Origin of the sequence: Clostridium sp. 1001275B_160808_H3 (assembly GCF_015550425.1) — a bacterium.
Taxonomy (GTDB): domain Bacteria; phylum Bacillota; class Clostridia; order Clostridiales; family Clostridiaceae; genus Clostridium.
Map to the genome: position 1 here is coordinate 1 of NZ_JADNAT010000022.1, position 53623 is coordinate 53623.

Annotated in this window: 46 protein-coding genes, 1 tRNA gene and 1 pseudogene; 40 read left to right on the top strand and 8 right to left on the bottom strand. The window is 28.5% G+C overall.

Annotated elements, in window-relative coordinates; all coding sequences use genetic code 11:
- Positions 1–175 precede the first annotated feature (175 nt).
- The 7 genes from I2A75_RS14490 to I2A75_RS14520 all read left to right on the top strand — a co-directional run bounded on the left by I2A75_RS14490 (position 176) and on the right by I2A75_RS14520 (position 7809).
- A tRNA-Asn gene (locus tag I2A75_RS14490) sits at positions 176–250 on the top strand.
- A 198-nt stretch (positions 251–448) separates the two neighbouring features.
- Positions 449–1429, top strand: coding sequence for a polysaccharide deacetylase family protein (locus tag I2A75_RS14495; RefSeq protein ID WP_195265785.1), 981 nt, complete (start codon positions 449–451; stop codon positions 1427–1429).
- 91 nt (positions 1430–1520) lie between these two features.
- Positions 1521–2201, top strand: a complete 681-nt coding sequence (locus tag I2A75_RS14500) for a response regulator transcription factor (protein ID WP_195265787.1) — start codon at positions 1521–1523, stop codon at positions 2199–2201.
- Positions 2198–3586 carry a HAMP domain-containing sensor histidine kinase gene (locus tag I2A75_RS14505; protein ID WP_195265789.1) on the top strand — a complete coding sequence of 463 codons (1389 nt, stop codon included), beginning with the start codon at positions 2198–2200 and terminating at the stop codon, positions 3584–3586. Before I2A75_RS14500 ends, I2A75_RS14505 begins: the two co-directional genes overlap by 4 nt.
- Before the next feature lies 1 nt (position 3587).
- Entirely contained in the window at positions 3588–5069 is a 1482-nt protein-coding gene (locus I2A75_RS14510; protein ID WP_195265791.1) for a hypothetical protein, read from the top strand.
- Between the two features lies 1 nt (position 5070).
- Positions 5071–6450: a TldD/PmbA family protein gene (locus I2A75_RS14515; protein WP_195265793.1), complete on the top strand. Its 1380-nt coding sequence runs from the start codon at positions 5071–5073 to the stop codon at positions 6448–6450.
- Positions 6451–6465: 15 nt separating this feature from the next.
- Positions 6466–7809, top strand: coding sequence for a TldD/PmbA family protein (locus tag I2A75_RS14520; RefSeq protein WP_195265795.1), 1344 nt, complete (start codon positions 6466–6468; stop codon positions 7807–7809).
- 251 nt (positions 7810–8060) lie between these two features.
- Here the strand turns inward: I2A75_RS14520 and I2A75_RS14525 are convergent, their stop codons facing one another.
- The gene (locus tag I2A75_RS14525; RefSeq protein WP_195265890.1) at positions 8061–9905 is read right to left on the bottom strand and encodes an LTA synthase family protein; all 1845 of its coding nucleotides are present in this window, start codon (positions 9903–9905) and stop codon (positions 8061–8063) included.
- Between the two features lie 262 nt (positions 9906–10167).
- Between I2A75_RS14525 and I2A75_RS14530 the strand changes: the two genes are divergently transcribed.
- Positions 10168–11121 (top strand): NAD(P)-binding domain-containing protein, encoded by a 954-nt coding sequence (locus I2A75_RS14530; protein WP_195265797.1) that lies wholly within the window; start codon positions 10168–10170, stop codon positions 11119–11121.
- A gap of 19 nt (positions 11122–11140) precedes the next feature.
- On the opposite strand, the gene I2A75_RS14535 is transcribed toward I2A75_RS14530, so the two are convergent.
- Positions 11141–11728: a GDSL-type esterase/lipase family protein gene (locus tag I2A75_RS14535; RefSeq protein ID WP_195265799.1), complete on the bottom strand. Its 588-nt coding sequence runs from the start codon at positions 11726–11728 to the stop codon at positions 11141–11143.
- A gap of 14 nt (positions 11729–11742) precedes the next feature.
- A complete protein-coding gene (locus I2A75_RS14540; protein ID WP_195265801.1) occupies positions 11743–12375 on the bottom strand; it encodes a RusA family crossover junction endodeoxyribonuclease in 633 nt (210 codons plus the stop codon).
- A 247-nt stretch (positions 12376–12622) separates the two neighbouring features.
- Between I2A75_RS14540 and tsaD the strand changes: the two genes are divergently transcribed.
- The 4 genes from tsaD (at position 12623) to I2A75_RS14560 (ending at position 16676) form a co-directional block, all read left to right on the top strand.
- Positions 12623–13633 carry a tRNA (adenosine(37)-N6)-threonylcarbamoyltransferase complex transferase subunit TsaD gene (gene tsaD / locus I2A75_RS14545; protein ID WP_195265804.1) on the top strand — a complete coding sequence of 337 codons (1011 nt, stop codon included), beginning with the start codon at positions 12623–12625 and terminating at the stop codon, positions 13631–13633.
- Positions 13634–13655: 22 nt separating this feature from the next.
- Positions 13656–14684, top strand: coding sequence for an alpha/beta hydrolase (locus I2A75_RS14550; protein WP_195265806.1), 1029 nt, complete (start codon positions 13656–13658; stop codon positions 14682–14684).
- A gap of 113 nt (positions 14685–14797) precedes the next feature.
- On the top strand, positions 14798–16066 hold the full coding sequence (locus I2A75_RS14555) for a trypsin-like peptidase domain-containing protein (RefSeq protein WP_243242182.1): 1269 nt from the start codon (positions 14798–14800) through the stop codon (positions 16064–16066).
- 199 nt (positions 16067–16265) lie between these two features.
- Positions 16266–16676 carry a carboxypeptidase regulatory-like domain-containing protein gene (locus I2A75_RS14560; protein ID WP_195265808.1) on the top strand — a complete coding sequence of 137 codons (411 nt, stop codon included), beginning with the start codon at positions 16266–16268 and terminating at the stop codon, positions 16674–16676.
- Positions 16677–16734: 58 nt separating this feature from the next.
- Here the strand turns inward: I2A75_RS14560 and I2A75_RS14565 are convergent, their stop codons facing one another.
- On the bottom strand, positions 16735–17781 hold the full coding sequence (locus I2A75_RS14565) for an FAD:protein FMN transferase (RefSeq protein WP_195265810.1): 1047 nt from the start codon (positions 17779–17781) through the stop codon (positions 16735–16737).
- Positions 17782–17883: 102 nt separating this feature from the next.
- Complete coding sequence (locus I2A75_RS14570; RefSeq protein WP_195265812.1) at positions 17884–18306, bottom strand: FMN-binding protein; 423 nt, start codon at positions 18304–18306, stop codon at positions 17884–17886.
- Positions 18307–18622: 316 nt separating this feature from the next.
- On the opposite strand from I2A75_RS14570, the gene I2A75_RS14575 reads away from it, so the two are divergent.
- From I2A75_RS14575 to I2A75_RS14590, 4 genes are all read left to right on the top strand, one after another.
- Positions 18623–20497: an FAD-dependent oxidoreductase gene (locus I2A75_RS14575; protein ID WP_195265814.1), complete on the top strand. Its 1875-nt coding sequence runs from the start codon at positions 18623–18625 to the stop codon at positions 20495–20497.
- A 129-nt stretch (positions 20498–20626) separates the two neighbouring features.
- Positions 20627–21007 carry a NusG domain II-containing protein gene (locus tag I2A75_RS14580; RefSeq protein WP_195265816.1) on the top strand — a complete coding sequence of 127 codons (381 nt, stop codon included), beginning with the start codon at positions 20627–20629 and terminating at the stop codon, positions 21005–21007.
- 9 nt (positions 21008–21016) lie between these two features.
- The gene (locus I2A75_RS14585; protein WP_195265818.1) at positions 21017–21529 is read left to right on the top strand and encodes a Gx transporter family protein; all 513 of its coding nucleotides are present in this window, start codon (positions 21017–21019) and stop codon (positions 21527–21529) included.
- A gap of 314 nt (positions 21530–21843) precedes the next feature.
- Positions 21844–22809, top strand: a complete 966-nt coding sequence (locus I2A75_RS14590; RefSeq protein ID WP_195265820.1) for a polyprenyl synthetase family protein — start codon at positions 21844–21846, stop codon at positions 22807–22809.
- A 7-nt stretch (positions 22810–22816) separates the two neighbouring features.
- Here the strand turns inward: I2A75_RS14590 and I2A75_RS14595 are convergent, their stop codons facing one another.
- The gene (locus I2A75_RS14595) at positions 22817–23704 is read right to left on the bottom strand and encodes a LysR family transcriptional regulator (RefSeq protein WP_195265822.1); all 888 of its coding nucleotides are present in this window, start codon (positions 23702–23704) and stop codon (positions 22817–22819) included.
- A 131-nt stretch (positions 23705–23835) separates the two neighbouring features.
- Here I2A75_RS14595 and I2A75_RS14600 point away from each other — a divergent pair, with 131 nt between their 5' ends.
- Positions 23836–24948: an ABC transporter substrate-binding protein gene (locus I2A75_RS14600; protein WP_195265824.1), complete on the top strand. Its 1113-nt coding sequence runs from the start codon at positions 23836–23838 to the stop codon at positions 24946–24948.
- Here I2A75_RS14600 and I2A75_RS14605 read toward each other — a convergent pair.
- A complete protein-coding gene (locus tag I2A75_RS14605) occupies positions 24945–26066 on the bottom strand; it encodes a glycosyltransferase family 1 protein (RefSeq protein ID WP_195265826.1) in 1122 nt (373 codons plus the stop codon). The two genes, I2A75_RS14600 and I2A75_RS14605, sit on opposite strands and share 4 nt — an antisense overlap.
- Positions 26067–26219: 153 nt before the next feature.
- Between I2A75_RS14605 and I2A75_RS14610 the strand changes: the two genes are divergently transcribed.
- Genes I2A75_RS14610 through I2A75_RS14620 form a run of 3 tightly spaced genes read left to right on the top strand, consistent with a single transcriptional unit; the run spans position 26220 to position 29041 of the window.
- Complete coding sequence (locus tag I2A75_RS14610) at positions 26220–27212, top strand: CotS family spore coat protein (RefSeq protein ID WP_195265828.1); 993 nt, start codon at positions 26220–26222, stop codon at positions 27210–27212.
- Between the two features lie 13 nt (positions 27213–27225).
- On the top strand, positions 27226–27978 hold the full coding sequence (locus tag I2A75_RS14615; RefSeq protein ID WP_195265830.1) for a hypothetical protein: 753 nt from the start codon (positions 27226–27228) through the stop codon (positions 27976–27978).
- A 16-nt stretch (positions 27979–27994) separates the two neighbouring features.
- Positions 27995–29041, top strand: coding sequence for a CotS family spore coat protein (locus tag I2A75_RS14620; RefSeq protein WP_195265832.1), 1047 nt, complete (start codon positions 27995–27997; stop codon positions 29039–29041).
- 54 nt (positions 29042–29095) lie between these two features.
- Here the strand turns inward: I2A75_RS14620 and I2A75_RS14625 are convergent, their stop codons facing one another.
- Complete coding sequence (locus tag I2A75_RS14625) at positions 29096–30214, bottom strand: glycosyltransferase family 1 protein (RefSeq protein WP_195265842.1); 1119 nt, start codon at positions 30212–30214, stop codon at positions 29096–29098.
- A gap of 105 nt (positions 30215–30319) precedes the next feature.
- On the opposite strand from I2A75_RS14625, the gene I2A75_RS14630 reads away from it, so the two are divergent.
- The 20 genes and pseudogenes from I2A75_RS14630 to I2A75_RS14725 all read left to right on the top strand — a co-directional run.
- Entirely contained in the window at positions 30320–31321 is a 1002-nt protein-coding gene (locus I2A75_RS14630; protein ID WP_195265845.1) for a CotS family spore coat protein, read from the top strand.
- An 85-nt stretch (positions 31322–31406) separates the two neighbouring features.
- Positions 31407–32297: a sporulation peptidase YabG gene (gene yabG, locus I2A75_RS14635; RefSeq protein WP_195265847.1), complete on the top strand. Its 891-nt coding sequence runs from the start codon at positions 31407–31409 to the stop codon at positions 32295–32297.
- 252 nt (positions 32298–32549) lie between these two features.
- Positions 32550–32786, top strand: coding sequence for a Veg family protein (locus I2A75_RS14640; protein WP_008676552.1), 237 nt, complete (start codon positions 32550–32552; stop codon positions 32784–32786).
- 375 nt (positions 32787–33161) lie between these two features.
- Positions 33162–34745 carry an SPOCS domain-containing protein gene (locus tag I2A75_RS14645; RefSeq protein ID WP_195265849.1) on the top strand — a complete coding sequence of 528 codons (1584 nt, stop codon included), beginning with the start codon at positions 33162–33164 and terminating at the stop codon, positions 34743–34745.
- A gap of 158 nt (positions 34746–34903) precedes the next feature.
- Positions 34904–35740 carry a cyanophycinase gene (locus I2A75_RS14650; RefSeq protein WP_195265895.1) on the top strand — a complete coding sequence of 279 codons (837 nt, stop codon included), beginning with the start codon at positions 34904–34906 and terminating at the stop codon, positions 35738–35740.
- Positions 35721–38333 carry a cyanophycin synthetase gene (cphA, locus tag I2A75_RS14655; RefSeq protein ID WP_195265851.1) on the top strand — a complete coding sequence of 871 codons (2613 nt, stop codon included), beginning with the start codon at positions 35721–35723 and terminating at the stop codon, positions 38331–38333. Before I2A75_RS14650 ends, cphA begins: the two co-directional genes overlap by 20 nt.
- Positions 38334–38470: 137 nt before the next feature.
- Entirely contained in the window at positions 38471–39313 is an 843-nt protein-coding gene (ispE, locus tag I2A75_RS14660; RefSeq protein WP_195265854.1) for a 4-(cytidine 5'-diphospho)-2-C-methyl-D-erythritol kinase, read from the top strand.
- A gap of 59 nt (positions 39314–39372) precedes the next feature.
- On the top strand, positions 39373–40035 hold the full coding sequence (gene spoIIR, locus I2A75_RS14665) for a stage II sporulation protein R (protein ID WP_195265856.1): 663 nt from the start codon (positions 39373–39375) through the stop codon (positions 40033–40035).
- A gap of 240 nt (positions 40036–40275) precedes the next feature.
- Positions 40276–40692 (top strand): DUF1934 domain-containing protein, encoded by a 417-nt coding sequence (locus tag I2A75_RS14670; RefSeq protein WP_195265858.1) that lies wholly within the window; start codon positions 40276–40278, stop codon positions 40690–40692.
- Positions 40693–40821: 129 nt separating this feature from the next.
- Positions 40822–41124, top strand: coding sequence for a hypothetical protein (locus tag I2A75_RS14675; RefSeq protein WP_195265860.1), 303 nt, complete (start codon positions 40822–40824; stop codon positions 41122–41124).
- A 169-nt stretch (positions 41125–41293) separates the two neighbouring features.
- Complete coding sequence (locus I2A75_RS14680) at positions 41294–42895, top strand: CTP synthase (protein WP_195265862.1); 1602 nt, start codon at positions 41294–41296, stop codon at positions 42893–42895.
- 279 nt (positions 42896–43174) lie between these two features.
- A complete protein-coding gene (locus tag I2A75_RS14685) occupies positions 43175–44926 on the top strand; it encodes a histidine kinase (protein ID WP_195265866.1) in 1752 nt (583 codons plus the stop codon).
- Between the two features lie 12 nt (positions 44927–44938).
- A complete protein-coding gene (locus I2A75_RS14690) occupies positions 44939–45688 on the top strand; it encodes a response regulator (RefSeq protein WP_195265868.1) in 750 nt (249 codons plus the stop codon).
- A 204-nt stretch (positions 45689–45892) separates the two neighbouring features.
- Positions 45893–46972, top strand: coding sequence for a BMP family ABC transporter substrate-binding protein (locus I2A75_RS14695; RefSeq protein ID WP_195265877.1), 1080 nt, complete (start codon positions 45893–45895; stop codon positions 46970–46972).
- A gap of 14 nt (positions 46973–46986) precedes the next feature.
- Entirely contained in the window at positions 46987–48291 is a 1305-nt protein-coding gene (locus tag I2A75_RS14700) for a pyrimidine-nucleoside phosphorylase (RefSeq protein ID WP_195265880.1), read from the top strand.
- A 22-nt stretch (positions 48292–48313) separates the two neighbouring features.
- Positions 48314–48979: a deoxyribose-phosphate aldolase gene (gene deoC, locus I2A75_RS14705; protein ID WP_195265882.1), complete on the top strand. Its 666-nt coding sequence runs from the start codon at positions 48314–48316 to the stop codon at positions 48977–48979.
- Between the two features lie 277 nt (positions 48980–49256).
- Positions 49257–50279 carry a LacI family DNA-binding transcriptional regulator gene (locus I2A75_RS14710; RefSeq protein ID WP_195265884.1) on the top strand — a complete coding sequence of 341 codons (1023 nt, stop codon included), beginning with the start codon at positions 49257–49259 and terminating at the stop codon, positions 50277–50279.
- Positions 50280–50383: 104 nt separating this feature from the next.
- Complete coding sequence (locus I2A75_RS14715; RefSeq protein WP_195265886.1) at positions 50384–51490, top strand: BMP family ABC transporter substrate-binding protein; 1107 nt, start codon at positions 50384–50386, stop codon at positions 51488–51490.
- Positions 51491–51564: 74 nt separating this feature from the next.
- Positions 51565–53085 carry an ABC transporter ATP-binding protein gene (locus I2A75_RS14720; RefSeq protein WP_195265897.1) on the top strand — a complete coding sequence of 507 codons (1521 nt, stop codon included), beginning with the start codon at positions 51565–51567 and terminating at the stop codon, positions 53083–53085.
- Positions 53085–53623: pseudogene (locus tag I2A75_RS14725) on the top strand (ABC transporter permease); the annotation flags it as partial. The gene I2A75_RS14720 and the pseudogene I2A75_RS14725, both read left to right, overlap by 1 nt.

The window sequence follows — 53623 nt, forward strand, 5'->3', positions numbered from 1 at the left end:
TGATAGGTCAGAGGTGTAAGTGTGGTAACATATTTAGCTGACTGATACTAATAGGTCGAGGGCTTGACCAATAAAAATAAGAAGGAAACTCAGCAATGCTGAGTGAATTCGAGAAACAAAATCAAAGATTTTGGCTCTCATTCATGTGCAATTTTCAGAGAACACTCTGAATTATTCCGTGGTAGCTCAATGGTGGAGCACTCGGCTGTTAACCGATAGGTTGGAGGTTCGAATCCTCTCCACGGAGCCATTTAAACTCTAAGAGTTTTATAAGAGTAGATTTAAATCTATTGTTATAAAACTCTTTTTTTATTTCTATTAATAGAAATAAATGTAACTTTTTCGTAACTTTTGGTTAACAAATTGTAATGATTTGTAGAAAAAACTTCTATATAATTGAATTATAGGACAAGCAATTTTTTATAAAAATAGAAAGTGTGGTTTAATAATGAGTAGAAGTGCGATAAAAAATAAAAAAAGATTCATAACATTTATATTTGTCTTAATGGTATCAACATTTTTGATTTCATTTACAGTTAATGATTTTAGAAAAAATAATGTTATACAAGCAGAAACTGTAACTAGTAATACTACTACTAACGATAGCAATTCTAATCAAGAAAAATTAGACACTTCTAGTTCTAACCAAGATAATATAGGTAATGAGAGTGAATCTACTAAAGAAAATCAAAATAATGTAGATATCAATGTATTTGATAACTCTGAATATCTTTCATTAGAGAAAGATCCTAATGCTGATGATGCATCAAAGGTGCTTCCAGAAACTATGTATAAATGGAATTTTTATAGAGAAGATAATAAAAAAATCGCATATCTTACATTTGATGATGGACCATCTCAGCATTCTACTGAAAAGATTTTGGATATATTAAAGGTAAATGATATAAAGGCAACATTTTTTACATTAGGTAGCTCTATTGAGAAGAATAGTGAATCAGAAAAGTTATTGAAGAGAATGGCAAAAGAAGGACATTCTATAGGGAGTCATGGATACTCACATGATTATCATTTACTTTATCCAAATAGAACAGTAGATATTAATGCATTTATGAAGGATTTTGAGAAAAATGATAAAATATTAAAAGAAATATTGGGAAAAGATTTTTCCACTAGATTAATACGAATGCCTGGGGGACATGCTAGTTGGAATGGAACAAAACATCTAGATGAAGTATTAGAAAGTAAGGGAATTTTCCAAATGGATTGGAATGCGTTAAATGGGGATGCAGAAGGCAAAGATTTCTCTAAGGAATATTTATTAGAGAAGTTAAAAGAAACAGTTGGAAGCCAGGATGTTGTGATTGTGTTGATGCATGATACAGATGCTAAAAAAGGTACAGTAGAATATTTACAAAGTGCAATAGATTATTTAAAGTTAGAAGGATTTGAGTTTAGAACATTGAAATAGTAAAGGGACGGTAAAACGTCTCTTATTTCTATTTATAAGATTATAAGAGATTAAAAGAGTTAATAATATTATTATGTTTAGAGGTGATAAAATGAACAAAATATTACTAGTAGAAGATGAAGAAAGTATAAGAGCTTTTCTAAAGATAAATTTACAAAGAAATAATTTACAGGTTATCGAAGCAGCAACAGGAGAAGAAGGGTTAAGACTTGCAAGTATAGAAAATCCTAAAATAGCGGTATTAGATGTTATGTTACCAGGGTTAGATGGTTTTAAAGTTTGTAACAAACTGAGAAGTCAATTTCCAGATATGGGGATAATAATGCTTACAGCCAAAGGGCAAGATATGGATAAGATTATGGGTCTAGAGTATGGGGCAGATGACTATATAGTAAAGCCATTTAATCCATTAGAGGTTGTATTAAGGATAAAAGCATTACTTAGGAGGCTTGGAGATGAAGATAAAGATAAATTAGAATTAGGACCATTTCTCATAGATTTATATTCACAGAAGGTTTTAAAAGATAATATTGAAATAGATGTAACTCCAAAAGAGTATTTACTTATGAAAATATTTCTAGAGAATCCTAATAAAGCTTTTACAAGAGATGAATTGTTGGACTTAGTTTGGGGAGAAAATTATTTTGGAGATGCAAAAATAATAGATGTTAATATAAGAAGATTAAGAGCAAAAATTGAAGACAATGCATCAGAGCCTAAGTATATAGAAACAATATGGGGGATAGGATATAGGTGGAAATCGAAAGAATGAGAAGTATAAAGAATCAATTACTTAAGGGAATATTTATTATTATTTTCTCAACAGTAATGTTTTTAAATATTTTACTTATGATATTTGTTAGAAAATATTATTATGATAATACGGAGGATTTATTAGAAAATAGAATACAAGTTTCAATAAATTTTTATACAAAGTATTTTTCTTCAAAATCATTAGTTGAAACTATTTATGATAATATTGATACATTCTGGAATGAAAATAATGCACAAGTTGAAATTTTTGATGCTAATGGAAATTTGTTAATGGATTCTATTGGAGTTAAAGATGTAAAATTGATAAATGCACCAGATGTATCAAAAGCACTTAAAGGAGAATCAGCAAGATGGATAGGAAAGGTTGATTATTATGAAAATAAGGTCATGGCTGTTTCTTATCCGTTGATCATAGATGGAGATATAATAGGTGTTATTAGATTCATAACGTCTTTAGAGGCAATAGATGGGGTAATAACTAATATAATGATAATTTTTTCAGGAATATCAATAGCTGTTTTAATAGTAGGAGTAGTTTTAAGTATAATACTAGCCAATAGTATAATAAATCCAATAAAGTACCTGAATGAAGTTGCAGAAAAAATGGGAAGTGGAAATTTAAGTGTTAGAAGTAATATTGATAGTAAAAATGAAATAGGGCAACTATCAAACACTTTGAATTTTATGGCAAATGAAATATCAAAAAGGGAGCAGTTAAAAAATGAATTTATATCATCTGTCTCTCATGAATTAAGAACTCCTCTAACAGCTATAAAAGGATGGACTATAACTTTAAATAATGATGAGACTGATAAAGAAACATTAAAACTTGGATTTCAAATAATAGAAAAAGAAGCAGATCGATTATCTTTAATGGTGGAAGAACTATTAGATTTTTCTAGATTTATAAATGAAAAAGTAACATTGGAACTACAAAGCATTAGTATAAATGAATTTATAAATCATATAGAATCTTTTATGTGTCCTAGAGCAAATAAGGAGAATATAAACCTTAAATTTATAACAGAAGCTAATGGTAATATGTACGTAGATAGTAATAGATTAAAGCAAGTATTTATTAATTTACTAGACAATTCATTCAAGTTTACGGGTGTAGAAGGAAGTATAATTTTTACTACTACGAAATTTAACAATAAAATTAAATTTGTAATAGAAGACAATGGTTGTGGGATATCAGAAGAGGATTTGCCACATGTAAAGCAAAAGTTTTTTAAAGGTAAAAATTCTAAATCTCAAAATGGAATAGGTTTATCTATTTGTGATGAAATAATAAAATTACACGATGGAGTATTTAATATATATAGTAAGTTAGGAATAGGTACAAAAGTTGAGATTATTATTCCAATAAATAAGGAGGAATAATGTGAAGAGTATAAAAAGATTTTTATTTATAATTCTTATATTTATATTTACATTAAATATTGGTTGTAGTAAAGTAAATGGAAAAGATACACAAGCTATAAAAGCTCCTAATAATAATAACCTTAAGATAAAAGGCGTGTGGGGAATCGAGTATATTAATATATTAGGTAATGAATCTGAAAATAGGGAGGATATATTATCTTTAAAAGATTCTTTAATTAGTATTTCTGATAGTAATTTCTCGGTGTTCAATATTTCATATTCAAATGCTAAATATAAATTAAAAGTTGTAGATAAGACGTATGTTTTATCATATGAATTAAATTTAAAGCTTGAAGATATAATAGAAGGAGATTCAAAGTGGGATGTGATATCAATAATTGATTCTAATACTATTATTGGGGAATTTATTTATATAGATAATGAAAATGGTTATCTATTTTATGATGGAGCACTGTTAAAGCTTAAAAAACTAGATGATAATCCAAAAGATTTAGCCTATCAGAAGAATGTTATTAAATCAGAAGAAGGATTAGAAGATTATAATAGCGATGTAGGTATAATGTTAGGATTAAAAACTCCAAGAAAACAATCAGAAGATGGTAGTTATAGTGCCGAAACATACAAAACATTGTGGATATCATTTAAAGATAACAAATTACAACCTATATTAGAAAAGGATAATATAATTTTTCCAAGAATGAATGGGGTATGGAGTATTAAAAGTGAAGTTGTAGACAATGGGGAAAGGATTTTAGAGTACTTTACAGCACACCCACTAGATGGAAGAATAGAAATAGATTCATTAGAAGATAGTAATGAAAATATATATAAAAATATAAACTTTATATCTAACGATTATATTTCAATTGAAAAGTATGAAGGGAAGAACTTTAATAATGAATTTCCAATATATCAAACTATTCCTGTTGATAATATAAATAATGAGAATGGAATAAGTATTGAGGAAATATATTCTAATGAAGCTAAAGAAAAATATGAAAAAGACTTTAATGATACATTAGAGACTTTATCACAAGAAGAAAGAAGTTATTTAAATACAAATGTAGATTATAGTAATTTTACTATCAAAAGAATTGAAGGGAAATGGAATATAGTTGGGAAGATTCCAACTATAGATAATACTAAAGATGGAATAGATTATAGAATATCATTAAATCTAAACAAAAGGATATTAAATTATGATACTCTATTAATTTCATGGAAGGATTTAAAGGGAAAATTTCCATTTATAAAGGATGCATATACATCGCCTACTGGAAGAATGGCAATAATATTATTTAATGATAAGTTATTAGTTTATGAAATGGAAGATAGGGATATTAAAGGTAGTCCGTTAATTACTATTGACTTAAATAACAATGAAGAAGTAATAATGGCAGAGTGGGCAAGTGGTAGCTATGTAGACTTATGGGCAAAGGCCTTTAAGGGTGGAAAAGAAATAAGTATGGAGGATGAGTAGTATGTTATCAAAAAATATATTATCTAGTGTATTAGCTAGATGTCTAATAACAGGCGGAGATTTTGCTGAAATATTTGAAGAGGATACAATAGATACGTCTATAGGTATCTTGAATGGAAAGGTAGAGAATTCCATTTCAGGAAGAACTCATGGGATAGGTATAAGAATTTTTAAGGGATTAAAAAGTGTTTATGCTTATACTAATAATACTAGTTTAAATGCTTTATTAGATACCGCTCAAAAGGCAGCATTGGCACTTGGAGAATTAAAAGAGGATATAAGTATAGTTCTTAATGAAAAAGCTATATATAATAATAATCCAATTATATATATTCCATCTTCAATAAGTGCTCAAAAAAAGATAGAAGTAATGAAACGAGGATATAAAGCAGCAAAGGAATACAGTGATGAAATAACTCAAGTTTCTGTTGGGTATTTAGATAAAGAACAAAATATATTAATAGCTAATACTGAAGGATTACTTACAGAAGATAGAAGAGTAAGAACAAGATTATCAATAAGCTCTGTAGCATCTGCAAATGGAGAAAATCAAACCGGTTTTGAAGGGCCAGGAGCGCATAAAGGATTTGAATTATTTAAAGATATAGATCCAGAATATTATGGAAAAGAAGCATCTAGAGTTGCACATACTATGTTGCATGCTAAGAATTGTCCAGCTGGTAAAATGACTGTAGCAATAGATAATGGATTTGGTGGAGTAATATTCCATGAGGCTTGTGGACATTCATTAGAAGCAACTGCAGTAGCTAAAGGTAATTCAGTATTTACCAATATGCTTGGAAAACAAATAGCATCAACAAAGGTTACTGCAATTGATGACGGAACTATACCAAATGCATGGGGATCATTAAATATTGATGATGAAGGTAATAAAACAAGAAAAAATGTATTAATAGAAAATGGTATATTAAAAGGATATTTAATTGATAAATTAAATGGAAGAAGAATGGGCATGGAGGCAACTGGAAGTTCAAGAAGACAAAATTATAAATTTGCGCCTACTTCAAGAATGACAAACACATATATTGCAGCAGGCAATGATGATGAAGATGAAATTATAAAATCAATATCAGATGGATTATATGCAAAGAAAATGGGTGGCGGATCAGTTAATCCAGTAACAGGAGAATTCAATTTCGCTGTATCAGAAGGATATATAGTGAAAAATGGAGAGATACAAGAGGCGGTTAGAGGTGCGAGTCTTATTGGTAAAGGTAGCGAAGTATTAATGAATATAGATATGGTTGGAAAGAATTTAGCACAAGGACAAGGAATGTGTGGTTCTGTTTCAGGAAGTATTCCAACTAATGTAGGTCAACCTATGATTAGAGTCAAGGAAATAACAGTAGGTGGAAGATAAGGGGGGAATATAAAAGTGGAATTAAATATATTTATAAATAAATTATTTCAGGAAGCTAAAAATAATGGTTTTAATGAATATGAAGTTTACTATGTAGATAGAGAAAGTTTAAGTATAAATGTATATAATGAGGAAGTTGAAAAATATAATTTAACTACTTCCTATGGGCTATCATTTCGAGGAAAAATAAATGATAAAATAGGATATTCATATACAGAAATATTAGATGATGCTGCTATAAGAATGCTTATTAAAAATGCTAAGGAAAGTGCATTAGTTATAGAAAATGATGATGTTCAATTTATATATGAAGGTGATAAGGAATATGAAGAAGTAAGTACTTATTACAAAGCATTAGAAAATCTTCCAGCAGATAAGCTAATAAACTTGGCTTTAAGTATGGAAAAAGAGGCAAAAATTTTAGATAATAGAGTTACTAGCTTTGGAGGCTGTGGAATAGGATATAGTAAAGCTAAGTATGGGATAATTAATTCAAAAGGGCTAAATTTAGAAAATAAATCTAATTTACTAAGTGCATACGTAGTTCCAATAATAAAAAACGGAGAAGATATGCATGATGGTATGGGATATGTAACAGCTAACTCTATAGATGAGGTAGATCCGAAGAAATTAGCACAAGATGGAATTAATGAAGCTATTTCAAGAATAGGTGGCAAATCAGTTGTATCTGGTAAATATAAAACTGTAATAAATAATGAAGCTATGGTTTCAATACTTTCTACATTTGCTGGAGTATTTAGTGGTGACGCAGCTCAAAAGGGGCTAAGTTTATTAAAGGGAAAGGAAGGAGAAATAATAGCAAGTAAAAAAGTAACGCTATTAGATGATCCTCATTTAGTAAATGGGCTAGCATCAGTTCCTTTTGATGATGAAGGAGTTGCTACGAAGAAAAAGGATATAATTCATGAAGGTAAGCTTATGACTTTACTTCACAATCTAAAAACTGCTAATAAAGGAAATACAAAATCAACAGGAAATGGATTTAAAAATTCTTATGCATCACCAGTAGGAGTTTCACCAACAAATTTATATATTCAAAAGGGAGAAAAGAGTTTTGAAGATTTATTAGAAGAAGTTGGAGATGGTTTATTAATAACAGAATTTGCTGGATTACATTCAGGTGCAAATTCAATAACTGGAGATTTTTCACTAGCAGCAAAAGGGTTTTATATAAAAGATGGGAAAAAGGATTACCCAGTTGAACAAATAACTGTAGCAGGAAACTTCTTTAATTTATTAAAAGATATAGAAGAGGTGGGGAATGACTTAAAATTCCCAATGAGCAGTATAGGAAGCCCATCTGTTAAGATTAATGGATTATCAATAGCTGGAAAATAAAAGTGATTTAGATGCGTAAAAACAAATGAAGTATAATTTAAAATGATGTAGTTATTATATAATAAAGCGATAACCTCCATAGAGTAAGTAAATCTATGGAGGTTATTTGTTTATATAAAAATATAAAATTAAGAATTTCGAAGATATAATAATATGACCTTTAGTACTTAAATATAACAAATTAAATTATTTTATTATAATAGAAAAACTCCCATAAGGGAGTTTTATCCATAATTATCAATTGTCAATTATCAATTGTCCAAATAGTTGCTTCTTATCATTTTATCTGAAAGTTCAACTATATTCTTATATAGTTCTTTTTCTTCATCTGTTAAACCTTCGCCGACTACGTCTAGGTTTGTAAGTACTGCAAATGATTTATTTGTATTTAGTAAGTTTCTACCTAATGCTGTATCTATATATTTATCATTTGGTACACCCATAAGATATAGTAATGTTGGCATTATATCAACTTGTCCACCTATAGTATCAAAAGTTTTTGGCTCATTCATATCTTTTGACCAAATTATAAATGGTATAGTATGGTGGCCATTATCTAAATACCAATCTTCCTTGTTAGAAAGTTTTTCTATTGAGCTATTATAGTATTTATGGACGCCTGTATGGTCTCCTTCAATAACTACAACAGTATTATCAAGAATACCTTCCTTATCTAATAACTCAAGGAATTTTCCAATTTGTGTGTCTGTATATTTAACACTTTCGAAGTATCCACCAAGTTCATTTTTAGCTAATTCTGGATCTAAATTTAATACTCTCTTTTCTTCAGGTAAATCAAATGGTCCGTGATTAGTTAAAGTAACTGTAAATGCATAAAATGGATCTTTTAACTCTTTAAGCATTGGCACAACTTGCCTAAAGTAACTTTCATCTGATAGGCCAAGACCTATTTCTTCGTCTATGTTAAATGAATAGTAATCAACAAATTTGTCAAATCCTATTCCTGTTAAGCCATTTACATAGTTCCAGAAAGAACCCTTATCAGGATGAATTGCTATTGTATCATAGTTCTTTTCTTCTAGTAGAAGAGGTAAGGAATTATATTTAGTGGAAGGATATCTAAAGAACGTACTTCCTCTTCTTAATGGAAACATTGATGTATTAATCATTAAGTCAGAATCGGAGCTTGTACCTTCGTTTACTTGTTCATATATATTAGGGAAATATAGTCCTGTTTTTATTAATTCATCCATTACAGGAGTAACTTTTTGACCATTTACTTCCTTGCCAAGTATAAAGCTTTCTAATGATTCAACTTGTATAACTAATAAGTTTTTTCCCTCAAGAATTCCAGCATATTGATTGTTAGGTAAATCTTCTTTTTTACTAAAGAATTCATCAATTTGTGATTTTTCTTCAGTAGTTAGTTCATATGGCATTGAATCCTTATAAACATTATATAAATCAAAAATATGATAACCTAGAGGAGAAAAATATCTAGCTGTATTTGTTGGATCATAATTTGAGAATATATATCCATTTTTCACATCTTCATTTTTTAATACATATAAATTAAAGGGAACATATCCTATATATAGAATGCTAGATAATAGTATAACTATAAATGTAATAGGGGCTCTCCTTTTAATTCTTGTGTATGATTTTCTAGTAAAGAAAACAAATATTCCAAGTATTATAAAATCTATAAATAGTAAGAAATCTTTATTACTAAACATTGAAGATATAGTACCACCCATATTATCTAAATTAGCAGTTTGAGTTAGTAATAATGCTGACGGCATTGTTAGGAATCCTCTAAAGTATCCTAAGTCTAATAATATTAATAGGGTAACTAGTATATCTATAATAAATAGATATATAACTCGTCCTTTACCTTTAAATAATAAAGAAAAGCTAATAAAAATTAGAATAAAGGCATAATAATAATTAATAAATGGTTTTGCAGAGTTATATCCAAGATTTAAATTTAGAGAATAAGGATTTTGATTAACTACGAAACCTTGAAATATTATACTTTTAAATGTAATAGCTATAAGTGGAATTAAGAATAATATTATTCTTATAGCACCATCAAAGTTAAGGACCTGTGTAAATTTGTTTTTTAATTTTTCAATAAGTTTGTCCAATATATCACCTCAAATATATAAAGTATTATAACACTTATGGGAATAATACTTAAATTTCTGTACTATTATGTTAACAATACTTAAATTATAGTATAGTAGTTTTTATAAAGCAATTTAGATTTTCTTAATTTTTATAACCAACCAAAAAATAAATTTCAATATTAGAGATAATTTTACAATGAATAGTGTAAGATAAATACAATATGTTATAATATCTATATGTTTTATTTAACATTTATGGAGGTTATATATGCTTCAATATGATTTAATTATAATTGGAGGGGGAGCATCTGGACTTTCAGCTGGGGTTTCTGCTCTGAAAAATGGAATTAAAAAAGTATTAATTTTAGAAAGAAATAATGATTTAGGTGGAAATTTAAACTTATTCATACATAATGGGTTTGGAAGATATTATTTAGGCAAGGATGTAACAGGACCGGAGCTTGGAAGTCAACTTATTAAAGATTTTAAAGCACTAGGTGGTATGTATAAATTAAATACTGAAGTTTTAGAAGTAACTAAGAATAAGGTAGTTTCATATGTGAATCCTCAAGATGGGATTCAGGAGCTTGAAGCAAGGGCTGTAATATTAGCTTCTGGATGTAGAGAAAAGTTTACAGGGAACATAAATATACCAGTTCATAAATATACAGGTATATTTACTTTAGTTTCAGCACACAGGTTAGTTAATCTTCAAGGGTTTCTTCCGGGGAAAGAGGTTATAATTATTGGAAATAATAATTGGTCTTTAGTTCTTGCAAGAAGGCTATTAGTAGAAGGGGCCAGAGTAAAATCCATTATAGATAATTCTAAGAATGGATTTTTAGATGAAAATAGTAGTGAATTTATAGATGGATTTGATATAAATATAATAAGAAATCATCGTGTAGTTGAATTATATGGTAATGAGAGAATAGAAAGTATAGATATTAAAAGTATAGAGGATGAAACTGTGAGAAATATAGGTTGCGATTCTTTAATATTAACGGTTGGATATTGTCCAGAAATATCCTTTATAAGAAAAACAAATATATTGTTAAAGGATTATAGTACTTTGATAGTAAATAATTATGAAACTTCGGTTAATGGAATATTTGCTTGTGGAACTATATTGAGTGGAGATAAAGATATTTTTAATAGCGGAGAAAATGGTGCTCATGTTGGAAAAATAGTAGCAGATTATATAAAGAAATATATGTATTAAAAAATATGGATAGTATGCATTAAAGTGTACTATCCATATTTTTTAATAATTGTTTGAACTCATTAAGCAATAAATTCTGACCATTATTATTTAAATGAATACCATCGATAAAAATATTATTGGATGAAAATTTAAATGTTAAGCTATAAAAATCAACATAGGTAACTGTATATTTATTACAAAGTTCAATTATAGACTTTCCTAATAATTGTAGTTGCTTTTCACAATAATCATATGTAGAAGATTGCATAAAAAGCCTATAAGCATCTTCTTTTATTATTATTGGTGGAATGCCTATAATAACATCTTTAGTTATAGTTAAGGCTTCTTTTAACATTAATTCTAAATTATCTAAAACAGAATCTAGAGATCTATTAGAAAGAAAGTCATTGGTTCCTCCCATTATAAAGATTTTCTTTGGGGAATATGAAATAACATCTTCCGTAAATCTATTTAGCATATCTGTTGTTGTATTTCCATTTATGCCTTTATTTATTATATCTAAAGGTATAAATGGGTTTAAGCTTTCCACCCAGTTATTATTTTTGTTTACACCATATCCATAGGTTAGGCTATCTCCAATAAATACAAAAGAATTTTTTTGCAATTTCAATCTCCTTTCTAAAATAGTTTATTAAAGCAAGACCTACAAATTAATGTTTTACCACCATTTGCTTTAATTAAATCCGTATCGTTAATTTTTTTATTACAAAACTCACAAATCATTGCAATATTATCATTATTGGCTGGTTTATTTTCTGTTTTATTTTTCTTTAATTGTTTATTACTAGTATTTCTAATAGGTGAGTAGAGTTTTTTTATGGAATGCTCTTTTTTTGGTAAAATAGAATAAGAAACTTCATATTGACTTTCTCCATAGAATTCTAGTTCAAATCTAGGATTTTCTTTATCATAAAATTCTTCTGTAATAATTCTAGTTATTTGGGCATCATTAACAATAAGGCCGCTTTTTTCGATTCCATCAAAAATACTTTTAGTTATGTTTGCAGTATCAGGATGCCTTTTTTCGCTTTTATAATAAACCTTAAGAACCGCAATAAGTGATTCCTCTAGGATTACATTTGGATTTTGAATTCTAGCATAGTAGGCAATTTCTTCTTCATAAAGTGCATACCTATCATGTGATTTTCCAGTATTATATGGAAGGATTGCTCTACCATCCTTATTATGTAGTTTAAAATTAGATTTAGATATGGGGGATCCTGGTACAATTACTTTTGCATAAGAATTCATTATGTAAACTCCTTTAAATAATATTAATATATCCTTAAAAATCCATTAATTCTAATAAAAAATAATGAATAATTTTGTCATTCATTATATAATAAACAATGATAATAGTAAGCTATAAGCTTTATTTTAATATACAATAATAAGATAGTTTTAACAAGAATAAGATAGTTTTAGCAAGAAAATGAAAAAAGAATTATAATTTTAGAATATTTTAATATAAATATAATTAGATTAAGAGGTAGTAGCAATGGAAAGCAAATTAATATTGTCAATAGAATCAAGTTGTGATGAAACATCAGCAGCTGTAGTTAAAGATGGAAGAGAAGTATTATCAAATATAATAGCTTCACAAATAGAAACCCACAAAAAATATGGAGGGGTAGTACCTGAGGTTGCATCAAGGATGCATATCGAAGTAGTTAATGGAGTTGTAATGGAGGCATTAGAAGAAGCAGGGGTAAAATTAGAAGATATAAATGCTATTGGTGTTACTTATGGTCCTGGACTAGTAGGAGCATTATTAGTTGGACTACAGTATGCAAAAGGTCTTTCATATTCTTCTAAGAAGCCATTAATAGGTGTAAATCATATTGAAGGCCATATTTGTGCAAATTATATAGAACATAAAGATTTAAAACCACCATTCGTATCTTTAGTAGTTTCAGGAGGACATACTTTCATAGTTCATGTTAAAAATTATGGTGAGTATGATGTTATAGGACAGACAAGGGATGATGCAGCAGGAGAAGCATATGATAAGGTTGCAAGAGCATTAGGATTAGGATATCCTGGTGGACCTAAAATAGATAAATTAGCTAAGGAAGGAAATGAAAATGCTATAGAGTTTCCTAAAGCTAACTTTCATGATGATACATTAGACTTTTCTTTTAGTGGGGTTAAATCAGCTGTATTAAATTATATAAATAAATGTAAGATGCAAGGCATAGAAATAAATAGAGCAGATGTAGCGGCATCTTTTCAGAAGGCAGTTATAGATGTATTAAAGCAAAATGTTTTAAAAACTTGTAAAAAAACTCAGGTTAATAAAATTGCAATAGCTGGTGGTGTAGCATCAAATTCAGCTCTTAGGGAATCTCTTATTAATGCAGCATCTAAAGAAGGAATAGATGTATTATTTCCTTCACCAATACTATGTACAGATAATGCTGCAATGATAGGAAGCGCTGCATACTTTAACTTTATAAAGGGATTAGAAGCACCATTAAATATAAATGCGAAACCCAATTTGAAGCTATGATATATAAGGGGGAAGGGTTAACGTGAAGCTTTTACCACATTCAAATGGAGTCTACAAAGTAAATATGAAAAATAAAATGAAACCAAAGGATATAATAAAAAATACATTATTAGCAATGTTAATAGTAATTATTATAGGTTTTATATATCAAAGAGTAAGTAATTTTATAGCAAAAGAAACTTTGAAGCAAAGAGTAGATTATGCTAGAGTAGATGATAAAAGACTAGATTATAGAACTGATGGAGAAGGTAAATACACTGTTGTATTCGATGGAAATGTTGGAACCAACTTAAATCAGTGGAATTCAATAACAGATAAATTGACATCAGAATATGATGATATAACAACGTTTGTATATAATAGAAGAGGATATGGGTATAGTGATAGTGGAGCATTAAGGACTCCAAAGGAACAAGCAGAAGATTTAAGAATATTACTTAGAAAGGCTGCTGTACCATCTCCTTATATATTGGTTGGTGAAGAATACGGAAGCTTAGTTTTAACTGAATTCGCTAAAGAGTATCCAGATTTAGTAGCAGGAATAGTATTAGTAAATCCATTAGTTGAAGATACAATAAATAGTAGCGAATTCAAAAGAAGCCTTATAATAGAAAAAATAAGAAGAAAGGTAGAGGTACTTGGATCGTCTGTAGGCTTTACAACATTGTTAGATAAGTTTGGAATATCATGTGACATAAATGAATTTGAAAATAAACTAGATGAAAATAATTTACATGAATTTAAAGTACATAGAACAAAAAGTAGTTATACTAGTGCAGTATATAATGAAATAAAGAACATAACCAGTGGTGAAAATAGTAGTCAAACAGATGGTGTATTTGGTGGGAAACCATATTATTTAATAGCAAAAAGTGGACAAGAGCAATTAGCATTACTTGGAGATTCAAATTTGACAAAAGTTTATAATACTAGTTCGGAAAGTAATATTATATCAATGTATGATCCTGATACCGTTATAACAGGAATAAGACAAGTAGTTAAACAAGCTAATGAAATTGAAAGACTAGCCAAAAAGGCACATAAGAATTAAATTACATCAATGTGTCATATAGTTGTCATAGATGTGTCATATAATTGTCACAAAAAAAGGGTATATTAATATCTGTAAAAGGATTTATTAATATAATATCTAGGAGGCGTTTTATGATGAGTGATGATAATATATATGATGTAGAAAATTATGAGGATGTTAATAATACTGGAGGAGATAGTTTAAATTCTACTGTTCAAAATAGTATGAAGGAAGATTTTATCGATGAAGATAAAATACTAGAAAGAAATAATGGGGTTGATTCAAATCAAGGTTATATGAAAAGCTATAATAAAAAGAAGAAAAAGAGTGGTGGATTTAAAATTATAGCAATAGCCCTTATAGCAGGACTTCTAGGGGGAGCACTAGGCGGTGGAAGTATATATTATGCAATGAGAGGTACTGACACTAAACAGCAATCTTCTATAATAACTCCAAATCCTCAGGAATTTGAGACTACTGAAGGTGCACTAACTGCTAGTGAAGCTTTTGAAAAGGTTGCTCCAGCAGTAGTTATAGTATCAGCAAATGGAGTAACTGATTATAGTGGAATAATACCTCAGCAAGTAGATGGAATGGGTTCTGGATTTATAATAAATGAAGAAGGTTATATATTAACAAACTATCATGTTATAGAAGGTGCAAAGGAAGTAGTTGTTACTTTATCAGATGGTAGGGATGTAAAGGCGAAGGTTGTGAATTATGACCAAAATCAAGATATAGCAATGCTAAAATTAAGTGATGATAGCGTTAAGGTTCCAGCAGTAGTACAGCTTGGAGATTCGGATGCATTAAGACCAGGAGAAGAAGTTTTAGCAATAGGAACACCACTTTCTAAAGATTTTAATCAAACTATAACAGGAGGACTTGTAAGTGCTGTTAATAGAACTGTAGAAACAAGTACAGGTGTTAAGTTAAACTTAATTCAAACAGATGCTGCAATTAATCCAGGGAATAGTGGAGGGCCTCTAATAAATACTAGGGGAGAAGTTGTTGGTATAAATACATTAAAAATGTCAGGTGGAGCAGAGGGAATAGGATTTTCAATTCCAATAAATGAAGTTAAAGATAGAATAGATGCATTATCTAAGCCTATATTAAATTTAGGAGTATCAATAAGAGAAGTAGATGAAAAGTTAGCAAAGCAATATGATATGCAAGAAGGACTATATATAGTTGAGGTATCAGAATTCTCACCGGCGGAAAAAGCAGGATTAAAGGGTGGAGATATAATAGTAAAATTTGATGGAGAAAGAATTAAAACCTTTGATGAGTTAAGAGCAATTAGAGATACTAAAAAAGAAGGAGATATAGTTAAAGTAGAAGTAGTTAGAAATGGAGAAAATAAAACTTTTGATGTTCAATTAGAAGCAAAGGAATAATGCATTTAAAATAACTATAATAAAATTTAAATATAGAAGACTAGTTATAGATAAGAGATACGGATGTGAACAAAGTATGACTTATTAAAACTAGTCTTTTTTTATTAAAACGACATAACTTAAAGAACATTTTATAAATAATGGAATAGATTGTATTATATAAAATTTAAATTTAAATTCAAACTTAGGAGGCAAAGTTATGAGCGGAAGAATAACATCATGTGAATTAAAGACAGGATGTAATGAACAAATAGAGGCAATAGTTAGATTACCAGAGGAAAAGAGATCAGTTATATTTGGAACAGTTTTGGACTGTAATAGAATGCCTGTAGTAGATGCGGTTGTTAAGTTATTACAAATTGTTGATGGATGTAGATATCCTTATCCACTAACTCATACTTTTACAGATTGTCACGGACAATTTTTATTAGGACCTTTATGTCCAAATACAAAGTATATGTTAAAGATTTATAAAGATAATATAGTAATAAAATATTCTGAATTAGAAACCTCATCTTATAACGGAAAATGTATAGGTAAACCTGAAAATACAGGAAATCAACCTCCAAAACCATTTCCAGATAAGACATCATGTGGATGCGATTTTTAATTTGACTGAATAATTAAAAGCAAAAAAGAGTTAAGAAAAATATCTTAACTCTTTTTTACTAGTTTGATAATTTGAAATCTGTATTTGTTAATTTAAATATATCTCTAATTCCATCTGTTATGTAAATTTGATTATCTTTAGTAACAAAAATAGCATCTATACCTTCTTGAGTATTAACAAATTTCATACCTTCTTCAACACCCATAGCAAAAACAGAAGTTGATAAGGCATCTCCATCTGAAGACTTATCACTTATTATTGTTATTCCAACAATTTCATTTTCATAAGGATATCCAGTTTTGGGACTTAATATATGATGATATTTGATTCCATCTTTTTCGATATATCTCTCATATATTCCAGAAGTTACTATTGATTTATTCTTTACAGTGATTGTACCAATTATATCTCCACGATCAGAAAATGGATTTTGTATTCCTATTCTCCAAGTGCTGCCATCAACTTTTGTTCCGTGAGCGAATATATTGCCACCTAAATCTATTATAGCGCTTTTAACGCCTTCTTCAGTAAGCATATCTGAAATAACATCCGCAGTATATCCTTTTGCTACGCCACCAAGGTCTATCATCATTCCGTGTTTTTTTAGAAATACAGTACTTTCTTCTTCATTAAGTTCAACATCAGAATACCCTACCAATGGAATTTTGGAATCTATTTCTTCTTGAGTTGGCACTTTTGCTTCAGGTAGACCAATATTCCAAAGTTTAACTATTGGACCAACTGAAATGTCAAATAGACCATTTGAAAGTTTAGCATATTCTAATCCTTTTTTTATGACTGTATATGTATCATAATCTACTTTTACTGGTTCAATTCCTGCAGATTCATTTATTTTATCAACTAATGTACCATTTTCATTAATACTTAAAGTAGATTCTAGTTCCTTGACTTTTTTAAATACATTATCTAATATGCTTTCATCATTGCTATCGTAAAGGGTTACGGTAACTACTGTTCCCATTAGAAGTTCAGTTCTAGTGAGGGGTTCAGCAACTTTGTTATCTTTTGAACAACCGGATAAAATTGTAAGAGAAAAAATTAACAAGATGGATATGGTGAAATAATTTAAATATTTTTTCTTCATAGATATTCCTCCTAAATAATATGTCATTATCTATTATAATTAAAAATCTCAAAAATAACAAAAGACTTTAGGTAAAAAACCTAAAGTCTAATATTAAAAATATTATTTAGCATCTGATAAAGCTTTTTCTGCTAAAGTTTTGAAAGAATCTGTAGTTTTAGTAGCTCCAGTAACTACATCTATAGAAGCAACATCTTGCTTTTCAACTAAAGCATCTTGTAATTTTGGGAAAGCTTCTTCAGGGTTAGTACCGCTTTTTGCTTTCATGTTTGTGTTGTATTCAGCATCGTCTAACTTACTACCTTTTTCGCCAACTTCATCATATTTAACTGTAGCGATTTTTCCATCTTTAACTTCTATTTCGATAGATGCTTGATATCCTCTTTCATCTTTTTCGCCTTTAGCTGAATAATTTCCGTCTTTTAATCCAGATTCCTTAGCTTCTTCTTTATTTCCGCATCCTACAAATACAGTAGTAGCTAATGCAGCAACTGCTAATAAGCTTATAACTCTTCTTGATTTCATAAAAAAATCCCCCTCAAACTTATTTAATTTTTCCATTGAATCTCTTCAATTACTAGATAATTATACACAAAAATATATTGTTTTGGTATTCGATTTGCTTATGATGTATAAGTATAAGTGATGGTGTTAAAAAAATAACAATTAGGTAAAAGCCTTGTATTTAAAGGGGATATATAAAAAAATACCTAAATTCAGGGTAAAAAAATTGTTAAAAAAACAACAAAAAATAATTATGGATATATAGACATATTATAAAATAGTGTATAGAATTAAATATGCTATTTTATAATTATTTAAATGAAGGGATGGGTGCAACATGTCAAAAAATAAGATACTTGTTCTTGGCGCTGGATATGGTGGTGTACATACTGCTAAGAAGCTAGCGAAGAAATATAAGAAAAACAATGATGTGGAAATTACATTAATAGATAGAAATCCATATCATACTTTAATGACAGAATTACATGAAGTTGCAGGGGGAAGAGTTCACCCTGAATCAGTTCAAGTGGAATTATGCAAGATTTTTGGTAAATCAAAGGTTAATGTAGTTACAGATTTTATAGAAAAAGTTGATACTGATAATAAAGTTGTAAAGACTACATACGGAGAATACTCATATGATTACTTAGTAATCGGTACAGGTAGTGAACCTGCATTCTTTGGAGTTCCAGGAGTAAAAGAAAATGGATTTACTTTATGGTCATTTGAAGATGCGTTAAAGATAAGAAAGCATATACAAGACATGTTTGCTAAAGCAAGTCTAGAAAGAAATGCTGCTAAGAGAAAAGAAATGCTTACATTTATAGTAGCTGGATCTGGATTTACAGGAATAGAAATGGCTGGAGAACTTTTAGAGTGGAAGACTAGATTAGCAAGAGAGTATAATGTTGATGAAAGTGAAGTTACTTTAAAAGTAGTTGAAGCTATGGGAACTATCTTAAATATGTTAGATAGAAAACAAGCTGATAAAGCAGAAAAATACATGGTTAAGCATGGAATGGAAATATTAAAGAATTCACCAATAGTTGAAGTTACTGAGAATAAGATAGTGCTTAAGAGTGGTGAAGAAATCAATACAAGAACTTTAATATGGACTTGTGGAATACAAGCAAATCAAGATGCTAAAGAATATGGATTAGATACAGCTAGAGCTGGAAGATTACAAACAAATGAATTCATGCAAGCTGTTGGAAAGAAAGACGTATTTGTAGTTGGAGATATGGCTTATTTTGAAGAAGAAGCTGGAAAGGGAACTCCTCAAATAGTTGAAGCTGCAGTTCAAACAGCAGACACAGTTGTTAAAAATATAGTTGCTTCAATTGAAAATAAAGAAATGCAAAAGTTCCAAGGAAAATATCATGGATTTATGGTTTCAATTGGTGGTAGATATTGTGTTGCAAACTTAATGGGACTTAAGTTATCAGGATTTTTTGCTATGATAATGAAACATTTAGTTAATATCCATTATTTATTTGGTGTAAATGATGTCCATGCAATATATAGCTATTTACAACATGAATTCTTTGCTATGGAAGATAGAAGATCAATAATGAGAGGTCATTTATCATCTAAGGCAAATAGATTATGGTTAGTTCCTCTAAGATTATATATAGGATGTTTATGGTTAATTGAAGGATTAAAGAAATTATTAGGTGAAAGCACATGGGAATCTATGTGGAAAGCTGATAGTATAGGTGATTTCTTTAAGAATATAACTATAGGTTCTGATAGTTGGACTAAAGCTGGAAATATTAAAATGCCATTCGAATGGTTACAACAAGCTACTTCAGGTGCATCAGCAAGTACAGAAACAGCAACAGAATTTGCAACACCAATTCTTAAGGAAGTTCCAGGGTGGTACTCAGCAATAATGCAAATAATGATGCCAAACCCAGAAGTTGCTGTATGGTTCCAAAGAATAGTTGTATTAATAGAAATAGGAATGGGATTATGTTTAATAGCAGGATTGTTTACATTCATATTTAGTGCAGTTTCAGCAGGTATGGTATTAAACTTTATTTTATGTGCTATGGCTGGTTGGGATATTTTATGGTACTTCTTTGGTTCAATTGCATTAATGGGTGGTGCAGGTAGAACATTTGGCTTAGATTACTATATAATGCCGTGGATTACAAGGATTGCAGATAATTTCTGGCATGGTAAGAAAAAACCAATGTACAAAAATGTATAGAAATCAATAGAGTAAAGTATTATAATATTTAATAATAATTTTATAAGGTAGAGTTTTTACTCTACCTTATAACATATAGAACTATATTACAAATTCATCCAATTGTATTATAATGGAGATGATCAGGTTATGTTTAAGAAGTTAGATTTTGTTATAATAGCAGTACTAATGCTATTATCCTTTCTTCCAGAAATTATTTTAGGTGCATCGGTAGGTAAGGGTTACAATAATACATATGCAGAAATAACAGTTTCAGGAAGAATATACAAGACAATACCTTTATCTGAACATAAGGGTGAAGAAACAATTGAAGTAAAAACTAAAGATGGGATTAATGTTATAAAGATAAGGGATAATAAAATAGGTATAATTGAGGCAGACTGTCCTGATAAAGTTTGTATGAATCCTGAATATATAGAAAAACCAGGACAAAGTTTAGTATGTCTTCCGCATAAGGTTATGGTAGAAATAAAAGGGAAGATAGATGATGATATTATACTATCACATTAAGGAGGAGCTATGAAAAGAACTAATAGAATTGTATATATAGGATTATTAGTAGCTCAGGCCTTAGTTTTACATATTATTGAGCGAATGATCCCTGTACCTTTTGTAACACCAGGTGCTAAATTAGGATTGGCCAACTTAATTACTGTTATTGCTTTATATACCTTAGATAGTAAAAAAGATGCTTTTTTAGTATTATTTTTGAGACTTACCTTAGGAACTATGTTTGGAGGAAACTTATCATCATTTATGTATAGTGCGGCTGGAGGAATCTTAAGCTTTGGTGCAATGAGTATCGTAAAGGACTTATTTAAGGATAAAGTTAGTATTATAGGTGTAAGTTCGTCAGGAGCAATATTTCATAATGTTGGGCAATTAATAATTGCGTCTCTAATAGTTAAAAATATAGGAGTTATGCTATATTTGCCTATATTATCTACTGTGGGTATAGTTACAGGTATTTTTATTGGAATAGCTGCAAATTATATTGTGGCACACTTAAAGAAGTTACCAATGTTTAGATAGTAGTAAATGAAATTATATAAGGTGAATTTAAAAATATATTTTAAATTTAAGTTTAAAAATAAAAAATATAGAAGATATAAATAATATTTTTTATAAAAAAATCTATAGGAAATTGATGATATTTAAGTAAGACTGGAATTTAGAAATTTATATAAGAAATTAAGCACTATAGAACTTAGATTTGATGTTTTGTTTAAATAGGTTAATTAGTTAGTAATAATATTATTAGCTATATAGATTATATATAAAACTATATTGACAAGGTGAAAATACTAAGTCTATGATTTAGACTATCACTAAGAAGGTGGATTTTAATGGACAATATTTGGAATAATTATCCTCAAATAAAACAAGAGCTTGTTGGTGTATTAGACTTAATGAAAAAGAATGTTAGATGCAAGGACAAGAGAATTGAAAACTCTATAATAGAATTGATAGAATCAGGTGGTAAGTTATTAAGGCCTGCTTTTGTTTTAATAGGATCAAAATTTGGTGACAATGATATAGAGAAATCTATTCCAACTGCAGCGGTGATTGAAATGTTACATATGGCGACATTGGTACATGATGATGTAATAGATGATTCAAAACTTAGAAGAGGGCAAGAAACTATCCAATCTAAATATGGAAAGGATTATGCTGTATATATAGGTGATTATCTTTTCTGCGTATGCTTTAAAATTTTAGCTACCAATAATTCGCTACAAGCTATAAAAGTAGATTCAAGAGCAATGTCAAAAATTTGTATGGGGGAAGTAAATCAACTGAATTCTAGATTTTCTATGAATTTATCTGTAAAAGATTATTTAAGTAGAATTTCAGGAAAAACTGCAGAATTATTTTCAATTTCATTATATTTAGGAGCAGCAGAATGTAATGCTGATGATAAGATAAGTAAGGAACTTGGAAAAATAGGACATAATTTAGGTATGGCTTTTCAGATAATAGATGATATCTTAGATTATGAAGGAAATGATAAGAGTATTAAAAAGTCTGCAGCAAATGATTTAAAGCAAGGAATATATACTATTCCGTTAATTTATGCATATAAAAATAATAAAGCAGCATTTAATGATATTTTAGGAAAAGACTTTTATACTGAAGATGAAATAAGTAATATAGTGAACTTAGTAAAAGAAAACGATGGAATAAAAATGGCTAAAGAGTTGGCTGAAAAATACATGAAAAAATGTTTTAAAGGAATTGATAAGCTTCCTAATAATGAATATAAAAATATATTGAAGGAAATAGCAGAATGGCTATTACTTAGAACATATTAAAGGGTTACTAAATTAAGTAGCCCTTTAACATATTTTTTAGTGATTTTATAAATTCAGAATTTATTTTATAAAATGAATTTAAATAATTTATGTATAAAGGAAGTGAAATAGAAAAATTCTCAATTTGTATTCTTTTTATGTTAGTTGTTGAGCAGTAATTATTATATATGCTCATTGGAACAAAAGTAACGGCTTTACTAGATAAGACTCCGTTTAATGCTGAAAAATATGAATTAGTACTATATAGTATATTTAAATTATCTAGATTTTTTTCAGTGCAATTTAAAGCTGAAGATAATGATTGTTTTAAGCAAGTTTTATCTGAAGTAAATATTATAGGCAAATCAAATAGCTGATCTTTTGTTATAGTGTTTATTGGAAAATTAGCGTCAGATATCAAAACGATTTCATCGGATCCTATTTGTTTTGTAACAATTCCTTCATGCTCTTCAGGTTTTTTATAGCATATATAGATATCACATATATTATTTAGTAAGTTCGTATTTGTACAACATTCTATAGTATTAAGATTTATTGTATAGGAACTATATACCTTTTTTAATTTTGATATGATAACAGGTAAAATAGTTAGGCTAATTGATTCTACAGCTTCAATTGATATGTACTTCTTTTTATTGATAGAATTCAATAGTTCCTCTTGCATTTTATTATAAGCACTAAGTATAGATTCACAATACTTGAATAAAATTTCTCCTTCAGGAGTCAGGCTAACACCTTTATTACTTCTATTTAATAATTTTACATTTAGATTGTTTTCTAATTTTAATATTTGTTGGCTTAGTGCAGATTGTGATATATGTGCATTTTTGGCTACAGTAGAAATACTTTTTGAGTTAGCAACTTGAAAAAAATAATTTAAACTATCTATATGCATAACAATCTCCTATCTAATATTTTATATATTTAATTATTATAGTATAATAATTATTAAAAAGCAAAGTTATTTGAGACTATTGAAGCTAGAGTTATGCTGTATTATTAATTATATATTAGGATGTGATTAGGATGAAAATTAAAAGAAGGCTGTTGATATATCTAATAATAATTATATTTACTGTATTGATGGTAAATAAGCTAGTAATTAACACAAATGATCATACAATAAAAGGAAATATAAGCATATGGGTTGAAGATAAATATTATTCATATTTTACTTCTATTGCAAAAGAGTTTGAGGAAAATAATAAAAAGGTTAGCATCAAAATCGTAAGTGTAAAAAAAGAAGATTATCTATATAAAATAATAAATACCTCTCCAAATGAATCACCTAATATAGTTCATTTAGATTTTAATGAGTTAAATATAATAAGAGATAGAATAAATTTCACCAATGAGAATAAAGAAATAATTGATACATATAATAAAAATTTTAATAATACTAGACTAGAAGAAGTAAAAATAAATGATAATTATTATGCAATCCCTTTTACATCTAATCCAATAGCTTTATATCTAAGAAGTGATATTCTAAAAAAGTTTGGATATAAGGTTGAGGACATTAATACCTGGGGAAATTTAATCGATATTGGTAAAGATATTTATACTAAGAGTAATGGAGATATAAATATATTTTCTAGCCAAGATAAAGAAAATATAAGACTTTTGTTATCTGCACAATTGGTTGATTATGAAGAGAAAAACTATGAAAATAATGAGATTAACGATATCATAAATTCAATATATAATGAATCTTTTATAAATGACAATAATTATCTTTGTAGAATTTCATCTATAGATTTTTATTCAGAATTAATTAACCAAGCTATAGATGGAGTTTGGGAGTGTAAAAATCCACCAAGTTTTAATATAGGTGAAAATAAATTTTATGATATAGGTGGTGAAAACTTAGTAGCTTTAAATATTGAAGATAATAAGGAAGTAATAAAGAGTTTCATTTCATATGCGTCAACTAACAAGGAGTTATTATCAAAGGAAATGTTTGAGTGTAACTTTGTACCTAGTTCTTTATACTCTTTAAGAACGAAGTACATAAGTAAAGAATGTGAGAAATTAGAAGGAAGCAGCCCTTTCCTAATATTAAGTAATATAGTTGAAAGGGCTCCAGAAATAAAAAATTATGATAAATTTAATGAAATAATATACAACTTATATAATTAGAGCTTAGCGATTTCCCTATAAGCTTCCAATGTTTTAATAGCAGTTTGTCTCCAAGAAAATTGGAGACTTCTTTTATACCCTTTTTTTGATAATTCCTCTTTTAAATTATTATCATTTAATAAATTTAATAGAGATTCTTCTAGCTCTGTTCTGCTAGAAGGGTCTATTAATATACATGAATCACCAGTAACCTCAGGAATTGATGTTATATTAGAGGTTATAACTGGAGTCATACAACTCATTGCTTCTAAAGGAGGAAGACCAAACCCTTCATAGAAAGAAGGGTAAACAAAAGCTTCAGCTCCATTATATAAAGTTGGAAGAAGACAATCGTCAATAAATCCTGTAAATATTATATTTTCATTAGATGGTAGTGAATTTGCAAGTTCAACAAGCTTCTTTCCTTCATCTTTAAGTGAACCAGCTAAAAGTAATATGTGGGGCTCATTCAAATCTTTATATATCTTATCAAAAGCTAAAATAAGTTCTCTAGCATTTTTACGTAAACTGAATCCACCTATGTATAGTATATAGGGCTTGTTGAAGTTAAATTTTTCCTTAATGTAGTTTTTACAATAAGCTTTATCAAGTGGTTTGAAATTTGAATTTGCTGCTAAAGGCGTAACGAATACCTTTTCTTCAGGAATATGATTGAAAAATTTTAAAATATCCTTTTTAGAATATTCAGAGACTGTAAGTATTCCTTTAGAGTTATCAATTATAGAAGGCATATTTTTTAAAAATCTTTCTAAATATCCTCGACCAGTAGTTTCAGGTAAAATGTATGGAATTAGGTCATGTATTGTGACTATACAATTATTTTCATAATTTTCGCAAAGACCAATTCCGTTTTGAGGAATATGATGAAGATCTATTTTATTATTTTTAATAAAGTTTGGAAAATAATAATTTTCATAAAATCCACCATGTCTTCTTGATGTGAAGATGATTTGGCTATTTTTTCTTTTATAGCTATCATAATTTTTTCCTGTCCAAAATAATGAATACTCATTTTCTTTATCTATATTAAGCAATTCTCTAACAAGATTTTCAGTATAAGTACCAATACCACTACCATTGTATAAGGTAATTCCTCTAGCATCTATAGATATTTTCATACTAATCCTCCTAAATTATCTTATATATTTATAGATATTATTAATTTTTTTTTATATAACAGAATATTAATAATAATTTAATTATGTGATAGTAAACACAATAAAATATAGACTTTCATATAATGGCATTGAGTAATTATTAAGGAGAATTTTATGGATATTTCATATATAAAAAAAGAAATTGAATCTAATTATCCATTAAAAATAATAAGTATAGAAAAAGTTAAAAATAGCTATAGAATTAAAACAGATGATGAGGAGTATGGTATTAAAGTAATTAAATATCAATTTCCTCATTTTTATTTTATTTTTTCAGCAATAAATCATTTAAAAAAACGTGGATTTAATAATATACCGGAAATAATAAATACCAATGAAAATTTGGGTTATGTAAAGCTTGGAAGTAGTTATGCATATCTAAATAGATGGATCGATTGTAAAAAATGTGATTATAGGAATTCGGAGGAATTGAAGCTAGCAGCACAGAAGCTAGGGGAGCTACATAAATGTAGTGAGGGATTTACAACAAGTAATATTATGAGACCGAGGATAGGTTGGTTTTCTTGGATAAAGGTATTTGAAACTAGATGTGATGAAATATTAGATTTTAAGAAAAGAATTTATCAAAAGGCATATAAATCTGAATTTGATGAAGTATATTTAAGAGCTATAGATGAAGAATTAGAAAGAGGTAAGAGAGCTATAGAAGAATTAAAGATGAATAGATATACAGAAATTATGGAAAAAGAGGTATTTAAGCGTGGCTTTTGTCATCATGACTATGCAAATCATAACGTATTAATAGATACGAATGGTGAATTAAATATTATAGACTTTGATTATTGTTTATTAGACACTCATATACATGATTTAGCATCATTGTTAATTAGGTGTATGAAAGATGGTAATTGGAGTAATGATAAAGCTCAGCTTGTATTAAATAGTTATTCAAAAACACACTCTTTATATGAAGAAGAGTTAAAAATTATAAAAGGGTTCATTAGATTTCCACAAGGGTTTTGGCAAATAGGATTACAATATTATTGGGAACAGCAGCCTTGGGGAGAAGAGTTTTTATTAAATAAGATAAATAAATATTTAAAAGATAGAAATGAAAGAGAAAAGTTTGTAGATAACTTTATTTGATAGAGGTGATGAGATGCAAAAGTTAGAGCTAAAATCATATTTAGAAGAAAGAGATATTTATATATTAAATGGAAAGATAAATAGAACAAAAGAACAAAAGATAAAAAATATATTTAATCAAATTGAGAATATAGTTTTATTCCATAATAGAATGGGTGAATATAAGGAAAATTTATTACCTAGGATTGGAGCAGCAATAGGCAGAGAAATTGATAATTATAACTCTCAAATAATTTTAATAGGTAAGTATATAAAATCAATTGAGAATAAAAGTAACTTAAATTCAATTGATTTCTATTTAATAAGAAATGGAGAAATGTTATTAAATAGGGGAAGAAAAGCATTAAGCCATGTATACTCTAACAATTACAGAAAATTAATATATAGGAGTATGAAAAATTATGAAGTTTGCTTAAGTAGGGTTGATGAAAATAATTTAGTTGTAGAAGATAATAATAAAATATTTATAGGGACAATAAAATATTTAACATACAATCTTAAGGAACATGATATATATTCATATATAAAGAAAATTAAAAGGAAGGATATGGAGTTTAGCATAGAGGAAGTAATAGATTATTATATTGAAATTGCTAATTTGGAAAGCGATAGTAAGCAATATTTAAGGGCTTTATGTTCATATCCAAACGAAGAATTTAAAGTGTTAGAGAGGTATATCCTGAAAAAGATAGATACAAATGAAGATGGAATCTTAGAGTTGTTATATAAAGCTAAAAATATGGATAGTAAATGCTTAATAATTTAATGGGGGATTTTCGAGTATGAATAAATTTAGATATGTAGATAGAGATATATTATGCCAATATGATTTGAATGAGGAGTTTTTTGAAAAATTAAATCTAGAAATTGAGGATATAATACCTCTGAGAAAAGTATTTGTTTTATTAACAAATGAAGGCAAGAAGATTTTAAAGCTTACTGACTCAAGCGAAGAAAGAATAAGATTTATCAGTGAAGCTTTAAATTATATATCAAAGGAATATGATAGTGTACTTAGTTATTATGAAAGTAAAGAGGGGGAAATAACTTATAAATTTGCTTCTAATAATTATGTTTTATTAAACATGATAGAAGGAAGAGAAGCAACATTTACTAACCCTGTTGAAGTTGAAATGTGTGCTAAAAGTATAGCTAATATGCATAATGCATCAAAAGGAATATTTAATAAATTAAGTACAGAAATAGTTAAAGGGAATTTAGGAGAATATTTACCGTACCAATTTAGTAAGGCAAAAGAAGATTTAATTAATATTAAGGAGTATGTTTTAAGGTTTAGGTATAAAAATGAATTTGATAAAGTATTCTTAGAACATGTTGATAGTAATATTAATCAAATACAAAAATCTATAGAACTTCTGGCTATGTGTGAATATAATTCAATGCTAGAGGATTTTAATAAAAGGGTTCTATGTCATAATGATTTAGCACACCATAATTTTATTATTGATGGAGATAATGTTAAAATAATAGATTTTGATTACTGTAAGATAGATACTAGAGCAGTAGATATAGCAAATTACTCAATAAAAGTAATAAAAAATAGTTGCTATGATTTAAATAAGTTCAAATTAATTTTAGATTCGTATAATTCCATAGAAAAATTAAGTAAACAAGAAATTAAACTTATATATGCAATTATTAGTTTCCCAAAAGATTTTATAACAATATCAAGAGATTATTACTATAAACAAAAGAAATGGGATTATGAAGTTTTCTTTAATAGATTAAAAGATAAAATTGGTAATGAAAATCATAGACAAGATTTTATTGAAAATTTTATAACTGAAATGAGTGAATATTTTTATTAATAAATAAAAGGACATCATATTTTTGTGGTTTGATGTCCTTTTAATTTGGATATATTAAGAGTTAGTGATTCTTTCATAAGCCTTAAGTGTTGATTTGGCAGTTATATTCCATGAATACTTGGAACTGTTTATTAGTCCTTGATTAATCATCCTTGTCTTAAGATCAGTATCGTATAAAACTTTTTCTATCCCAGATTTTAGAGCATCTATATCGTAAGGATTAATTAGCAAAGCTGAGTCATAACAGATTTCTGGAAGAGAAGTCACGTTAGATGCTATAACTGGGGTACCACAAGCCATTGCTTCTAATGGAGGTAAACCAAATCCCTCATAGAATGAAGGATAGGCTAATAATTCAGATGCATTATAAAAAATAGGTAATTTTTCAAGAGGGATAAAATCGGTAAAAATAACATCATCTTCTATATTAAGATCTACAGTTCTCTTTTTATATATGTCATATGAAATTCCTTTTTTACCTGTTATAACTAGCTTAAGATTTTTTTTTCTAGTTCTAGAAAGAAGAGAAAATGCTTCTATTAAGCCCACTATATTTTTTCTAGGACTAAAACCACCTACATAAAGAATAAAATCATCTTTTATATCATATTCTTCTTCAATAATTTTTTTGCATTGACACTTATTCAAAGGTCTATATATATCCTCAGCAGCAAGATGTGTAACAAAAATTTTATCCTCAGGAAAATTAAATTCTTTTGATATATCTTGCTTTGAAAATTCAGAAACGGTTAATATACCATCACAATCATTTATGATTTTAGGAAGTTCATTATTAAATATATATAAATAACGATCACTAACTGTTTCTGGCATTCTCAATGGGATTATATCATGCAAAGTAATAGTTTTATGACAATTTATGTTTTGAGAAAGACCAACACCATTTTGAGGGACGTGGTAGATATCTATATTAGTATCATTTAAAATGTTAGGAACTCTAACTTCATCCCAAAAATTAGAATTCGAAGTGGCCTTTACTGATTCAACTTTGAAATTGTCACTTAAATCTAGAGCTGAATTTTCAGGTAGAAAAACTAAGTAGTCATTAAGTTTATCAACCTTATTTATACTATTTATAAGTTGATAAGTATATGTGCCAATTCCAGTCCCTCTATACCATTTTGCAGCTCTGCCATCTATGCCTATCTTCATGATTTAATCCTTTCACATTGTTTTTAATTTATTATATTAAATATAGGAATAAAATGTTAATAAAAGAATACATATAGTCATATAAATATAAAGGGGGTGAGCGTTATGATGAGAGAATTTGAAATAGAAAGACAATTTGACGTGAAAATTGAGGTTTTAAAAGCAAATAAAGGAGTATATTATTTAAAGACTAATAAGGGTGAAAGATGTTTAAAGAAGATTAATTATGGTCCTCAAAAGCTATTATTTGTTTACGGAGCTAAGGAACATTTAATAAATAATGGTTTTAAGGGTGTTGATAGATATTTTTTAAACATAGATGGGGAACCATATGCCCTAGTTAATGAAGATCTTTATACACTATCTGAATGGATAGAGGGTAGAGAATGCGATTTTCATAACATAGACGAGGTGAAATTAGCAGCAAAAACTCTTGCTAGCTTGCATGAGGCATCAAAAGGATATGATCCTCCAGAAAATTCTAAGCTAAAGAGTGACTTGGGTAGATGGACTCACCTTATGAATAAAAGAATAAAGTCCTTTGATAAAATGAGAGATATGGTAAGAAAGAAAAATAATAAAAATAATTTTGATTTACTATATTTAAAATCAATGGAATTCTATAAAGAGATAGGTAAAAAAGCTTTAAAAACATTAGAGGAATCAGAATATATGAAGTTATGTGAAATAGCAGAAAATGATAAAAGTTTTTGCCATCATGACTTCACATATCATAATATAATTTTGGATGAAAACAATAATTGTAATGTAATTGATTTTGATTACTGTAAAAGAGAAATAAGGACTTTTGATATTTCTAATTTTATGATAAAAGTTCTAAAAAGAGTTGATTGGGATATAAATTTTGCAAATGCAATTATAGAATCATATAATGAAGTTTCACCACTTTTAGATAGTGAATACAAGGTATTATATGCGTATTTACAATTTCCACAAAGATATTGGAGACTAGCTAATAGATATTATTATAATGAAGTTAACTGGGGGCAAAATACTTTTGGAAACAAAATTGAATCTATAATAAATGAACAAGAAGCTATGCTTAAGTTTTTAGAAGAATTTAAAAAAGAGTACAAGTTAGATTAAAAAAAGTGCCATGTGCACTTTTTTTATGTACAAATAAATAAAATTCGACATAGGATAATATAAAGTAATAAACTAAGAGGGAAAAATGGAGATAGGTGATTTAGTAGTTAGGAAATCATATGATAAGGATATTACATTCAAAATAATAGATATTAAAGAAGATGAAGATGGTAATCCTGTTTATGTATTAAAAGGTATTAGTATAAGAATTATAGCTGATTCCAAAAAAGAAGATTTAGAAGAAGTGGATGGACAATATGTAGGAGCAAAAGAAAAGATATTAAATACCAGGGTAGATGAAGCTATAAAGAAGGCTGTATCAATGAGAGGTGATACAGAAGCTATTAATATGATTAATAACTTAACAAGGGGGAGTAAGTCCTCTAAAGCACAGCAAAATAAAGAGTTGATATTTGGTAGGCCGGGAAAAATACTTCACATAGATGGTGATAGTGAGTATCTTGAAATGTGCCTTAAGGTTTATAAGCAGTTGTCTTTAGAGGCTGTAGGTAGAGCAATTCCTGAAAGGAAACAACCAGAGTTAATTGTTGACTTAGTTAAAGAAATTAAACCAGATATAGTTGTTTTAACTGGACATGATAGTGTTCTAAGAGTAACAGACGATTATTTGAATCTAGATAATTATAGAAATTCAAGATATTATATAGAGGCAGTAAAAGCTTTAAGAAATTATAATTCTAGCTATGATGAATTAGTAATTTTTGCAGGAGCATGTCAAAGCTGTTATGAATGTATGTTAGATGCAGGGGCTAATTTTGCAAGTTCGCCTAATAGGGTATTAATCCATTGCCTAGATCCTGTATTTGTGTGTGAAAAAATAGCATATACAAGAATTGATAAGGTTGTATCGATAACAGATGTTATAGATAATACAATTACAGGAACAAAAGGAATTGGGGGTTTACAAACAAGAGGTAAATATAGAGAAGGATACCCAAGATCACCATATATATAAATATTTATTTATTAAAAATCTACTGAAAACGCAGTGGGTTTTTATTTTTAGACTAAAATATGACTTATTTATTAATTATACAAATAAAATGTATAAAAAAACAAAAGATAGATATACTAATAAATGTATAAAAGATCACTAAAAAGGTAAAAGTTTACATTGACAACTTGCATCAAAGGTGATAAAATATAAATTTTACTTGACAAAAAGTGGGTTTGGGTGTATAATATTATTTAGAAAGAAGGTGTTTATGTGGAAAAAGTAAAGACTATCGCCGCTATAAAGAGGGATATAGAAGACCATATAGGAGATAAAGTAACTCTGAAGGCAAACGGTGGGAGAAAAAAAATCCTAGTAAACAACGGAGTAATAGAAAGTGCTCACCCAAGCATTTTTGTAGTAAGACTAGAAAATGATATTCAAAGAACAGTAACATACAGCTATTCAGATGTATTAACTAAGACAGTACAATTATATTTTGCTTTATAGAGAATAGAGCTTCTTTTAATGGAAGCTCTATATTTTTTTATTTTTATAAAAAAAAAGAAAGATGGTGGGTTTCCATCTTTCAACTATGGTATAAAAGGGTATTGAGAATTTATGAGAGGTTATATGGTCAATAACCTCTTTTATAATACGACATATTTTATTATATGTCAACATATTATTTAAAAAAACAGAAAAAAATCTTAGGCAATTATTATAATTCGACATATATTTAGATAAACAATCCTATAATGTAAATAAGAGTAATTAAAATGTTGAAATTTGATTTTTTTATTTTAGCAATATTTTAGTTAAGCATGAATAAATATATATAGTCATAAATATATATAATACTAGGTATTGTATGGGAGGGATTATATGTCACAAATAGATGTAATAAAAGAAGTCGTTCACTATGAACAATTACTTAGAGAAAATTTAACTAATCATGTACTAAAGGGAGAATATCTAATAAGAGATTCACAATATCCTGATATGAAAGAAGTATTGGGAGTAGATGCAAAAGCTACCATAACTAATAAGGAAATTCTTGGAGACAAGATTATGGTAGAAGGGCAATTAAATTATATAGTATTTTATTTACCAAAGGATGAAACTATAACAGATTCACCATCAAATAAAATACATTCAGTTGTTTTTACTGATAAATTTGCCAACTATCTTGATCTTAATAGTGATGAACATAATATATTATGCGACGTTGAGTGCGAGATAGAACATATTGAAGCTGATTGGATGAATGAAAGAAAGGTAGGTATTGATGGTATATTGACCCTAAGATGGGAAGTATATAAAAATGGTGAATTTGAATACGTAAAGGATATTGAAGGTAAAGAAGATATACAAATTAAGAAAAAGGATGAAGTTATTAACGGTGTAAAGGGAGAAAAAGAAGTTGATTTAATAGGTAAATCTATGCTTAAAGTAACTATGGATAAACCTGAAATTGAAGAAGTTTTAAAATGTGCTATGAATGTTCATAAAAAAGAAATTAAGATTGTAGAAGACAAGGTATATGTTGGTTGCTATTGTAGAATTGAGGTATTATATAAAGGTAAAGAAAATAAAGAACTTATAACTTTACAAGATGATGTTTATCTATCAAAAGAAGAAGAAATGCCTGGTATATCAAGTGATATGATTAGTTCATTAAACTTAAATATTAAAGATCAACAATGTGCAATTAATTTAGATGACTTAGGAGAAAATAGAGTAGTAGACATAGAGTTCTTGGTTAAAGGAAGAGTTAAAGTTTATTCAAAAGATAAGATTGAAATGTTAAAGGATGCATACTGTCCAACTATGAATATTGATCTTGAAAAAGATGATAAAGAGTTCGGAGCTATACATTCAATAACAAACACAGAGGCTATGGCTAAAGATAATATAGAGTTAAAAAATGAAGAAGATAGATTAGAACAGATAATATGTGTAACTGGTCATCCTATTGTTACAGACAAAATGGTTGAAGATGACAAAGTTAAAGTTGAAGGGGTAGTTAAAGTATCTGTTATTTATAGACTTGTAGGTGAAGAATTAAATTATGGTATGGTAACAGGAGAAGTTCCATTTATTACGGCTGCAGATATAAAAGGTAGTAAAAAAGGAATGAATGCATTAATAAAGATATCTCTAGAAACTTTGGATGCTAGCATAGAAGGAAACTCGATTTCTATAAGAGCTAATGTTGGACTTACTATAAAGGTTTGTCATAAAGTAAATAAAGAATGTGTAATAGATGTTGTTGAAGGACCTGCTGAAATTAAAGAAAAAAAATCATCAATAACTATATATGTTGTTGGTGAAGGTGATACTTTATGGGACTTAGCAAAGAAATATAATACAACTATGGATGAATTAAATAAATTAAATGAATTAGATGGAAATGAAAACATAAAACAAGGCGATAAATTAATAATACCGGGAAGAGCTATATTTTAATTCTTAATAATTAAAGTATTTAATAATGATTATAGAATAGATTTCTATTTATTCTATAATCATTATTTTTTTAGTGGAATTGGTAATTGCATCTTATAGTGAATAATATTTTGCTAGGGTGGATAAAATAAGGAATGCATAAGATAAGAGGTGAGAAAATGGCAGAAAAAATTAAAGGCGATTTAATAATAATCGGAGGAGCAGAAGATAAAGAAGGCGATAAAGAAATATTAAAAAAAGTATGTAACTCCATAGATAAAGAAAAAGACAATATTTTAATTGCTACAATAGCAACAGAATATCCAACAGAGGCATTGGAAAAATACACAAAAGTATTTAAGCAGTTAGGCGTTATCAACATAAAAGGTTTAAATATAAAAGAGAGAGCCGATTCTTTAAATGAAGAAAATATAAATCTTGTAAAAGAAGCACAACTTATATTCTTTACGGGTGGAGATCAATTACGTATAACAAGTTTAGTAGGGGGAACACCTATTTATGATTCATTAAAAGAGGCAAGTTCCAGAGGTTGTATAATAGTAGGCACATCTGCAGGAGCTTCTGTTATGAGTGATACTATGGTGGTTAAAGGAGATGATGATGAATCTCCAAGAAAATGTACTTTAAAAATGGCTCCTGGGCTTGGGTTCGTAAAGGGAATAATGATAGATCAACATTTTGCGCAAAGAGGTAGAATTGGAAGATTACTAACAGGTATAGCGCAAAATCCAGAGGTTCTAGGGATTGGTATAGATGAGGATACAGCTATAGTAGTGAGAGATAGTGGAATAGCACAAGTTATTGGAACTGGTGCTGTATATTTTTTGGATGCTAGAAATATAACACATAGCAATGTATCCGAACAATTTTATGATGAAGTATTAAGTATGTTTAACGTAAATTTACATGTGTTAAAAGAAGGAGATAGATTTAATCTACTAACGAAGTTACCTTTTGAGGAGGAAAATAATAAAGATGAAGATAATAGAGACTAAGGTCTTTAAGGGAAAAAACATCTATTCCTATAAAAAATGTATGAAAGTAGATGTTGATTTAGAAGGGTATTCTGAAATACCGAGTAAAGACATAGAAGATTTCAATGATAATATTATTAATATGATTCCAGAATTAAATACACATAGATGTGGAATTGATGAAGAAAGAGGATTTGTAAAAAGGTTAATAGAAGGAACATACTTAGCTCATATATGTGAGCATATGGCTATAGCGATACAAAATAAAATAGGAATTGATGTACACTATGGTAAAGCAAGAGAGGTAGAAGGCGATCATTATTATATAATTTGTCAATATATATATGAAGAGGTAGGTATAGAAAGTATAAAGTTAGCAGTTGATATAATAAATGCGTTAATAAATAAAATACCTATAAATTATGATGAAAGAATAGAGCTATTAAAATGTATTTTGAGAGATGAATCAATGGGACCTAGTACAAAATCGATATGTGATTATGCTCAAAAAATAGGATTACCAGTTATCAGTCTTGGGAGCGGAAATTTTCATCAAATAGGATATGGGAAACAAGGAAGAATAATTGAAGCTTCTATAGGAGCTAATACAAATTGTGTATCTGTTGATATTTCTTGTGATAAACTGTTAACAAAAGAATTGTTAAGTAACCAGGGCATTCCTGTTGCAAAAGGTTTAAGAGTTAAAAATATAATAGATTTATTAAGGGCTGCAGAAGAAATAGGATATCCTGTAGTGTTAAAACCTCAATATGGTAATCAGGGAAAGGGTGTAGTTCTTAATATTAAAAATGAAAAAGAATTATTAAATGTATATAAAACACTTAAAGATAAATTTAAAAATTTAATGATAGAAAAATATTATAAAGGAAATGATTTTAGAGTTTGTGTAGTTAATTATAAAGTTGTAGCTGCATCACGCAGAATGCCTCCTTATGTAGAAGGAAATGGAATCAATACGGTAATTGAACTTATAGATAAATTGAATCAAAACCCTGAAAGAGGGGAAGATCATGAAAAGTATTTAACAAAAATAAAGATTGATGAAGAAGTAATTAAATGTATAAATGAACAAGGAAAAGAATTAGATGATATTTTAACTTCTGGAGAAACTATATTTTTAAGGAAAAATGCTAATTTATCAACTGGTGGAGAAGCTATAGATTATACAGATGAAATATGTGAAGAAAATATAAATCTATGTATAAGAGCTGCTAAAACTTTAAATTTAGATATATGTGGAATAGATATATGTGCAGAAGATATATCCAAACCTATATATAACAGCGGAATAATAATGGAGGTAAATGCTGCCCCAGGGCTTAGAATGCATTTAAATCCAAGTAAGGGTATTTCGAGAGATATAGGTAAAGAAATAGTTAATATGCTATATAATGATAAGCCACACAATATACCTGTTGTATCAATTACAGGTACCAATGGAAAAACAACAACAACAAGGGTAATAAGCCATACTTTAAGCAAAATGGGGTACTGTGTGGGAATGACAAGTACTAGCGGAATATATATAAATGATGAATGTATTGATAGTGGTGATGATACAGGGTTTGAAAGTGCCAAATCTGTTTTACTAAATCGTGATGTTGATGTAGCTGTTTTAGAAACTGCAAGAGGTGGGATAATTAAAAAAGGCTTAGCTTATGATTTAGCTGATGTAGCAGTAATTACTAATATTAGAGAAGATCACCTAGGCATTGATGGAATAAATAGCATGGAAGAACTATGCTATGTAAAATCATTAGTTGGAGAAGTAGTTAAAGAGGATGGATATGTTGTATTAAATGCAGATGATTATTGGAGTAAATCTATATTAGATAGAATAAAAGCTAATATAATATTCTTTAGTAAGGATTCAAATAATCCACTATTAAAACAAAGCAAAATAAGTAATATATCTGTTTATTTAGAAAATGATGATATTGTAGTTTCTAACAATGGAAAGAAATATGTGATATGTGGTATAAAAGAAGTACCAATAACTTTAGATGGAAAATTATCCTTTAACATTGAAAATACTTTGGCAATATGTGGAGCTTTAGTGGGAATGGGAATAGACTACTGTATGATAAAAAATGGAATTACAACTTACCTATTAAACTCACATAAAAATTCAGGTAGATTTAATTGTTATGATGTAAATGGTATAAATGTCATATTGGACTATGGGCATAATGTGGATGGATATAATTCAGTTCTATCTGCTGTGAAAGAAATCAATAATGGGATGTTGTACGGAGTAATAGGCATTCCAGGAGATAGAAGCAATGAGACAGCTAAAGAAATAGGAAGAATAGCATCTAAATATTTAGATTATAGTATAGTAAAAGAAGATAAAGATTTGAGAGGAAGAAAGCAAGGGGAAATCGCCCAATTAATAGTTGATGGTATGCGAAGCAGTAGTGATAGAAAGAAATATGAGGTTATATTAAGGGAAGAAGATGCATTTGAAAAAGCACTTAATATGGCTAATAGTGGGGATACGGTAATAGTATTTTTTGAAGATATGAAACCATTAGTAAATATTATAAATAAATTTTCTAGTTACAGAGAAGAAAGAAATATATCTAATATCTAAGCTTCAAATTAGAGTTAGAGTTTAAGTATTCCTAGTTTACTATATTACTAAAAAAATATATAATTAAAATAAACTTCAGAGTTATCTCTGAAGTTTATTTTAAAATATTTATATTATAGTTGAAAGGAAACAAAAGTATGAGAATGAAAGCTTATGCTAAGGTAAATATATCTTTAGATATAGTAGGAAAGAGAGAAGATGGGTATCATTTGTTAGAAATGATTATGCAATCTATAGATTTGTATGATGAAATAGTTATAGAAAAGCAAAAAAAAGAAATAACTATAAAATGTAATAAACCATATGTTCCAACAGATGAGAGAAACTTAGCTTATAAGGCTGCACAATTATTTATTGAAAAATATAATATAGATAGTGGAGTAAATATAAATATAAAAAAGAATATACCAGTATGTGCAGGATTGGCAGGTGGAAGTACTGATGCAGCTGCTGTTTTGAAGATAATGAATTTTCTTTTTAACATTAATGTATCTGATGAGGAACTAATGGTTCTTGGATTGAAATTAGGTGCAGACGTTCCTTATTGTATAAAGGGTGGAACTGCTTTGTGTAAAGGAATAGGTGAAGAAGTTACAGAATTAAAGGGGTTTAAAGATAAGATTATAGTCTTAGTCAAGCCGCCTTTTGGGGTATCTACGAATAGTGTATATCAAGAATTTAATATGGAAAAGGCTAGAAACCATCCTAATACAAATTTAATAATAGATGCCATTAATAATGATAATCTGAAAATAGTTTGCGATAATATGAAGAATCTACTTGAAAATGTTACTTTGAGAAAGCATAAAATTCTTATAAGTATTAAAGAGGAGATGAGGCATAATGGGGCTATGGGAACTATGATGAGTGGTAGTGGCCCTACTGTTTTTGCGTTCTTTGATGATATGCTTAAGGCTCAAAGGTGTTTTGAAAAAATGAAGGAAAAGTATTCTGATGTATTTATAACAAGAACAATTTAATTTGTAAGTATAAACCTCCGAAATGTGGCAATAATTTAGCTATAAGGGGGTTTTGAATTATGAAGAAAAGAGTTTTTATTATTTGTTTAATATTTATTATATTTAGTATGACAGGATGTTCTGGTGTTGTAATTGGACAAGGTGTTGAAGAAAATCATGAATTGATTTATGATGATATTGTAAATGAGATAATAAGATTTCATGTTATAGCTAATAGTGATAGTGAAGAGGATCAAAATTTAAAATTAAAAGTAAGAGATAAAGTTATAGAGTATGTTTCAGATAAATTAAAGGATTGTAAAGATCTAAGTGAAGCAAGAGAATTTATAGTTAGTAACAAATCAGAAATAGAATTAATTGCAAAAAATACTGTTATTGAAAATGGATATTCATACGATGTAACAAGTATGCTTTCAAGAGAAAATTTCCCTGATAAGGTTTATGGTGATTTGATTTTCCCTCAAGGAGAATATGAGGCTTATAGAATTTTAATAGGAGAAGCAAAGGGGCAAAATTGGTGGTGTGTAATGTTTCCTCCTTTATGTTTTGTAGATGGAACAAAAGATGCAGTTGACTCTAAAGAAATTGAAGAAAAGCTTTCTGAAGAAAAAGCTAAAGATGAAAATAATATAAGGTCTGAAAATGAAAATAAGAATAAAAAAGCTAATATTAAATTTAAATCTAAAATATTTGAGGTTTTATTTAAAGATAAGGATAAATAATCTATAAAAGTTAAAATATAAATATTGATAATTTATTTTAATAAATCTAAACTATATTTTATAAATAAACTATAGTGCAAAAAAATAAAATAGTAGATGAAATATATTGCTTAATAAAAATATTTTGTTAAGTTTGAAATCTTGATATACGTTTTGGACAAGTTGATTTTAGTTTTTATTATAAAAGATAAATAGTTATAAAAGTATTGAAAGTAAATAAAATTAAGTGGAGGGGATTAGATGAAAAAGAAAGCAGTTATATCATTAAGGAGTTTTAATGATTTAGACAAAGAAGATGTTATAGAAGTTGTTACTCCAGGGGAATTTTTTGTAACAGAAGATGGATTTAAAGCTGTATATGAAGAAACAGAAATATCAGGAATGAATGGAACGACAACTACGTTAACTATGCTTAATGATGCATTAGTGCTTGAGAGAGAAGGTAGTACAAGTGCGAAAATGGATTTTAAGAAGGGAGAAACGTCTATATCATTATATAATACTCCATATGGAGTTCTAGATTTACAAATACATACTGAATATTTAGAAGTAGATATAGATGAGAATGGTGGAGACATAGTAGCTAAATATTCAATGGAACTTGCAGGTCAACCTCCGATAACAACTAAATTAGCAGTAAATGTTAAGACAAATTAATATTGTATAATTAATCTTAGTAACTAAGTGTATATTTAAAACTTTTTTACTAAGGTTTTTATTTTTTTTAGATAGAAATGAATATGTAGAGTAAATAATGGAAATAATATAGAGAATAGAGGTGATATTGTGAATTGTGCAAATAACTTAGACAAAACAACTATAGTTATAAATGTTTTATGTGCACACTTAGGAATCGACGCAAGAGAAATCAATAAGAAATTAAAAAAGAAAGAAAATAAATATATATTTCTTTTATTATTAAAAAATTACAAGTGTCTTGATAAAGAAAAAGTAAAAGAAATGCTTGATATTATTAGTGACAAAAGTATTAATTATAACATCAATAAAGCTCAAGAAAAATTATTAATAAATAAAGAGTTCAGAGAAATGTATTTTAAAATTGAAGAGGGATTAAATAAAATAATATAAATAAATAAAAAAGTACTAGAATTTTTTATTCTTCTATGATATCATACTATTTATTGAATTTAGGCATTATAAACCCATCATAAATAGTGAGGTAATTATGATTATATCAAGTAGGGGATTTAGTGTCAAGAAAATAAATTAAAAAATTTTATTTTTTTGGAGGAAAAGTATGAAAACTAAGTACGTGTTTGTAACGGGAGGAGTAGTATCTTCTTTAGGAAAAGGAATAACAGCAGCATCATTAGGGAGATTATTAAAAAATAGAGGGCTTAAAGTTTCTATACAAAAATTCGATCCATATTTGAATGTAGATCCAGGTACAATGAGTCCATATCAGCATGGGGAAGTATTTGTAACTGATGATGGAGCAGAAACAGACCTAGACTTAGGGCATTATGAAAGGTTTATAGATGAAAATTTAAGCCAAAATAATAATGTTACAACAGGTAGAATATATTGGTCTGTGATATCCAAAGAAAGAAGAGGAGAATACTTAGGTGGTACAGTTCAAGTAATACCACATATTACAAATGCTATAAAAGATAGAGTTTATAGAGTAGCTAAAGAAAAAGAAGTAGATGTAGTAATTACAGAAATTGGTGGAACAGTTGGAGATATAGAGTCTCAACCATTTCTTGAGGCGATAAGACAAATTAAATATGAGGTTGGTAGAGAAAATGTATGTTTTATACATGTAACGTTAGTTCCTTACCTAGGAAAAGCTGGAGAATTAAAAACAAAACCAACTCAACATTCAGTTAAGGAGTTAAGGAGTATAGGGATACAGCCAGATATTATTGTTTGCAGATCTCAGAAGGAATTATCAGACGATATAAAAGCTAAGATAGGATTGTTCTGTAATTTAGAAGCTAAATGTGTTATACAAAACTTAGATGCAGAGCACTTATATGAAGTTCCACTTATGTTACATAAAGAAGGTTTAGATAGATTAGTTTGTGAAAAATTAGAATTAGGTTGCAGAGATATAGATAATACTGAATGGATTCAAATGGTTCAAAAGGTAAAGAATCTAAAGGAAAATGTAAAGATAGCTTTAGTGGGGAAATACGTAGAATTACATGATGCATATATTTCAATAGTTGAGGCTTTAAATCATGGTGGTTTAGCTAATGATTGTAATGTAGAAATTAAATGGGTTAATGCTGAAGATGTTAATAAAGATAATAGTAGTGAAATTTTAGGAGACTGTAATGGTATTTTAGTTCCAGGAGGTTTTGGAGACAGAGGGATTGAAGGAAAGATAGAATCGATAAAGTTTGCAAGAGAAAATAATGTGCCGTTTCTTGGAATATGTTTAGGAATGCAATGTTCAGTAATTGAATTTGCAAGAAATGTATTAGGATACGAAGGAGCAAATAGTGCTGAAATTGATCCTGAGACTAAATATCCTGTAATTGATATAATGCCTGATCAAAAAGATATAGAAGATTTAGGTGGAACTATGAGATTAGGATTATATCCATGTAAGTTAGATAAGGACAGTAGAGCTTATGAAGTTTATAATGATGAATTAATATATGAAAGACATAGACATAGGTATGAATTTAATAATGAATTCAGAAAAGCTGTAGAAGAAGCGGGTATGGCTATTACTGGAACTAGCCCTGATGGAAGACTAGTAGAAATTGTTGAAGTTAAAAATCATCCATGGTATGTTTCAGTACAATTCCATCCGGAATTAAAATCAAGACCAAATAGACCACATCCATTATTTAGTGGATTGATTAATGCTGCATTAAATAAAAAGTAATTAATAAAAGCTGAGAGGCTACACTCTCAGCTTTTATTATTAATATAAAATATAAATATGCTATTATTCAGTGAGAAAGCTGATAAATTAAATAATATAAATTATATGATTAATTCAATAATAATTTATTTATTCCAAAATACATGCTTTAATTAATAATCCTCATAATAACTTATATATCTAAATACTTTTAGTAGAATAAAGATGGACATATATGAGATAAATTTAGTAAAATAACTTGTATAAAAGATGCAAATATATTACAAGAGGTTTAAGCTTATGAAAACAAAGAGTATAACTTTAAAGTTATGTTTACTTTTAAATTTATTTATAATAGCAGTTTCTGTAGTTATAGGAACGTGGTCAATAAAGGATACAAATAAGATAGTTCAAGTTGAAATGGGGAAAATGAATAGTGAAATTTTAGAAGAAGTTTCAGATAATATTTCTATATTAGTATCAAATATTGAGGAGATTGGAAATAACATCGTTGAGGATAATAAATTAGTAAGTGCTCTATCTGTTAAAGCAGAGGAAGTAATAGAAAATACAGATGATGTTATGGATTCTAGTAAATATGTAGAAGGCTTATTAAACGAACAAGTATGGAAATACGGAAAGTATAATATGAAGCCTGAGCTTTATGTAATTTCTGAAAACGGTTTAAATTTTAGCACGTATTCTAAAAATAAATATACGATGGATTCGATAAAAAATGAGCTTTGGTATAATAAAATAATTGAAGCTGATGGGAGTACGGTTCTTATCAGTACATTTGAAGATGAAGATGGGATAGGGCCTTATAAGTGTATATTTAGAATGGGAAGAGTAATAAAGGACTTGATTTCAGATGAAACATTAGGAGTTCTTATCATGGATGTAAGTGAGAAAATGCTTTATGATAGGTATAATAAGATTATTAAGGATGGTAGAAATATATATATTATAGACATAAAAGGAAATATAATATCAAGCAAAGATAAGAGGCTAATAGGAGAAAATTATTATAAAAAATTAGATTATGGAAATTACATAGAAACAGAGGAATGGTACTCAATATTTGAAAGAGATAATGTAGAGTTTATGAAGATGGTATCTACATTAGATAGGTATGGATGGTCAATAATTGAAGAAATACCACTACATATAGTTAGACAACCGATAAAGCAAATAACACAAAAGTTTTTGTTAACTTTAATTTTAGTAACCATTGTCTCATTTATAGTTATTTATAAAATTTCTATTTGGGTTACTAAACCAGTTATAAATATAAAAAATACAATAGAAAAAGTAATGAGAGGAAATTTAAAAGTTAAAGTTGAGGTTGATAGAGATGATGAAATTGGCATGTTAGAAGAATCATTTAACAATATGGTTAAATGGTTGGATGATTCTATAGAGGAAATAAAGGAAAAGGAAAAACAAAAGCGTATAGCAGAGTTAAGCTTCTTGCAAGCCCAAATTAATCCTCATTTTCTGTATAATACTTTGAGTGGAGTCAGATTTTTAGTTTCTATGAATAAAAATGATGATGCAGAAGAAATGTTATATAAATTTTCGAAGTTATTAAGAAATATATTGCCTAGGGCTAGTGAACTTATTTCATTAGAAGATGAGATAGAAGTAGTTAAAACTTATGTAGAACTTCAACAAATTAGGTATCCTGGTGGATTTAAAGTAGATATAAGTATAGATGAAAATATAAAAAGCATAATGGTTCCGGCATTAATATTGCAGCCAATTGTTGAAAATGCTATTTTTTATAGTATGGAGAACGAAGATAATAAGGGTGAGATAAAAATAAAGGGTTATGTAAACGATAAATATATAATTATAGAAATAAGTGACAATGGTAAAGGAATGAGTAGCATTCAAATAAATAATGTTTTTAAGAATAAAGAATCTATAAATAGAGTGGGATTGATTAACGTTCATGAAAGAATACAATTGAATTATGGAAAGGATTATGGGATCGAGATAAAAAGTCAAGAAGGGAATGGGACAAGGATTATATTTAAATTACCTAAATAAGGAGGATGGACTATGTTAAATATATTAGTTGTAGAGGATGAGGGACCAATAAGAGATTGGATTGGATACACTATAAAAAATATTTCAGAGGATTTCAATATAGTTGGAAGTGTAAGCAATGGAAAGGAAGCTTATGATATTGTCTTAAAGAGTACACCAGATGTCATTATAACAGATATAAAGATGCCAGTTATGGATGGGATAGAGCTTTCTAAAAGAATAAAAGAAGTGGCACCAGAAGTGTATATAATAATACTAACAAATTTTGCAGAGTTTTCATATGCTAAAGAAGCTATAAGTTGTGGAGTTTACGAGTATTTAATAAAATCAGATATTAGGCCTAAGGAACTTAGTGAAATACTCCACAAGATAAATGAAATAATAAAATCTAAGGTGAGAATTACAACTGAAGAAAAATTAGATAAGCAGAATATTATTAAGTCTAAAGTATATTCGAGATCGATAGAAAAGGCTCTAAAGTATATAGAAGATAACTATAAAAAACATATTTCTCTTATGGATGTATCTAAGCACATATATTTATCGCATGAATATTTTTCAAGGCTTTTTAAAGAAGAAGTAGGAGAAAATTTTAGTACGTATTTAACTATTTATAGAATAAACAAAGCTAAAGAGTTAATAAAAAATACAGATATGAAAATATCTCAAGTTGCCTTAGAAGTAGGTTATTCTAATGCGGGATATTTCTCAAAAAATTATAAAAAGTATACAGGAATTTCACCAGAAGAAGATAGGTATTGATAATGTTATAACAAAATGTCAAATAAATTATAGAAAATCAATATTTTACAAATATAAGATAAGTAATAATGAATTGATAATAAAATTATATCCAAATAATTATATTTAATATCAATATTCTTTATATAAAGTAAGAGTTTATTAATGTATAATTAGATTGAATAAAAGATATTATAGGTTATTATCCACTATAAAGGAGATTAAATGATTAAAAAGTTAAATAAAATATTGATGGGAACATTAATATTAATTATAACAATAGTTTTTGTAGCATCCTTAGGTGTTAATATGAATAATAGCTTAAAGGCAAAGGAAGAAAAAAACTTAAAAATAGCAGTTATCTTTACTGGAAGCGGATTAGGAGATAAGTCATTTAATGATTTAATATATGATGGTTTACTAAAAGCGCAGAAGGAGTTAGGTATAGAATTTGATTATGCAGAACCAATACATCCTGAAGAGTATGAAAAAAGCATAATGGAATTTGCAGAAACAGAAGAATATCAATTAATAATTGCTATTGGTCCTGAACAAGAAAGTGATGTGAAAGCGGTTTCAAAAAAATACCCTAATCAAAAGTTTACTTTAATAGATTCAAAGCTTGAAGCAAAAAATATAAGTTCTATCTATACAAGATGGGAAGAACAGGCATTTTTGAATGGAGTTATTTCCGGAATATTAAGTAAAGAAGAGTATGAGAAGACGGGATATATGAGTAAAGCAGGAATAATATTAGGAATGGACGTGCCATATTTAAGAGAGGGATCAATAGGATTTGAAGCTGGATTTAAATATATTAATCCAGAGGGGGAAGTTATGACAGCTATAGTAAACGATTTTAAAAATCCTCTTAAGGCTAAGGAAACTTCGTTATTGATGTATAGCAAAGGGGTTAAATATATACAACACTTAGCAGGAGCATCAGGACTTGGTGTCTTTTCAGCAGCTAAAGAAAGTGGCGGATATGCTTTTGGAGTAGATGAAAATCAAAATTATTTTGATCCGAGTGTTATAGTTTCTACATCTATAAGATATATGAATCAAATTATTTTTAATGAAATTAAATATATTAATGATAACACTTGGAATGATGGGGTACATTTATCAGGATTAAAAGAAGGTATTATAGATATTACTAGGGAAGGGTCAGAAGTAGAATTAGATCCAATGGTTATGAAAACTGTTAATAAGATAAAATCAAAAATAGTGAATGATGAGTTAAATATACCTAAGAATAAAGATGAACTTGAAACTTGGGTTAAATTAAATAAATACGAGGAGTAAATGGAGGTTTTAATATGAGAGCTTTTGATATTATTGCTAAGAAGAGAGATAAAAAAGAGTTGAGTAAAGAGGAAATAGAATTTTTTATAGAAGGTTATACGAAAGGTGAAGTTACAGATTATCAAACATCAGCACTATTAATGGCAATTTATTTAAATGGATTTAGTAAAGAAGAAACAGTAAATTTAACAATGGCAATGATTAAATCAGGAGACGTTGTTGATTTAAGCGAAATAAATGGAATAAAGGTTGATAAGCATAGTACAGGTGGTGTAGGAGATAAAACGTCTTTAATATTGGTACCTATGGTTGCAGCAGCTGGAGGAAAGGTTGCTAAATTATCAGGGAGAGGATTAGGACATACAGGAGGAACGCTTGATAAGCTTGAAGCAATTCCAGGCTTTGATATAAATGTATCAAAAGACAACTTTATAGATTTTGTTAATAAATCAGGACTTGTAATAGCTGGACAAACACAGAACATAGTACCTGCTGATAAGAAAATATATGCGCTTAGAGATGTTACGGCTACTATAGATAGTATTCCTTTGATAGCTGCTAGTATAATGAGCAAAAAAATTGCATCAGGTTCAGATGCGATATTATTAGATGTTAAATATGGTGATGGAGCATTTATGAAAACTAAAGAAGATGCTGAAAAACTTGCAGAAGCTATGGTTTCTATAGGAAAGGGATTAAATAGAAATACATCAGCAGCTATAACCTTAAATGGAGAACCTTTAGGATATGCAATAGGAAATGCGTTGGAAATTCAAGAAGTAATAGAAGTTTTAAGTGATAGAGGTCCAGCAGATTTAAGAGAGTTATGTTTAAGACTTGGTGCTCAAATGCTTAAATTATCTAATATAGAGGCTGATGTAAATAAGGGAAGAGCTATTTTAGAGGAAGTTCTTAAGAATGGAAAAGCTCTTGAAAAATTAAAAGAGCTTGTAGCTAACCAAGGTGGAGATACAAGAGTAATAGAAGATAAGAATCTATTTACTATTGCAGAGATAGCACATGAAGTAAAGGCTCAAGAAGAAGGATATGTATATGAATTAAATGCAGAAAAAGTAGGAATAGCTTCATTGTTAGCAGGAGCAGGAAGAGAAACTAAGGATGATGTAATAGATTATGGTGCTGGAATAATATTAGCTAAAAAGATGGGAAGCTATGTAAATAAGGGCGATATATTAGCTACTATATATACAAGTGACATGACTAGAGTTGAAAAAGCTGAAGAGATGCTTTTATCAGCTTATAAAATGTCTGATGAAAAGCCAGCTAAATCAGATATAATACACAAAATAATTGAGTAAATAAATGAGTTAGGAGATAGAAATGGACATAAAAGATATATTAAAAACAGTTGATCATACATTACTTTTACAAACATCTACATGGGACGAAATAAAAGTCATATGTGATGATGGTATGAAATATGGAGTTGCATCAGTATGTATTCCACCTTCTTTCGTGAAAAGAGCAAAAAATTATGTTGGAGAATCATTAAAGATATGTACTGTAATAGGATTCCCTAATGGATATAATACAACAGAGGTAAAAGTTTTTGAAACAAGGGATGCTATACAAAAGGGCGCTGATGAAATTGATATGGTAATAAATATAGGAATGGTAAAGGTAAAAAACTACAACTATATAACTAACGAAATAAAACAAATAAAAGAAGCGTGTGGAGATAAAATATTAAAAGTAATAATAGAAACTTGTCTCTTAACTGAAGAAGAAAAGATTACATTATGTGAGTGTGTTGCAAAATCTGGAGCAGAATTTATAAAAACGTCTACTGGTTTTAGTACAGGTGGAGCAACTATTGAAGATATAGAATTATTTAAAAAGTATGTTGGAAAAGATATAAAAATTAAGGCCGCAGGTGGAGTTAAGAGTATTGAAAAAGCGGAAGAATTCATAGAAAAAGGAGCTTCAAGACTCGGTACAAGCTCCATAATCAAAATAATGAATAATGAAGAAGTTAAGGGATATTAAATATTCTTTAATTAAATAATAGCGCTTAACAATATTTTATCAGCGATAGTTAAATTTTAATTATATTTAAATAGTTAATCGACAATATCATCTGATATTATAGAAAATTTAATTAAAAGGCAAAAAATTCTATTACTATACTTCTTATTTTAGAAATAAATATCAAAATTTATATTTATTAGAATTTAGGACTAGTACAAATCAATATATTAGATATATAATATGCATATAGGAGAAATTTATTAAGTTTTATCAGAGATGCATAAGGAGAAATGAAATGGCAGTAACTATAGATGATATAGCAAAAAGAGCAGGCGTATCTTCTGCAACGATTTCTAGGGTATTAAATAATTCATCTTATGTAAAAGAAGAGACAAAAGAGAAGGTGCTAAAAGTTATTGAAGAAATGAATTATGTTCCCAGTTCAATAGCAAGAAGTCTTTCTAAAAGAGAGACAAACACTATAGGAATAATAGTTCCAGATATAACAAATTCATATTTTGGTGAGATAATAAAAGGTATAAGTAAAGTCGCAGAAGATGTAGGCTTAAACATAATATTATTTAACACAAATAATGATGTGAAAAGTGAGATTAAAGCGCTAGATGAAGTTAAGAAACACAGATTAAAAGGAGTTATAATGACTCCTGGATTTGGAGATACTGAGTTTCAAGATATATTTACTGATATGATAAATAGCATAAATATACCCATTGTATTGGTTTCTGCAGACCTGAATTATATGGACTTAAATGGAGTATTTGTTGATGATATAAAAGGCGGATATGATGCTACAAATTTATTAATACATAAGGGCCATAATAAGATAGGAATAATAACGGGGATAATAAGCTCAAGCTCAGCAGCAAATAGACTTAATGGATATAAAAAGGCATTAATCGAAAATAATATTTCAATTATGGACAATTATATAAAGGATGGAAAATTTAATTTAGACAAGTCCTATGAATTAACTAAAGAATTTTTAGATATGCCGAATCCACCTACTGCAATAATTTCATGTAGTAATAGGATGACTTTAGGTGTCATTAAAGCTTTATTTGAGAGAGGCAAGAGGATTCCTAATGATATAGCATTAGTTGGATTTAATAAAATTGATCTTATAGATATATTAGGTATTAACTTAACTTATATAGAAGACTCTCCGACGGAATTAGGACAATCATCTATAAAGTTGCTTTTAGAAATATTTGAGTCTAATGAAAAAAATAAAATTAAAAGAATAAAGATACCACCTAAATTAATTTCAAATGGCTCAGAAGATAGGGTTGATCAATAAAAATTTAAGCAAATTTGTAAGCGGTATCAATAGTTAATATTATTTAATGACGCACTTCTTTGTATATCAAAGATTGCTATATATTATTTTATGGAGGGATTATTATGAAAAAAAAGCTAATAGCACTAACACTTGCTGCTCTTATGGTTACTGGACTTGTAGGTTGTGGTAGTAATGGGAATGAAGGAAAAGGCGAAGGCGAAACAAAGAAAGATTTAAAAGTAGGTATGGTTACTGATGCAGGTACTATTGATGACAAATCATTTAATCAAGGTACTTGGGAAGGTATAGAAAAAGCAAAAGCAGATTTTAAAATTGAAGATAACTACTTAAAACCATCTGGAACTACAGAAGCAGATTATATGAAGGAAATAGGAAACCTATTTGATACAGATTATAAGTTTATAGTTACTCCTGGATTCAAATTTGAAACAGCTATATTCCAAGCTCAAGATAAGTATCCAGATGCTAAATTTGTAATCATTGATGGATCTCCTAACAATGGAAAACAAGGAAATGATAATGTAGCAAAGGTTGGAGAAAATGCAGTTGCTATATTCTTTGCTGAACATGAAGCTGGTTTCTTGGCAGGGGTAGCTGCTTCTCTTGAGTTAAAAGAAGGTGAATTAGGATTCATAGGCGGAATGGAAATACCATCAGTTCAAAAATTTAACTGGGGATTCCAACAAGGTGTTAAATATGCAAATGAGAACTTGAATACAAAAATGAATATCAAAGCAGAAAATGTTGTTTATCAAGGTTCATTTGATAACGTAGCAGCAGGACAACAATTAGCAGCAACTATGTTCGATAATGGAGTTAAAGCAATATTTACAGCAGCTGGTGGAGTTGGTGTTGGAGCTATAAATGAAGCTAAAACAAGAGCAACAGCTGGTAAAGAAGCATGGATAGTTGGTGTTGACGTTGACCAATATGCTGATGGTGTATACAAGGATAATAAATCAATCATTTTAACTTCTGCTATGAAAAAAGTAGATTCAGCTTCATATGAAATGGTTAAAGCTGAATTAGAAGGCAAGTTCCCTGGAGGACAAACTTTAACTTTTGATGCAAAAAATGATGGAATTGGACTTCCAAAAGAAAATCCAAATTTAAGTAAAGAAACTACAGGTAAAGCTGATGAAATATTCAATCAAATAAAAGAAGGTAAAATTAAAGTAGCTGGTGAAAAAGGCGATTTAATTAAGTAATTTATATAAGGAAGCTTAAAGGCTTATCCTTTAAGCTTCCTTATAAATATAAAAAGAGGAAAGCGGTGAATTATATGGAGTATGTAGTAGAAATGCTTAACATTCGAAAAGAGTTTCCAGGGATTGTGGCAAATGATAATGTAACATTACAACTAAAAAAGGGAGAAATTCATGCTCTTTTAGGTGAAAATGGTGCAGGAAAATCTACATTGATGGGAATGCTTTTTGGGATGTATCAACCAGAAGCTGGAGCAATAAAAGTAAAAGGGAAAGAAGTTAAAATTTCTAGTCCAAATGTGGCAAATGATTTAGGAATAGGAATGGTTCATCAACATTTTAAATTAGTTGAAAATTTTACTGTAACAGAAAATATAATTTTAGGTTGTGAACCAAAAAACTTTTTAACAGTAGATATAAAAAGTGCTGCTAAAAGGATTGATGAACTATCAAAAACTTACGGCTTAAATGTTGATCCATACTCAAAAATTGAAGATATATCTGTTGGGATGCAACAACGTGTTGAGATTTTAAAAATGTTATACAGAAATGCTGAGGTTCTTATATTTGACGAACCAACAGCCGTTTTAACTCCTCAAGAAATTGATGATTTAATTAAAATAATGCAAAATCTTATAAAAGAAGGAAAATCAATAATTTTAATTACACATAAGCTAAAAGAAATTAAGGCAGCTGCAGATAGATGCACAGTTATAAGAAGAGGAAAGTGTATAGGAACAGTTGATGTTAAAACAACTACTGAAGCTGATATGGCTAAGATGATGGTTGGAAGGCAAGTTTCATTTAAAGTTGATAAAGTAGAAGCAAAGCCAGGAGATGAAGTATTAAGGCTTGAGAATTTATCAGTTAAAAATAATAAGAAGGTTTTAGGGTTAAAAGACTTTTCATTAAATGTAAGAAAAGGTGAAATAGTTGGTATAGCTGGGGTTGAAGGAAATGGACAAACAGAATTAGTAGAAGCTATAACTGGCATGAGAGGTATAGAAAGTGGAAGTATATTCTTTAATGGAAAAGATATTACTAAAACTTCAATAAGAAATAGGATTGATGAGGGGATAGCGCACATCCCAGAAGATAGACATAAAAGAGGACTTATTCTTGATTATACTATGGAAGATAATATGGTTCTTAAAGTTTATAAAAATGAACCGTTTTCTAAAAATGGACTTATAAATAGAAGTAAGATAACTGAATATGCAAATAATATTATTGAAACATTTGATGTTAGAGCTGGCGAAGGTGGAAAATCAATAGCTAGATCTTTATCAGGTGGTAATCAACAAAAGGGGATTATTGGACGTGAAGTTCAGTCAAATCCTGATTTATTAATAGCTGTTCAACCAACTAGAGGATTAGATGTAGGATCTATAGAATACATACACAAAAGACTTGTTGAACAAAGAGATAATGGGAAAGCTGTACTTTTAGTATCTCTAGAATTAGATGAGATACTAAATGTTTCAGATAGAATTGCTATTGTTAATAATGGCGAACTTATAGGAATAGTAAATGCCTCAGAAACAGATGAAAATGAAGTTGGACTAATGATGGCAGGAATAAAGAGAGGTGAAAGCTAATGGAAAAAAATCAAGGCTTAAAATCTATAATGGCTGTTATTTTAGGAATTATAGCAGGCGCGATATTAATGGCTGTTATGGGATTTAATCCTCTTGAAGGATATGAATTTTTATTCAAGGGTGGTTTAAAGAACCTAGAAAGAATAGGTAACACTATAGCCACTGCAACTCCATTAATGCTAACAGGACTTTCAGTTGCCTTTGCATTTAAAACAGGATTATTTAACATTGGAGCACCGGGCCAAATGTTATTTGGAGGATTTTGCTCAATTGCAGTAGGGCTATCTTTAGATTTACCTAAAATGATCCTTGTTCCTATTGTTGTATTAGCTGGTATTTTAGGAGGCGCAATATGGGCTACAGTTCCTGGAGTTTTAAAAGCTAAATTCAACGTTCACGAAGTTGTATCATCAATAATGATGAACTGGGTAGCTTATTGGATAGTGTATTATAATATTCCAAAATATTTCAAAGGTGAATTCTTAGAAACTGAATCAAAGATGTTAGCAGATTCAGCAACTTTAAGAGCATCTTGGTT

Coding starts and splice junctions, on each gene's coding strand:
- I2A75_RS14495 (WP_195265785.1), top strand. CDS start 449: ATGAGTAGAAGTGCGATAAAAAATAAAAAAAGATTCATAACATTTATA.
- I2A75_RS14500 (WP_195265787.1), top strand. CDS start 1,521: ATGAACAAAATATTACTAGTAGAAGATGAAGAAAGTATAAGAGCTTTT.
- I2A75_RS14505 (WP_195265789.1), top strand. CDS start 2,198: ATGAGAAGTATAAAGAATCAATTACTTAAGGGAATATTTATTATTATT.
- I2A75_RS14515 (WP_195265793.1), top strand. CDS start 5,071: ATGTTATCAAAAAATATATTATCTAGTGTATTAGCTAGATGTCTAATA.
- I2A75_RS14530 (WP_195265797.1), top strand. CDS start 10,168: ATGCTTCAATATGATTTAATTATAATTGGAGGGGGAGCATCTGGACTT.
- I2A75_RS14540 (WP_195265801.1), bottom strand. CDS start 12,375: ATGAATTCTTATGCAAAAGTAATTGTACCAGGATCCCCCATATCTAAA.
- tsaD (WP_195265804.1), top strand. CDS start 12,623: ATGGAAAGCAAATTAATATTGTCAATAGAATCAAGTTGTGATGAAACA.
- I2A75_RS14555 (WP_243242182.1), top strand. CDS start 14,798: ATGATGAGTGATGATAATATATATGATGTAGAAAATTATGAGGATGTT.
- I2A75_RS14560 (WP_195265808.1), top strand. CDS start 16,266: ATGAGCGGAAGAATAACATCATGTGAATTAAAGACAGGATGTAATGAA.
- I2A75_RS14565 (WP_195265810.1), bottom strand. CDS start 17,781: ATGAAGAAAAAATATTTAAATTATTTCACCATATCCATCTTGTTAATT.
- I2A75_RS14570 (WP_195265812.1), bottom strand. CDS start 18,306: ATGAAATCAAGAAGAGTTATAAGCTTATTAGCAGTTGCTGCATTAGCT.
- I2A75_RS14575 (WP_195265814.1), top strand. CDS start 18,623: ATGTCAAAAAATAAGATACTTGTTCTTGGCGCTGGATATGGTGGTGTA.
- I2A75_RS14580 (WP_195265816.1), top strand. CDS start 20,627: ATGTTTAAGAAGTTAGATTTTGTTATAATAGCAGTACTAATGCTATTA.
- I2A75_RS14585 (WP_195265818.1), top strand. CDS start 21,017: ATGAAAAGAACTAATAGAATTGTATATATAGGATTATTAGTAGCTCAG.
- I2A75_RS14590 (WP_195265820.1), top strand. CDS start 21,844: ATGGACAATATTTGGAATAATTATCCTCAAATAAAACAAGAGCTTGTT.
- I2A75_RS14595 (WP_195265822.1), bottom strand. CDS start 23,704: ATGCATATAGATAGTTTAAATTATTTTTTTCAAGTTGCTAACTCAAAA.
- I2A75_RS14600 (WP_195265824.1), top strand. CDS start 23,836: ATGAAAATTAAAAGAAGGCTGTTGATATATCTAATAATAATTATATTT.
- I2A75_RS14605 (WP_195265826.1), bottom strand. CDS start 26,066: ATGAAAATATCTATAGATGCTAGAGGAATTACCTTATACAATGGTAGT.
- I2A75_RS14610 (WP_195265828.1), top strand. CDS start 26,220: ATGGATATTTCATATATAAAAAAAGAAATTGAATCTAATTATCCATTA.
- I2A75_RS14615 (WP_195265830.1), top strand. CDS start 27,226: ATGCAAAAGTTAGAGCTAAAATCATATTTAGAAGAAAGAGATATTTAT.
- I2A75_RS14620 (WP_195265832.1), top strand. CDS start 27,995: ATGAATAAATTTAGATATGTAGATAGAGATATATTATGCCAATATGAT.
- I2A75_RS14625 (WP_195265842.1), bottom strand. CDS start 30,214: ATGAAGATAGGCATAGATGGCAGAGCTGCAAAATGGTATAGAGGGACT.
- I2A75_RS14630 (WP_195265845.1), top strand. CDS start 30,320: ATGATGAGAGAATTTGAAATAGAAAGACAATTTGACGTGAAAATTGAG.
- yabG (WP_195265847.1), top strand. CDS start 31,407: ATGGAGATAGGTGATTTAGTAGTTAGGAAATCATATGATAAGGATATT.
- I2A75_RS14645 (WP_195265849.1), top strand. CDS start 33,162: ATGTCACAAATAGATGTAATAAAAGAAGTCGTTCACTATGAACAATTA.
- I2A75_RS14650 (WP_195265895.1), top strand. CDS start 34,904: ATGGCAGAAAAAATTAAAGGCGATTTAATAATAATCGGAGGAGCAGAA.
- cphA (WP_195265851.1), top strand. CDS start 35,721: ATGAAGATAATAGAGACTAAGGTCTTTAAGGGAAAAAACATCTATTCC.
- ispE (WP_195265854.1), top strand. CDS start 38,471: ATGAGAATGAAAGCTTATGCTAAGGTAAATATATCTTTAGATATAGTA.
- spoIIR (WP_195265856.1), top strand. CDS start 39,373: ATGAAGAAAAGAGTTTTTATTATTTGTTTAATATTTATTATATTTAGT.
- I2A75_RS14670 (WP_195265858.1), top strand. CDS start 40,276: ATGAAAAAGAAAGCAGTTATATCATTAAGGAGTTTTAATGATTTAGAC.
- I2A75_RS14680 (WP_195265862.1), top strand. CDS start 41,294: ATGAAAACTAAGTACGTGTTTGTAACGGGAGGAGTAGTATCTTCTTTA.
- I2A75_RS14685 (WP_195265866.1), top strand. CDS start 43,175: ATGAAAACAAAGAGTATAACTTTAAAGTTATGTTTACTTTTAAATTTA.
- I2A75_RS14690 (WP_195265868.1), top strand. CDS start 44,939: ATGTTAAATATATTAGTTGTAGAGGATGAGGGACCAATAAGAGATTGG.
- I2A75_RS14695 (WP_195265877.1), top strand. CDS start 45,893: ATGATTAAAAAGTTAAATAAAATATTGATGGGAACATTAATATTAATT.
- I2A75_RS14700 (WP_195265880.1), top strand. CDS start 46,987: ATGAGAGCTTTTGATATTATTGCTAAGAAGAGAGATAAAAAAGAGTTG.
- deoC (WP_195265882.1), top strand. CDS start 48,314: ATGGACATAAAAGATATATTAAAAACAGTTGATCATACATTACTTTTA.
- I2A75_RS14710 (WP_195265884.1), top strand. CDS start 49,257: ATGGCAGTAACTATAGATGATATAGCAAAAAGAGCAGGCGTATCTTCT.
- I2A75_RS14715 (WP_195265886.1), top strand. CDS start 50,384: ATGAAAAAAAAGCTAATAGCACTAACACTTGCTGCTCTTATGGTTACT.
- I2A75_RS14720 (WP_195265897.1), top strand. CDS start 51,565: ATGGAGTATGTAGTAGAAATGCTTAACATTCGAAAAGAGTTTCCAGGG.